General features: G+C 64.3%; 53 protein-coding genes and 1 tRNA gene (2 of these 54 cut by a window edge). 40 read left to right on the plus strand and 14 right to left on the minus strand.

From position 1 onward, the window contains the following. Together lysA and lptM are read right to left on the minus strand one after the other, a co-directional pair. Window positions 1-48 carry the 5' end (the start) of a diaminopimelate decarboxylase gene (gene lysA, locus CR105_RS15420; RefSeq protein ID WP_099789669.1) on the minus strand. It extends 1,230 nt beyond the left edge of the window, so 48 of the gene's 1,278 nt are visible here — the first part of the coding sequence; it begins with the start codon at window positions 46-48; its stop codon lies beyond the left edge, outside the window. A 3-nt stretch (window positions 49-51) separates the two neighbouring features. Beyond that, window positions 52-231: an LPS translocon maturation chaperone LptM gene (gene lptM / locus CR105_RS29490; RefSeq protein WP_218968706.1), complete on the minus strand. Its 180-nt coding sequence runs from the start codon at window positions 229-231 to the stop codon at window positions 52-54. 30 nt (window positions 232-261) lie between these two features. Between lptM and cyaY the strand changes: the two genes are divergently transcribed. The 3 genes from cyaY to CR105_RS29240 all read left to right on the plus strand — a co-directional run bounded on the left by cyaY (window position 262) and on the right by CR105_RS29240 (window position 1,318). Further along, entirely contained in the window at window positions 262-588 is a 327-nt protein-coding gene (gene cyaY, locus CR105_RS15430; RefSeq protein WP_099789922.1) for an iron donor protein CyaY, read from the plus strand. A gap of 31 nt (window positions 589-619) precedes the next feature. Further along, a complete protein-coding gene (locus CR105_RS15435; RefSeq protein ID WP_131021710.1) occupies window positions 620-982 on the plus strand; it encodes a hypothetical protein in 363 nt (120 codons plus the stop codon). Between the two features lie 201 nt (window positions 983-1,183). Next, entirely contained in the window at window positions 1,184-1,318 is a 135-nt protein-coding gene (locus tag CR105_RS29240) for a hypothetical protein (protein ID WP_267873897.1), read from the plus strand. Between the two features lie 101 nt (window positions 1,319-1,419). Here the strand turns inward: CR105_RS29240 and CR105_RS15440 are convergent, their stop codons facing one another. Then, window positions 1,420-3,774 carry a penicillin-binding protein 1A gene (locus tag CR105_RS15440; RefSeq protein ID WP_099789675.1) on the minus strand — a complete coding sequence of 785 codons (2,355 nt, stop codon included), beginning with the start codon at window positions 3,772-3,774 and terminating at the stop codon, window positions 1,420-1,422. Between the two features lie 410 nt (window positions 3,775-4,184). On the opposite strand from CR105_RS15440, the gene CR105_RS15445 reads away from it, so the two are divergent. From CR105_RS15445 to CR105_RS15480, 8 genes are read left to right on the plus strand one after another with little or no spacing between them, the layout of a single operon-like run. Continuing rightward, a complete protein-coding gene (locus CR105_RS15445; RefSeq protein WP_099789678.1) occupies window positions 4,185-5,258 on the plus strand; it encodes a pilus assembly protein PilM in 1,074 nt (357 codons plus the stop codon). Further along, entirely contained in the window at window positions 5,258-5,893 is a 636-nt protein-coding gene (locus CR105_RS15450) for a PilN domain-containing protein (RefSeq protein ID WP_099789680.1), read from the plus strand. The genes CR105_RS15445 and CR105_RS15450 overlap by 1 nt, the downstream gene beginning before the upstream one ends. Window positions 5,894-5,911: 18 nt before the next feature. Next, entirely contained in the window at window positions 5,912-6,583 is a 672-nt protein-coding gene (locus CR105_RS15455; RefSeq protein WP_099789683.1) for a type IV pilus inner membrane component PilO, read from the plus strand. After that, complete coding sequence (locus CR105_RS15460) at window positions 6,580-7,122, plus strand: pilus assembly protein PilP (RefSeq protein ID WP_229413955.1); 543 nt, start codon at window positions 6,580-6,582, stop codon at window positions 7,120-7,122. Before CR105_RS15455 ends, CR105_RS15460 begins: the two co-directional genes overlap by 4 nt. A 32-nt stretch (window positions 7,123-7,154) precedes the next feature. Then, a complete protein-coding gene (locus CR105_RS15465) occupies window positions 7,155-9,281 on the plus strand; it encodes a type IV pilus secretin PilQ (protein WP_370660687.1) in 2,127 nt (708 codons plus the stop codon). A 35-nt stretch (window positions 9,282-9,316) separates the two neighbouring features. Next, window positions 9,317-11,569: a beta strand repeat-containing protein gene (locus CR105_RS15470; RefSeq protein WP_099789689.1), complete on the plus strand. Its 2,253-nt coding sequence runs from the start codon at window positions 9,317-9,319 to the stop codon at window positions 11,567-11,569. A gap of 41 nt (window positions 11,570-11,610) precedes the next feature. Continuing rightward, a complete protein-coding gene (aroKB, locus tag CR105_RS15475; protein WP_099789926.1) occupies window positions 11,611-13,242 on the plus strand; it encodes a bifunctional shikimate kinase/3-dehydroquinate synthase AroKB in 1,632 nt (543 codons plus the stop codon). Next, entirely contained in the window at window positions 13,242-14,369 is a 1,128-nt protein-coding gene (locus tag CR105_RS15480) for a deoxyguanosinetriphosphate triphosphohydrolase (RefSeq protein ID WP_099789692.1), read from the plus strand. The genes aroKB and CR105_RS15480 overlap by 1 nt, the downstream gene beginning before the upstream one ends. An 88-nt stretch (window positions 14,370-14,457) precedes the next feature. On the opposite strand, the gene mutY is transcribed toward CR105_RS15480, so the two are convergent. Genes mutY through mutM form a run of 3 tightly spaced genes read right to left on the minus strand, consistent with a single transcriptional unit; the run spans window position 14,458 to window position 18,355 of the window. Next, the gene (mutY, locus tag CR105_RS15485) at window positions 14,458-15,561 is read right to left on the minus strand and encodes an A/G-specific adenine glycosylase (RefSeq protein WP_099789695.1); all 1,104 of its coding nucleotides are present in this window, start codon (window positions 15,559-15,561) and stop codon (window positions 14,458-14,460) included. Next, window positions 15,558-17,486 carry a dynamin family protein gene (locus tag CR105_RS15490; RefSeq protein ID WP_099789698.1) on the minus strand — a complete coding sequence of 643 codons (1,929 nt, stop codon included), beginning with the start codon at window positions 17,484-17,486 and terminating at the stop codon, window positions 15,558-15,560. The genes mutY and CR105_RS15490 overlap by 4 nt, the downstream gene beginning before the upstream one ends. 35 nt (window positions 17,487-17,521) lie before the next feature. Continuing rightward, window positions 17,522-18,355 (minus strand): bifunctional DNA-formamidopyrimidine glycosylase/DNA-(apurinic or apyrimidinic site) lyase, encoded by an 834-nt coding sequence (mutM, locus tag CR105_RS15495; RefSeq protein ID WP_099789701.1) that lies wholly within the window; start codon window positions 18,353-18,355, stop codon window positions 17,522-17,524. A 100-nt stretch (window positions 18,356-18,455) separates the two neighbouring features. Between mutM and CR105_RS15500 the strand changes: the two genes are divergently transcribed. From CR105_RS15500 to CR105_RS15555, 12 genes are all read left to right on the plus strand, one after another. Further along, entirely contained in the window at window positions 18,456-20,183 is a 1,728-nt protein-coding gene (locus CR105_RS15500) for a tetratricopeptide repeat protein (RefSeq protein ID WP_099789704.1), read from the plus strand. A gap of 12 nt (window positions 20,184-20,195) precedes the next feature. Beyond that, window positions 20,196-20,801, plus strand: coding sequence for an outer membrane lipoprotein LolB (locus CR105_RS15505; protein ID WP_099789705.1), 606 nt, complete (start codon window positions 20,196-20,198; stop codon window positions 20,799-20,801). Between the two features lie 3 nt (window positions 20,802-20,804). Continuing rightward, window positions 20,805-21,710: a 4-(cytidine 5'-diphospho)-2-C-methyl-D-erythritol kinase gene (gene ispE / locus CR105_RS15510; RefSeq protein ID WP_099789707.1), complete on the plus strand. Its 906-nt coding sequence runs from the start codon at window positions 20,805-20,807 to the stop codon at window positions 21,708-21,710. Window positions 21,711-21,776: 66 nt separating this feature from the next. Further along, window positions 21,777-21,853 (plus strand) — tRNA-Gln (locus CR105_RS15515). A 138-nt stretch (window positions 21,854-21,991) separates the two neighbouring features. Beyond that, on the plus strand, window positions 21,992-22,942 hold the full coding sequence (locus CR105_RS15520) for a ribose-phosphate pyrophosphokinase (protein WP_099789710.1): 951 nt from the start codon (window positions 21,992-21,994) through the stop codon (window positions 22,940-22,942). Window positions 22,943-23,134: 192 nt separating this feature from the next. Next, entirely contained in the window at window positions 23,135-23,785 is a 651-nt protein-coding gene (locus CR105_RS15525) for a 50S ribosomal protein L25/general stress protein Ctc (RefSeq protein ID WP_099789713.1), read from the plus strand. Window positions 23,786-23,886: 101 nt separating this feature from the next. After that, window positions 23,887-24,471: an aminoacyl-tRNA hydrolase gene (pth, locus tag CR105_RS15530; RefSeq protein ID WP_099789716.1), complete on the plus strand. Its 585-nt coding sequence runs from the start codon at window positions 23,887-23,889 to the stop codon at window positions 24,469-24,471. Window positions 24,472-24,766: 295 nt separating this feature from the next. Continuing rightward, window positions 24,767-25,813 carry a patatin-like phospholipase family protein gene (locus CR105_RS15535; protein ID WP_229413956.1) on the plus strand — a complete coding sequence of 349 codons (1,047 nt, stop codon included), beginning with the start codon at window positions 24,767-24,769 and terminating at the stop codon, window positions 25,811-25,813. A gap of 127 nt (window positions 25,814-25,940) precedes the next feature. Beyond that, the gene (gene ychF / locus CR105_RS15540) at window positions 25,941-27,032 is read left to right on the plus strand and encodes a redox-regulated ATPase YchF (protein WP_099789722.1); all 1,092 of its coding nucleotides are present in this window, start codon (window positions 25,941-25,943) and stop codon (window positions 27,030-27,032) included. 90 nt (window positions 27,033-27,122) lie between these two features. After that, window positions 27,123-28,025, plus strand: a complete 903-nt coding sequence (bla, locus tag CR105_RS15545) for a subclass B3 metallo-beta-lactamase (protein ID WP_099789725.1) — start codon at window positions 27,123-27,125, stop codon at window positions 28,023-28,025. A gap of 18 nt (window positions 28,026-28,043) precedes the next feature. After that, window positions 28,044-28,889 (plus strand): MOSC domain-containing protein, encoded by an 846-nt coding sequence (locus CR105_RS15550; RefSeq protein WP_099789728.1) that lies wholly within the window; start codon window positions 28,044-28,046, stop codon window positions 28,887-28,889. 115 nt (window positions 28,890-29,004) lie between these two features. Further along, entirely contained in the window at window positions 29,005-30,138 is a 1,134-nt protein-coding gene (locus tag CR105_RS15555; protein WP_099789731.1) for a GGDEF domain-containing protein, read from the plus strand. Window positions 30,139-30,612: 474 nt separating this feature from the next. Here CR105_RS15555 and CR105_RS15560 read toward each other — a convergent pair whose 3' ends face one another. Beyond that, entirely contained in the window at window positions 30,613-32,598 is a 1,986-nt protein-coding gene (locus CR105_RS15560) for a monovalent cation:proton antiporter family protein (RefSeq protein ID WP_099789734.1), read from the minus strand. Between the two features lie 109 nt (window positions 32,599-32,707). On the opposite strand from CR105_RS15560, the gene CR105_RS15565 reads away from it, so the two are divergent. The 8 genes from CR105_RS15565 (at window position 32,708) to CR105_RS15600 (ending at window position 39,301) form a co-directional block, all read left to right on the plus strand. After that, a complete protein-coding gene (locus tag CR105_RS15565) occupies window positions 32,708-33,706 on the plus strand; it encodes a KpsF/GutQ family sugar-phosphate isomerase (protein ID WP_099789737.1) in 999 nt (332 codons plus the stop codon). Further along, window positions 33,706-34,251, plus strand: coding sequence for a KdsC family phosphatase (locus CR105_RS15570; RefSeq protein ID WP_099789740.1), 546 nt, complete (start codon window positions 33,706-33,708; stop codon window positions 34,249-34,251). The genes CR105_RS15565 and CR105_RS15570 overlap by 1 nt, the downstream gene beginning before the upstream one ends. 12 nt (window positions 34,252-34,263) lie before the next feature. Further along, window positions 34,264-34,854, plus strand: a complete 591-nt coding sequence (gene lptC, locus CR105_RS15575; RefSeq protein ID WP_099789928.1) for an LPS export ABC transporter periplasmic protein LptC — start codon at window positions 34,264-34,266, stop codon at window positions 34,852-34,854. Between the two features lie 34 nt (window positions 34,855-34,888). Further along, entirely contained in the window at window positions 34,889-35,452 is a 564-nt protein-coding gene (gene lptA, locus CR105_RS15580) for a lipopolysaccharide transport periplasmic protein LptA (RefSeq protein ID WP_099789743.1), read from the plus strand. Then, the gene (lptB, locus tag CR105_RS15585; protein WP_099789746.1) at window positions 35,452-36,204 is read left to right on the plus strand and encodes an LPS export ABC transporter ATP-binding protein; all 753 of its coding nucleotides are present in this window, start codon (window positions 35,452-35,454) and stop codon (window positions 36,202-36,204) included. The genes lptA and lptB overlap by 1 nt, the downstream gene beginning before the upstream one ends. 2 nt (window positions 36,205-36,206) lie before the next feature. Continuing rightward, the gene (locus tag CR105_RS15590; protein ID WP_099789748.1) at window positions 36,207-37,688 is read left to right on the plus strand and encodes an RNA polymerase factor sigma-54; all 1,482 of its coding nucleotides are present in this window, start codon (window positions 36,207-36,209) and stop codon (window positions 37,686-37,688) included. Window positions 37,689-37,755: 67 nt separating this feature from the next. Then, entirely contained in the window at window positions 37,756-38,109 is a 354-nt protein-coding gene (hpf, locus tag CR105_RS15595) for a ribosome hibernation-promoting factor, HPF/YfiA family (protein WP_099789751.1), read from the plus strand. A gap of 118 nt (window positions 38,110-38,227) precedes the next feature. Continuing rightward, window positions 38,228-39,301 carry an enoyl-CoA hydratase/isomerase family protein gene (locus tag CR105_RS15600; RefSeq protein ID WP_099789754.1) on the plus strand — a complete coding sequence of 358 codons (1,074 nt, stop codon included), beginning with the start codon at window positions 38,228-38,230 and terminating at the stop codon, window positions 39,299-39,301. Window position 39,302: 1 nt separating this feature from the next. Here the strand turns inward: CR105_RS15600 and CR105_RS15605 are convergent, their stop codons facing one another. From CR105_RS15605 to ilvA, 6 genes are all read right to left on the minus strand, one after another. Then, window positions 39,303-40,196 (minus strand): ankyrin repeat domain-containing protein, encoded by an 894-nt coding sequence (locus CR105_RS15605; RefSeq protein ID WP_131021708.1) that lies wholly within the window; start codon window positions 40,194-40,196, stop codon window positions 39,303-39,305. A gap of 38 nt (window positions 40,197-40,234) precedes the next feature. Then, a complete protein-coding gene (rapZ, locus tag CR105_RS15610) occupies window positions 40,235-41,098 on the minus strand; it encodes an RNase adapter RapZ (RefSeq protein ID WP_099789760.1) in 864 nt (287 codons plus the stop codon). A 178-nt stretch (window positions 41,099-41,276) separates the two neighbouring features. Next, window positions 41,277-42,212: an HPr(Ser) kinase/phosphatase gene (hprK, locus tag CR105_RS15615; protein ID WP_099789763.1), complete on the minus strand. Its 936-nt coding sequence runs from the start codon at window positions 42,210-42,212 to the stop codon at window positions 41,277-41,279. 51 nt (window positions 42,213-42,263) lie between these two features. Next, window positions 42,264-42,746, minus strand: coding sequence for a PTS sugar transporter subunit IIA (locus tag CR105_RS15620; protein WP_099789766.1), 483 nt, complete (start codon window positions 42,744-42,746; stop codon window positions 42,264-42,266). Between the two features lie 189 nt (window positions 42,747-42,935). After that, a complete protein-coding gene (gene queF / locus CR105_RS15625; protein ID WP_099789768.1) occupies window positions 42,936-43,766 on the minus strand; it encodes an NADPH-dependent 7-cyano-7-deazaguanine reductase QueF in 831 nt (276 codons plus the stop codon). 140 nt (window positions 43,767-43,906) lie between these two features. Further along, the gene (ilvA, locus tag CR105_RS15630; protein ID WP_099789771.1) at window positions 43,907-45,442 is read right to left on the minus strand and encodes a threonine ammonia-lyase, biosynthetic; all 1,536 of its coding nucleotides are present in this window, start codon (window positions 45,440-45,442) and stop codon (window positions 43,907-43,909) included. 192 nt (window positions 45,443-45,634) lie between these two features. Between ilvA and CR105_RS15635 the strand changes: the two genes are divergently transcribed. From CR105_RS15635 to CR105_RS15675, 9 genes are all read left to right on the plus strand, one after another. Then, window positions 45,635-46,126 carry a YqaA family protein gene (locus CR105_RS15635; RefSeq protein WP_099789773.1) on the plus strand — a complete coding sequence of 164 codons (492 nt, stop codon included), beginning with the start codon at window positions 45,635-45,637 and terminating at the stop codon, window positions 46,124-46,126. A 257-nt stretch (window positions 46,127-46,383) separates the two neighbouring features. Continuing rightward, window positions 46,384-50,406 carry a DUF3683 domain-containing protein gene (locus CR105_RS15640; RefSeq protein WP_099789776.1) on the plus strand — a complete coding sequence of 1,341 codons (4,023 nt, stop codon included), beginning with the start codon at window positions 46,384-46,386 and terminating at the stop codon, window positions 50,404-50,406. Continuing rightward, complete coding sequence (locus tag CR105_RS15645) at window positions 50,403-50,837, plus strand: HIT family protein (protein ID WP_099789779.1); 435 nt, start codon at window positions 50,403-50,405, stop codon at window positions 50,835-50,837. Before CR105_RS15640 ends, CR105_RS15645 begins: the two co-directional genes overlap by 4 nt. Beyond that, window positions 50,838-51,260 carry a gamma-butyrobetaine hydroxylase family protein gene (locus CR105_RS15650; RefSeq protein WP_099789782.1) on the plus strand — a complete coding sequence of 141 codons (423 nt, stop codon included), beginning with the start codon at window positions 50,838-50,840 and terminating at the stop codon, window positions 51,258-51,260. 132 nt (window positions 51,261-51,392) lie between these two features. Next, window positions 51,393-52,127, plus strand: a complete 735-nt coding sequence (gene ubiE, locus CR105_RS15655) for a bifunctional demethylmenaquinone methyltransferase/2-methoxy-6-polyprenyl-1,4-benzoquinol methylase UbiE (RefSeq protein ID WP_099789784.1) — start codon at window positions 51,393-51,395, stop codon at window positions 52,125-52,127. Between the two features lie 4 nt (window positions 52,128-52,131). After that, entirely contained in the window at window positions 52,132-53,040 is a 909-nt protein-coding gene (locus tag CR105_RS15660) for a Tim44 domain-containing protein (protein WP_099789930.1), read from the plus strand. Between the two features lie 106 nt (window positions 53,041-53,146). Next, a complete protein-coding gene (locus CR105_RS15665; protein ID WP_099789787.1) occupies window positions 53,147-53,818 on the plus strand; it encodes a ubiquinone biosynthesis accessory factor UbiJ in 672 nt (223 codons plus the stop codon). Then, window positions 53,818-55,383 (plus strand): ubiquinone biosynthesis regulatory protein kinase UbiB, encoded by a 1,566-nt coding sequence (ubiB, locus tag CR105_RS15670; RefSeq protein WP_099789790.1) that lies wholly within the window; start codon window positions 53,818-53,820, stop codon window positions 55,381-55,383. Before CR105_RS15665 ends, ubiB begins: the two co-directional genes overlap by 1 nt. A gap of 1 nt (window position 55,384) precedes the next feature. Next, window positions 55,385-55,981, plus strand: a complete 597-nt coding sequence (locus CR105_RS15675) for a methyltransferase domain-containing protein (protein WP_099789793.1) — start codon at window positions 55,385-55,387, stop codon at window positions 55,979-55,981. 34 nt (window positions 55,982-56,015) lie between these two features. Here the strand turns inward: CR105_RS15675 and CR105_RS15680 are convergent, their stop codons facing one another. Further along, window positions 56,016-56,673, minus strand: the 3' portion of a protein-coding gene (locus tag CR105_RS15680) for an alpha/beta fold hydrolase (RefSeq protein ID WP_099789796.1). Its footprint extends 389 nt past the window's final position; 658 of the gene's 1,047 nt are visible here — the last part of the coding sequence; the start codon falls outside the window, past its right edge; it ends in the stop codon at window positions 56,016-56,018.

A 56,673-nucleotide genomic window follows, 5' to 3' on the forward strand; every position in this document is an offset into this window, starting at 1 on the left:
CGTGCCTTCGGCGTGCATGACGCCGTCTTGATAGGGGAAATGCGACATGGTTTAGCGTTGCTCGGACGGTAGGGAAGAAGGTGGGCTCACGGGAATCGCAGGTGCAGCCACGGGTGCGGCCGGCTTGGCGGGCGGCGTCGGCATGTACAGCGGCCCGGTCTGGCCGCAGCCGGCCAGGAGGGCTGCAATGCCGATGATGAGCGCAAGAGATGACTTCACGATTAGAATCACGGTTGGATTAAGACATTGGAGTGTAGCATGATGAGCGAAACAGAATTTCTGGACCTGGCCGAAACCACCCTGACGACGATCGAGTCGGCGATGGACCGCCTCAACGACGAGGACGTCATCGACGTCGAATGCAAGCGCAGCGGCAACGTGCTCGAAATCGAATTCATCGACAACGGCAGCAAGATCATCGTCAACAGCCAGGCGCCGATGCAGGAGCTATGGGTGGCGGCCAAGTCGGGCGGCTTCCACTACAAGCGGGTCGGCGCCGACTGGATCAACACGCGCGACGGCTCCGAGCTGTTCGCCGCGCTGTCGCAGCTGGCCAGCGCCCAGGGCGGCGCCCAGATCACTTTATAGACTGCCGCTCGCACGAGCAGGCTGTCGCTGAATGGAAATGCGCAAGTCAGGAACACGGTTGTTGCATTTATTGGCGGCTGTCATGGTCGGCTACATGGCGTGTCTGCTGACAGGATGGTTCTCCCTGGCATGGATAGACGGGGGCGCGATCATGAAGCTCATCTTCCTGATGGTGGGGGGCTTCGTCATCGGCGCTATAGCTTGCCGCAATCCCCTGTTCGCCCGACGGCGTTACTTGCTGGCGACCTGCGCGTTCATGGCAGCGCTGACCTTGTGGATGCCGGTCATTTTTGTGACTTACGGATTTGCTTTGCTAGGTGTCCCGCTGCTCGGCTTGTACAGCCTGGCGGGATGGCGGGTCAGCGGGACGCTCAAAGTGAGCCCAGGTAAGTAATTACCCGCCGACGCTTTAGATGGCCGGCGACGTGCGCGTGTTCGTACTACACTTTTTTTGTTTGGCGCCAGCAGAAGGAGAATCGAATGAGCACGCTACCGAAGAGTAGGCTGCCCAGGGAATTCAAGGTAATCCGCCGCAAGCCCGTGAGACGGGAGGAGTCGTTACAGGTAGGGAAAACGGATGCAATTGGAGTGCCCGATGAAGAACCTATTCACAGCCACCAAGGTTTTCGTGGATGCGGTGCACACCGCGTTCGGCATGTGGAAGGACCGTGACGATATTCCAAGCGATGGTCTGGAGTACGAACGTCGGCTCCGTGGGAAATGCACATGATTCCCTACCAACTGAAGCGAAAAAAAAGGGGTCAGGTCTGACATTCGGACATTCGCGCGCGAATGTCCGAATGTCAGACCTGACCCCAGCGTTCCCGACAGTTAGAACAGCTCGTTCTTGACCGCGTCCTTCTGCTTTTCCTCGGCCGGCGTGCCGCGCGTGCCGACGTCCAGGCTCTGCACGCCGGTGCCGGGCGGATTCTCGGCGTAGTAGTACTCGTCGCCGACGTACACCAGCCCGGCCGGCACTTCGCGTTCTTCGACCGGAATATTTTTCAGCGCCTTTTGCATGTAGCCGATCCAGATCGGCAATGCCAGCCCGCCGCCGGTTTCTTTGTTGCCCAGGTTTTTCGGCTGGTCGTAGCCGATCCACGCGATCGCCACCAGCTTCGACTGGTAGCCGGCGAACCAGGCGTCGATCGAATCGTTGGTGGTGCCGGTCTTGCCGGAAATGTCGGAACGCTTCAGCGACAGCGCCTTGGTGGCAGTGCCGAAGCGCACCACGTCTTTCAGCATACTGTCGACCAGGAAGGCGTTGCGCGCGTCGATCACGCGGTTCGCCTCGACGCCGGCGCGGTCCGGCACCGCCTGCGACAGCACCTTGCCGTCGGCATCGGTGACCTTCGAGATCAGGTACGGACTGACGCGGTAGCCGCCGTTGGCGAACACCGCGTAGGCGCCGGCCATCTGCAGCGGCGTGGTGGCGCCGGCGCCAAGCGCCAGGGTCAGGTAGGGCGGGTTCTTGTCGGCGTCGAAGCCGAACCGGCTGGTGTATTCCTGGCCATACTTGGCGCCAATCTTGTGCAGGATGCGGATCGAGACCATGTTCTTCGACTTGGTCAGGCCGCGCCGCATGCTCATCGGTCCTTCGTACTTGTTGTCGTAGTTCTTCGGCTCCCACGCCTGGCCGCCGGTCTGGCCGGCGTCGAAACTGATCGGTGCGTCGTTGATGATCGTCGCCGGCGACAGACCGCGTTCGAGCGAGGCGGAATAGATGAACGGCTTGAACGACGAACCGGGCTGGCGCCACGCCTGCGTCACGTGGTTGAACTTGTTGCGGTTGTAGTCGAAGCCGCCAACGAGTGCGCGGATCGCGCCGTCGGTGGTGTCGGCGGCAACGAACGCCGATTCGATCACCGGCATCTGCGTCACGCTCCAGGTGGCGCCGCCTTCCTGCGTCACGCGGATCACCGCGCCGCGCCGCACGCGCCGGTTCGGCGCCGCTTTCTCGGACAGCCACGACTGCGCAAAGCCCAGCCCGGCGCCGCTGACCTTGATCTCTTCGCCGGACGCGGTGACGGCGGTAATGCCGGTCGGCGTGGCGCTGAGCACCATCGCGGCGATGATGTCGTCGCTGTCGGGATGCTCGGCCAGCTCGGTCTCGATGGCCTCGTCGGCGTCTTCCTTGCGCGACGGAATATCGATGTAGGCTTCCGGACCGCGGTACGGATGGCGCTTCTCGTAATCCATCACGCCGCGCCGCAGCGCCAGGTAGGCCGCATCCTGGTCGGCCTTGGTGACGGTGGTAAAGACGTTCAGGCCGCGTGTGTAGGTTTCTTCCTTGAATTGCTCGTACACCAGCTGGCGCGCCATCTCGGCGACGTACTCGGCGTGCACGCCGAACTCGGCGCTGTCGGTCTTGATGCGCAGCTGCTCGGCCTTGGCCACTTCGAACTGGGCCGGCGTGATGTAGCCGAGCATGTGCATGCGCTGCAGGATGTATTGCTGGCGCGTGCGGGCGCGCTTCGGGTTGACCACCGGGTTGTAGGCCGACGGCGCCTTCGGCAGGCCGGCCAGCATCGCCGCCTCGGCCACGGTGATGTCCTTGATGCTCTTGCCAAAATAAATCTGCGCGGCCGACGCGAAGCCGTAGGCGCGCTGGCCCAGGTAGATCTGGTTCATGTAGACCTCGAGGATCTGGTCCTTGCTGAGGTTCTTTTCGATCTTCCACGCCAGCAGCACTTCATACGCCTTGCGCTTGAAGGTCTGCTCGCTCGACAGGAAGAAATTGCGCGCCACCTGCTGGGTGATGGTGGAGGCGCCCTGGCGCGCGCCGCCGGTGGCGTTGTGCAGCGCCGCGCGCAGGATGCCGGTGTAGTCGACCCCGCTGTGCTGGTAGAAACGGTCGTCCTCGATTGCCAGCACGGCCTTTTTCATCACGTCGGGGATCTCGTTGATGCGCACCAGGTTGCGCCGCTCTTCGCCGAACTCGCCGATCAGCACGCCGTCGGCGGAAAAGATCCGCAGCGGCATCTTCGGCCGGTAGTCGGTCAGCGAGTCGAGCGCCGGCAGGTTCGGGTAGGCCATCGCCAGCGCGAACACGACCACCAGCACGCCGGCCAGCGCGGTGCCGGCCAGCACGCCCAGGGTGATCAGGGCAATCCGTTTTGGCGTGGCCTTGCGCGCGCCGCCGGCCGGGGAAGGGGACTTCTTGGAATCCTTAGGGGAGGAACTCATGCGGGTCAAATCTTTCGCTATATTGATGCGGCTCATTATAAGGCAGGCCCCATAGTACACGGTGCACCGCGACGTTTGCGCAAGTCGTTAAAGGCGGACTCGAGCAGGCCGACAATTTGCATGCGGCAACTTCAAACACGCCGTTTTGAGGCGGTGTGAGCGAGCCGACAACTAAGATGGCAAAGGGTTTACAGAGTGTCGTTTATCCGCCCAACTCAATAAAGTTGGTATGCAGAAATACCTTTACATGGGCTTAGCCTTGTTGCTACGATTTAATGTATTGCCTCATGTTACTGATCTAAATGGCGGTTTTATAACAAATTCCCTGTTAGTACGAGATTAAGTTTTCGTTCTTTTAGGAAACTTTCGCAGCGTTAGCAATGATGTCGTAGTTGAGGAGCACGCTCGGTATGGTCAATCTCGGTTCCTTGTTTGGACAGTCCAGTCCCCCTTTGCTGGGCCTGGACATCAGCACGTCCGGCGTTCGCCTGGTCGAGCTGGCAGACGCCGGCAAAGATGTGCTGCGGCTCGAGCGCTACGCCTCCGAAGCGCTGCCGCGCGGCGCCGTCGTCGACGGCAACATCGAAAACATGGAGCAGGTCGCCGAAGCGGTGCGCCGCGTGTGGAAAAAGAGCGGCACCCGCGTCAAGCTCGTCGCGCTGGGCATGCCGCCGGCGTCGGTAATCACCAAGAAGATCATCCTGCCGGCCGGCTTGTCGGAAGACCAGCTCGAAGTGCAGGTCGAATCCGAAGCGAGCCAGTACATCCCGTTCGCGCTCGACGAAGTCAGTCTCGATTTCGACGTGCTCGGCGTGGCCGCCAATTCGCCCGACGACATGGACGTCATGCTGGCGGCGGCGCGCAAGGAAAAAGTCGAGGACCGCGTGGCCATCGCCGAAGCGGCCGGCCTGACGGCGGTGGTGATGGACATCGAGTCGTACGCCGCGCGCGCCGCGCTGGAACGGGTGGCCGACCGGATTTCCGGCGCCCAGGACCAGATCGTCGCGCTGTTCCAGATCGGCGCCCAGGTCACCCACATTTCGGTGATGGAAGGCGGCAACACCATTTACGAACGCGAGCAGCCGTTCGGCGGCAACCAGCTGACGCAGGACATCGTGCGCGCCTACGGCCTGTCGTTCGAGGAAGCCGAGAACAAGAAGAAGGCCGGCGACCTGCCGGAAAATTACCAGGCTGACCTGCTCGGGCCGTTCCTCGAGAACGCCGCGCTGGAAGTGACGCGCGCCATCCAGTTTTTCTACACGTCGACCCCGTACACCCGCATCGACCAGCTGTACCTGGCCGGCGGCTGCGCGCTGATTCCCGGCCTGCTCGACATCGTTGCCAGCCGCACCAAGATTTCCAGCGCCGTCGTCTCGCCGTTCAAGGGCATGCAGCTCGCAGCGGGCGTGCGCGAGTTGCAGCTGCGCGCCGAAGCGCCGGCCTACCTGGTCGCCTGCGGCCTGGCGCTGAGGAGATTTGGCTGATGATCAGAATTAACCTTCTTCCGCACCGCGAAGAAAAACGCAAACAGAAAAAAACCGCGTTCGTCGCCCTGATGGCGCTTGGCGGCATCCTCGGCGTGGCCGTGGTGCTCGTCGTCGGCGGCTACAACGCCTCGCGCATCTCGATCCAGAACGAGCGCAACCTGGTGCTGAGCAATGCCAACGCCGAACTCGACAAGAAAATTGTCGCGATCGCCACCTTGAAGCAGGAAATCGAAGCGCTCAAGGCGCGCCAGCAGGCGGTCGAAGATTTGCAGGGCGACCGCAACCAGCCGGTCTACCTGCTCGACGAACTGGTCAAGCAGACGCCGACCGGGGTCTACCTGAAGTCGTTCAAGCAGGACGGCCAGCGCGTGTCGCTGACCGGCTACGCGCAGTCGCAGGAGCGGGTCGCCGAAATGCTGCGCAACCTGGCCGGCGCCTCGCCATGGCTGGAAAAGCCGGAACTGACCGAAGTGAAGGCGGTCGCGCTGACGCAAAGCAAGACCGGCAAGAAGGTCGTCGAATTTACCCTGGTGGTCGGCATCAAGCGCCCGCGCGACAAGGACGCCGTCAAGGGCGTGCCGAAGCCGGGCCAGCCGATTGTCACCGTGCTCGCCGCCGGCGTCACCCCTTAAGCGCCGATCGGATACTTCATGGACATTAATCTGAAAGAAATCGGCGCGCAGCTGTCGGCCCAGTTCCAGGGCCTGGCCGGCCGCCATCCGGGCCTGTGGCCGCTGGCGCCGCGGGTGCTGTGCGCCATCGGCGTGATGGCCGGCGTTGTCGCCCTCGGCTACTTCGGCTACTGGAGCACCCAGTTCGAAGACCAGGAGCGGCTGGCGCAGGATGAACTGCGCCTGCGCGAGGAATACAAGATCAAGATGGCGCAGGCGATCAATCTCGACGCGCTGCAAGTGCAGCGGGTGCAGGTCGACCAGTACGTCGAGCGGCTGCAAAAGCAGTTGCCGAGCAAGGCCGAGATGGCCGCGCTGCTGTCGGACATCAACCAGGCCGGCCTCGGCCGCGGCCTGCAGTTCGACCTGTTCCGCCCGGGCCAGGTCGTGGTGCGTGATTACTACGCCGAGCAGGCGATCGACATCCGCGTCAACGGCAGCTACCACGACATCGGCGCGTTCGCCGCCGACATGGCCAACCTGCAGCGTATCGTCACCCTCAACAACATGGCGCTGACGGCCGGCAAGGACGGCGTGCTCACGCTCGACGCCGTCGCCAAGACGTTCCGCTACCTCGATCCGGAAGAGGCCAGCGCCCAGCGCAAGGCGCGCGCCGACAAGGCCAAGCTGGCCAAGGGAGCCGCCAAATGAAGATGATCCGCACGGTTGCCCCTTTGATGGCGGCGTTGCTGCTGGCCGGTTGCAGCGACAGCGACGTCAAGGAAGTGCAGGACTGGATGGCGCAGGTCAAGAAGGACACCAGGGTGTCGGTGGTGCCGATCGCCGAGCCGAAAACGTTCATTCCGTTCGCCTACGCGGCGCAGGAAGCGGTCGACCCGTACAGCCCCGACAAGCTGCTGGCAGAACTGGCCCGCGCCGCCGAAAAGTCCGACGCCAGGTACAAGCCGGACATGGACCGCCGCAAGGAGCTGCTCGAGAGCTATCCGCTCGACACCTTCACCATGGTCGGCGTGATCCAGAAGGCCGGCACCACGTACGCGCTGCTGCAGATCGACCGCGCGGTGCACCAGGTCAAGCCCGGCCAGCGCATCGGCCAGAACTACGGGCTCGTCACCGGCGTGAGCGAAGGCGCAATCAATATCAAGGAAGTGGTTCAGGATGCCGGCGGCGAGTGGGTCGAGCGACTGTCGAAGCTGGAATTGCAAGAAAGCAAGGAGACCAAGAAATGATCGCATTCAAAATGAACGGCGCCGCCGGCCTGATGGGGCCGGTGGCACGCCTGGGCGCAATCGTCATGCTCGCCTTGATGAGCGGCGTGGCGATGGCCGAGGACAACGCGATCGAATCGATCACGGCCAACCAGCAAGGCTCGAACGTGGTGGTCAACATCGCCATGAAGCAGGTGCCGAGCAAGTTGCCGATCGGTTTTTCGATCACCAACCCGACCCGCATCGCGCTCGACTTCGGCGCCACCGTCAACGGCACGGGCAAAAATTCGCAGGACATCAACCTCGGCGACCTGCGCGCGATCAACGTGGTGCAGGCGGGCGAACGCACCCGCCTCGTGTTTAACCTCAAGCGCGCGCTGAACTACGCCGCCGCGATCGACGGCAAATCCGTCATCGTCACCATCGAAGGCTCCGGCGGCGTCGCGCAAGCGGTCAACCGCGCCGGCATCCCGGTGCAGGCCGCGGACACGCGCCCGGTCGGCCGCCAGACCTTGCGCGACCTCGATTTCCGCAAGGGCGCCAACGGCGAAGGGCGCATCGTCGTCGACCTGCCGAGCAGCCAGGTCGCGGTCGACGTGCGCCAGGTCGGCAACACCGTCGTGGTCGACTTCATGAAAACCGGTCTGCCGCCGAGCCTGCGCCGCCGGCTCGACGTGACCGACTTCGGCACCCCGGTCGCCTTGATCACCACCGTGCCGCAAGGCGAGAACGCGCGCATGACGATCGAGGCGCGCGGCCTGTGGGAACAGACCGTCTACCAGAGCGACACCCAGCTGGTGATCGACGTCAAGCCGATCAAGGAAGACCCGAACCGCCTGACCCAGGGCACCCAGGGCTACCGCGGCGAGAAGCTGTCGTTCAACTTCCAGAACGTCGAAGTGCGCGCCGCGCTGCAGGCGATCGCCGACATCTCCGGCCTGAACATCATCACCAGCGATTCGGTGACCGGCAATTTGACGTTGCGCCTGAAAGAAGTGCCGTGGGACCAGGCGCTCGACGTGGTGCTGCAGGCCAAGGGCCTCGACATGCGCAAGAACGGCACCGTGCTGTGGATCGCGCCGAAGGAAGAACTGCTGACCAAGGAAAAGCTTGAACTCGAGCAGCGCGCGCAGATCGCCGACCTCGAGCCGCTGCGCTCGGAAATATTCCAGCTCAACTATCAGAAGGCGGAGGCGTTTCGCACCGTGTTCGGCCTCGACAGCGGCGCCGACAGCCGCAACCGCGTGCTGTCCAAGCGCGGCAGCGCCATCATCGATGCGCGCACCAACCAGCTGTTCGTCACCGACCTGGCGTCGAAGATCGAAGACATCCGCCGCCTGATCCAGAAGACCGACGTCGCCTCCAAGCAGGTGCTGATCGAGGCCCGCCTGGTCGAGGCCAGCGACAGCTTCAGCCGCAACCTCGGCGCCAAGCTGGGCTTTTCCGACATGCGCACCTTGCGCGGCGGCGATTCCGGCTACCAGGTCAACGGCAACAACCGCCTGGCGCTGACCGGCAACATGAACGGCGTCGGCCAGACCACCGGCCAGATCCCGGCCGGCAGCGATTCGTTCAACAACACCCAGTTCCTCAACCTGCCGGCCGCCGCGATCGGCACCATTCCGCCGGCGACGATTGCCTTCAGCCTGTTTTCGGCAGCGGCGAACCGCTTCCTGAACCTGGAACTGTCGGCGCTGGAAGCGGACGGCAAGGGCAAGATCATCTCCAGCCCGCGCATCCTGACCGAAGACAAGATGGTCGCCGTCATCGAGCAGGGTATCGAGCTGCCATACCAGGTCGCCACCAGCAGCGGCGCGACGTCGATCACGTTCAAGAAGGCCAACTTGCGGATGGAAGTGACGCCGCAGATCACGCCGGACGGCAACGTCGTGCTGGAAGTGGAAGTGAACAAGGATTCGAAAGGCGACATCACGCCGGCCGGTTTTGCCATCAACAACCAGCACGTCAAGACCAAGGTGCGGGTCGAAAACGGCGGCACCGTCGTGCTGGGCGGTATTTACCAGCAGCAGGAACGCACCACCGACACCAAGGTGCCGCTGCTGGGCGACCTGCCGATACTGGGCCACCTGTTCAAGACGACCGGCCGTGAAACATCGAAGACCGAACTGCTGGTGTTCCTGACGCCGAAGATCGTCGCCGACAGCGTCCCGACCCAATAAATCCGCGATTCTTAAAATTAATAACTGGAGCACCCATGCTGCCGATTCTCAATGTCTTTTCCTGGCGTAAGTTCAGCCAATTCGCCACGGCAGGCCTCGTCGCCGCGGCCCTCAGCGCCTGCGGCGGCGGCGGCGGCAGTGCCGGCGCCGTGCCGGGCGCCCCTGGCACCACGCCGGGCACTGCGGTTGCGGCCAGCGTCACCCTGGTCACCAGCGCCTCGACCATCGCCGCATCCGGCGCCGACGGCACCGAAGTGATCCTGACGGCGATCGTCAAGGATGCCAACAACAATGCCATTCCCGGCGCCATCGTCAGTTTCAAGGCCAGCTCGGGCAACATCTCCAATACCAACCGCGAAGCCGACGCCACCGGCACCGTCACCGAAAAACTCAACGTCAAAGGCGACGCCTCCGCGCGTGACATTACGATCACCGCGTCGTCCGGCTCAGCCACCTCGGCGCCGAAGATCGTCACCGTCGCCACGTCGGCGTCGACCACGCCGAAGCTGCTGCTGACGTCGAGCAGCGGCACGCTGTCGTCGTCCGGCGCCACCGGCACCGCGGTGCAGATCAAGGCGCTGGTGCTCGATTCGAACAACGTCGTCATGCCGAATACCAGGGTCACGTTCGCCACCGACTCCGGCGCGCTGAGCGCCTCGCAGGTCAACACCGACGCCAATGGCGTGGCCAGCGTCAACCTGGCCACCGGCACCGATCCGACCACCCGCATCATCACGGTGTCGGGCAACGTCGCCGGCGCTCCTGCCGCGATCGTCAAGGTCAACGTCGCCGGCACCCGCATCACCGTCAACGCCAGCAGCACTGTCAACCTTGGCGCCACCAGCGATGTCGCGGTGGCCCTGTTCGATTCGGCCGACGCGCCGCTGGCCAACACGCCCGTCACCTTCAGCGCCGCGATCAATCCGCTGGTAACCAAGAACGGCGGCGCCAGCACCGGCATGACCGACGCGGCCGGCAAGCTGGTACTGAGCTATACCGCCACCCGCACCGGCAACGATGTCGTCACCGTCCGCGCACTGGGCGAAACGGCCAGCGCGGCGATCGCCATCAGCACCGCCAACTTCTCGATCAAGGCAGTCGACCTGGTCGGCGCGACGATCACCTCCGGCGACACCAACGTCTGCTACCCGGTGTTGGTGAGCAACTTCGTCGGCGGCGTGGCGCAGGGCGGCACGGTCAGCATCAGCACCTCGCGCGGCACCGTGTATTCCGATTCGCTCTGCAGCACGGCACTGACCGGCGCCACCGGGTTGACATCGGGCGCCGCGCGCGTCTACGTCGCCGCGACCGGCCCTGGCATCGCCACCCTGTCGGCCAGCTCGACGGCCACCAATTCGGTTGTGCAAAGCACGCTCGAATTCGTCTCGCCGCTGACCTCCACCGCCGTCATCAGCTTGCAAGGCACGCCGGCTGTGGTCGGCGCCAACCTGCCGGGCAGCACCACCGAACAGGTCACCCTGCGCGCCGTGGTGATGGACAAGAGCAGCCAGGGCAACCCGGTCAAGAATGCCCGCGTGTCGTTCTCCATCCTCAGCGACGCCAGCGGCGGTTCGCTGTCGCAGCCATCGACCCTGCTGACCGGCAGCGACGGCTCGGCCACGATCAGCTACATCGCCGGCACCACCACGACGGCGGTCGACGGCGTGGTCATCCAGGCTGTCGTGCAAAGTCCCGTGTCGGCCGCATCGGCGCAGGCAAAACTGACAGTGGGCAAGAAGTCGCTGTTCATCAGCGCCGGTACCGGCAATCTGGTACTGACGCCGAGCTCGGCGACCTACCAGGTTGACTACGCGGTGTTCGTCACCGATGCTGCCGGTAACGCCGTGCGCGACGTCGCCATCACCGGCGCGGTGATCCCGACGCACTACAAGAAGGGCGAGTATGTCCCTCAATTGAACGCGCCATGGCTGGCGCAAATGTCGGTCCGCTGCGAGAACGAGGACCGCAACAAGGATGGCGTGCTGGGCCCGTTTGAAGATCAGAACGGCAATGGCCGCCTCGATCCGGTCATTCCGATGAACATCACTTCGTCCGGCAAGACCGACGCCAGCGGCACGGCGACCATTTCGATGGTCTACCCGCGCGACCGCGCCTACTGGATCGATGTCGAGTTCACGATTCGCGGTGCGGTGTCGGGCTCGGAGGCGGCGTACGTGGGGTATACTACGTTGCCAGCGCTGAGCGCCGACTATGCCAATTCAGGCATCACGCCACCTGGCCAAACCAGCCCGTACGGATTGTCGACGTCCTGCGGAGACACCAAATAACCTGACAGGGGCCGATGCAGAACGTTTTTTTGGTAGGACTGATGGGGGCCGGCAAGACAACAATCGGCCGCATCCTCGCCAGGAAACTGGGCAAACGCTTCATCGACTCCGACCACGAGATCGAGGCCCGCACCGGCGCCTCGATTCCGTGGATCTTCGAAATCGAGGGCGAAGAGAGCTTTCGCCGGCGTGAAGCGGAAGTCATCCGCGACCTGTGCAATGAAGACGGCATCGTCCTCGCCACCGGCGGCGGCGCCGTCCTCGACGCCGGCACCCGGCAGATCCTGCAGTCGCGCGGCACCGTCATCTACCTGCGCGCCAACGTCAACAGCATCATGGTGCGCGTCTCGCACGACAAGAATCGTCCCCTGCTGCAAACGGCCGACCCGCGCCGCCGCATCGAGGAATTGATGGCGCAGCGCGAGCCGCTGTACCGCGAGGTTGCCGCGCTGGTCGTCGACACCGGGCGTCCTAACGTACAATCGATGGTTCAGACAATTCTGGAGCAGTTGGACGCGCTCGAGGCCACGCGCCGCCAGCACGCTCCCGCCTCCGCGCCATCGATGACCAATCCGCAGTCCTCCCCGCAGACTTCTCTTACCCTGACCGTCGACCTCGGCGAGCGCAGTTATCCGATCGTGATCGGCGCCGACCTGCTGTCGGACCCGGCGCTGCTGGCGCGCCATATCCAGGGCCGCCAGGTCGCCATCGTCACCAACACCACCGTCGCCCCGCTGTACCTGGCGCGCGTGGCCGCGCCGCTGCGCGCGGCCGGCCGCGAAGTCATCGAGATCATCCTGCCCGACGGCGAGCAGTACAAGACTCAGGCCTCGCTGATGCAGGTGTTCGACACGCTGCTGGCCAACAAGTGCGACCGCAAGACGACGCTGGTGGCGCTTGGCGGCGGCGTGATCGGCGACCTGACCGGCTACGCCGCCGCCAGCTACATGCGCGGCGTGCCGTTCGTGCAGCTGCCGACCACCTTGCTCGCACAGGTCGACTCCTCGGTCGGCGGCAAGACCGGCATCAACCACCCGCTCGGCAAGAACATGATCGGCGCCTTCTACCAGCCGCGCGCGGTGCTGGCCGATACCGCCACGCTGGCCACGCTGCCGGCGCGCGAACTGTCGGCCGGTCTTGCCGAAGTGATCAAGCACGGCGCCATCATTGACGTCGCCTTCTTCGACTGGATCGAACAGAACATCGGCCTGCTGATGGCGCGCGACCAGGCCTGCCTGGCGCATGCGATCGCGCGCTCGTGCGAGATCAAGTCCGACGTGGTGCGCCAGGACGAGCGCGAAGGCGGCCTGCGCGCCATCCTCAATTTCGGCCACACCTTCGGCCATGCGATCGAAGCGGGCCTCGGCTACGGCAGCTGGCTGCACGGCGAAGCGGTCGGCTGCGGCATGGTGATGGCGGCCGACCTGTCGTGCCGGCTCGGCATGGTCGACCAGGCCACGGTGGCGCGCATGCGCGCGCTGGTGGCCGCCGCCGGCCTGCCGACGGTGGCGCCGGACCTCGGCGCCGAACGCTGGCTCGAGCTGATGGAAGTGGACAAGAAAAACGAGGGCGGCGCCATCAAGTTCATCCTGATGAAGCCGCTGGGCAGCCCGAGCATCGGCGGCGCCCCGCGCGAGCAGCTGCTCGCCACCATCGCCGCCTGCACCGCCTGATGGACTTCGACGACCGGCTCGCCGCATACGCCGCCCATTCCGCGCTCGGCCGCGGGCGCGTCCATGCCGAAGCGCCGGCCGGCTCGCGCAGCGAATTCCAGCGCGACCGCGACCGCGTCATCCACTCGACCGCGTTTCGCCGGCTCGAATACAAGACGCAGGTCTTCCTCAACCACGAAGGCGACCTGTTTCGCACGCGCCTGACGCACTCGATCGAGGTGGCGCAGATCGGCCGCACGCTGGCGCGCAGCCTGCGCCTGAACGAAGACCTGGTCGAAGCGATCTCGCTGGCGCACGACCTCGGCCACACGCCGTTCGGCCATGTCGGCCAGGACGTGCTCAACGACTGCATGCGCGAGCATGGCGGCTTCGAGCACAACCTGCAAAGCCTGCGCGTGGTCGATTCGCTCGAAGAGCACTACGGCGCCTTCGATGGCCTCAATCTGATGTTCGAAACGCGCGAGGGCATCCTCAAGCACTGCTCGGCGGCCAATGCGCGCCAGCTCGGTGACCTGGGCAAGCGCTTCATCGATCGCACCCAGCCAAGCCTGGAAGCGCAGTTGACCAACCTGGCCGACGAAATCGCCTACAACAACCACGACATCGACGACGGCCTGCGTTCGGGCCTGATCACGATGGCGCAGATGGAGCAGGTCGACCTGTTCGCCCGCCACCGCCACGCCGTCGAAGCCGAGTACCCTGGCCTGGCCGGACGGCGCGCGCTGTACGAGACGTCGCGTCGCATGATCACCGTGATGACGGCCGACGTGGTGGCCACGTCGGCCGCGCTGATCGCCGACGCGGCGCCGGCCAGCGTCGACGACGTGCGCGCCAATGCGCCGCTGATCCGCTTTTCCGACAAGATGAAGGCCGACACCACCGAGCTCAAGCGCTTCCTGCACGCCAACCTGTACCGCCATTACCAGGTCAACCGCATGCGCGTGAAGGCCAGCCGCATCGTCAACGATTTGTTCGACGCGTTCATGAAGGATCCGGTGCTGCTGCCGCCGGACTACCAGGTCGATGCCGACAGGCAGGCGCGCAAGATCGCCGACTACATCGCCGGCATGACGGACCGCTACGCGATCCGCGAGCACCGCCGCATCTTCTCGATCGACGAGTTGTGACCGCAGGGGTCTGACCCGTTTCTTATTTTAGGGTCAGACCCCGAAGTCGTTGGCGTCCGCAAATCCGGGGTCCGTCCCAGAAACCGGGTCAGCCCCCTGCTGTGAACAGCGACGGCGCCGCCAGCTGCAGCAGCAGCTTTTTCACCGGCGCCGGTAACGGCGCATTGCCGATATCGTTCAAATCCCACCACACGTAGCCGGCTTCCGCCTCGCCGCGCTGTTCCAGCACGATCCGATGCGGATGAATATGCAGCTTGTAGTGCGTGAACACGTGCACCAGCGGCAGCAGCGCCTGCACTTCCTCGACGACGCCGAAGCGGCCGGCGGCGCCAAGCGCATCGGGCATGGCGTCGTCGAAGGCGCCATGCCCATCGACCTCCGGCAGCGACAGCAGCCCGCCCCAGATGCCGCTGTCGGCGCGCTGCTCGAGCAGCACCTGGCCGCAATCGATCACCACCAGCATCGCCGCGCGCTTCTCCGGATTGGTCTTCTTCGGTTTGCGCACCGGCAGTTCGGCGGTGCGGCCGGTGGCAAACGCCACGCAGCGCTGCTGCAGCGGGCAGCGCGGGCAATCGGGACTGGAGCGTGTGCACAGGGTCGCGCCCAGGTCCATCAGCCCTTGCGTGTAGCGCTCGATGCCGGTGTGCGGCAGCAGCGCATCGGCGCGCCGCCACAGCGCGTCTTCCACCGGCTTGATGCCGGGGTACTGGTCGACGCCGAACACGCGCGCGAACACGCGCTTGACGTTGCCGTCGAGGATGGCGGCGCGCGTGCCGCTGGAGAACGCCGAAATGGCCGCCGCGGTCGAGCGGCCGATGCCCGGCAAATCGGCCAGCAGCGCCGGCTCGCTCGGGAACGCGCCGCCGTATTCGGCCACCACGCGCCTGGCGCACGCATGCAGGTTGCGCGCGCGGGTGTAGTAACCGAGGCCGCTCCACAGCGCCATGACGTCTTCCGATGGCGCCGCCGCCAGCGATTCAAGGGTAGGGAAGCGCTCGAGAAAGCGCGCGTAATAGGTCAGCACCGCGGCCACCTGCGTTTGCTGCAGCATGATCTCGGACAGCCAGATGCGGTAAGCGTCGGTGGTGTTCTGCCACGGCAGCGCATGGCGGCCGTGCTGCTGCTGCCACTCGATGACGGCGGCCGAAAACGTCGGATCGGCCAGCTCGTCGAATTCGGTCAGTCGCCTCACGCCGCCGCGTCCAGTGCCGCCCGTTCCGATTTCAGCGCCACCGACACGCCGCTGGCCAACTGGTTCAGCTGCGCCTTGACCCGTTCCAGGTCGCCCTGGGTGGCGGCGACCGCGTCGATCTTCTGTTCCAGGCTGTCGGTCGCTTCGTGGATGCGCTGGGTCGACACCAGCCGGTGCTTGAGCTGTTCCTTGTGCTTGCGGATCTCCGCTTCGAGCGGCGCCATGATCACCTTCAGCCATGCTTCGACATCGGCGTTGGCCGCCTTGAAATTGCGCCGGATGCGCGAGGCGATCGAGTCGAAGAAGCGGTCCATCAGCGCGCCGCGGCTGCTCAACAGTAAAGTGGTGGCGCCGAACTGCTTCTGGAAGATCGACTCGATGGCGTCGATCTCCATGCGGTATTTTTCGAGCGAGAACAGCATCGGCAGCGACAGCGACAGGCCGTGCTCGGTGGAGAACTTGCGGTACATCGTCTCCATCATTTCGCCGATCTCGGTGATCTTGACGTCCGACTCGGCCAGGTGGCCGCGGATCTGGTCGAAGAACACCTTCACCGGGCCGCGCATGCGGGTGGTGAAGCGGCTCGCCTGCATGGCCTCGCGCACGCTGTCGATTTCGCCTTGCACCGTCTCCATGCCGAGCGACGAATACAGGCCGGTCGACAGGCGCGCGAACACCGAGCGGGTGCCGGCCAGCGCCATCAGGCTGGCGTCGAACTCTTTTTTCTCGATGTCGATGCGGCGCATCATGTGCGCCACCACGCTCTGGTTTTTGCCGCGCAGGCTTTTCAGTTCCTGCAGCTGCTCGACGATGTCGCGGATGCGCGCGTTGAGCATCGCGTGCTGCGCGCCCACCAGCTGCGCCATGTCGTCCGACAGCTGCTTGCGGATGATGTCCTGCTTGGCCGGAATGAGCTCGTTGAACAGGGCCGCTTCGAGCTGGCCGAGGCGGCTCTTTTCCAGCAGCGCCATGTCGCCGTTGATTTTGCCCACCAGCGCCTTTTGCGCCGACACCGGATAGACCTGGCGCGGCTCGAGCGCGAGCAGCTGCGCCACGCTGGCCTGCTGGCGGTCGATCTCGGCGTCGTTCTCGCCCTCGGTCTTGAGCTCGTCCCACATCGCGTCGATCTTGTTGAGCACCACGATGCGGCCCGTGCCGGCGCCGATGTGGGTGCGCCACACTTCGATGTCGCTCTTGGTCACGCCCGTTTCGGCGGCCAGGATGAACAGCACCGCGTGCGCGTTCGGGATCAGATTGAGGGTCAGTTCCGGCTCGGTGCCGATGGCGTTCAGGCCAGGCGTGTCGAGGATCACCAGGCCTTGTTTCAGCAGCGGGTGAGGGAAGTTGATGATGGCGTGGCGCCACAGCGAAATTTCGACGTTGCCGTCGGCGTCGACGGTGCTGGCCTCATCCGGATCGGTGTCGTCGTACAGGCCGTAGCTGGCAGCTTCCGCCACCGGCACGCGCTTGGTCATGCTGACCTGCTTGAACGTCTCGTGCATGCTGTCGCCGGCGTCGAGCGAGAGCGGCAGCACGGTCCAGGCGGCGGCGTCGTCGCGGTAGTCGCTGGTCGACAGCTGGCCGGCGCGCGTTTCGATCGGCAGCAGGCGCAGCGACGCCGGCCAGGCCGGGTCGTACATCAGTTCGGTCGGGCACATGGTGGTGCGCCCGGCCGCCGACGGCAGGATGCGCTGGCCGTAATCGGCGAAGAAGATCGCGTTGATCAGCTCGGACTTGCCGCGCGAGAACTCAGCGACGAAGGCAATCGACAGCTTGTCGTCGGCCAGACGGGCCAGCGCGCGCGCGATGCGCTGCTCGGTGGCGGCATCGGTCAATTCGGCCGCGTTGACCCACATCTGGTAGCTCGCCAGGGCGCCGACCACGCCTTCGCGCCATGCGCCGTAATGTTGAAATTCGTGCACCATCTTGTTCCCTGCGGGTTGTGTTGTTTTTTGAGCGCCTATTTCTGGCAATTGACGCAATAAAACGTCGAGCGCTGCCCCTGGACGATGCGGCGGACCGGGGCGCCACAGTTGCGGCACGGCACTCCTTCACGATCATAGACGAAATACGTCTGTTGGAAATAGCCGGATCGACCATTGACCGCAATAAAATCGCGCAAGGTGCTGCCGCCCTGGACGATCGCTTCGGCGAGGATTTCGCGGATGGCGACGGCCAGCTTGTCATAGCGGCCACGCGAGATGCGCCCGGCCGCCGTTTTCGGATTGATGCCGGCCCTGAACAGGCTTTCGCAGGCGTAGATATTGCCAACTCCAACCACCACGTCGCCGGCCAGCAGGAACTGCTTGACCGGCGCGCTGCGCTTGCGGCTGGCGCGAAACAGCAGTCCGCCCGAAAAGCCGTCTTCCAGCGGCTCGACGCCGAGGCCGCGCAGCAGCAGGTGCGAGTCGAGTTCGCCGTCGTCGTTCGGATGCCACAGCACCGCCCCGAAGCGGCGCGGATCGTGCAGGCGCAGCACCTGCTGGCCGGCGCCGCTGCCGACCACCAGGTCGAAATGGTCGTGCTTTTTCAGCTCGGTGCCCGGCGGCAGCACGCGCAGGTGGCCCGACATGCCGAGGTGGATGATCAGGGTGCCGTGGGCGAAATGGATCAGCAGGTACTTGCCGCGCCGGCCCACCGACAGGATGCGCTGGCCGGCCAGCAGTGTCGGCAAGGCCGGCGGGAACGGCCAGCGCAGGCCGTCGCGGCGCAGCAGCACGCTGTCGACCAGCCGGCCTTCGAGATGGGGGGCGACGCCGAGGCGCGTGACTTCGACTTCGGGCAGTTCGGGCATATCAGTTTCGCAATTTTCTGGACATTACGAACGCCGGCACGCACGCGGCGCAAGGGTTGGGCGTAGAATCTGAAATCATTCGTGTCATCCTGGAATTGCCTTGAAAAACGCTTTCGCCATTGTAACCTTCGCCGGCTTGTTGGCCGCGTGCGCGCCGCCGGCGCTGGCCCAGGCGCCGCTCGACGCCCCGGCCGCCGGCGACAAGCTGCCCAACGTCGCCCTGACCAAAGAGCTGCTGTACGTGCTGATGAGGTCGGAGATCGAATTTCGGGCAGGCAACTGGCAAGCGCCTTACATGACCTTGATGGCGGCGGCGCAGCAAACGCGCGATCCGCGCCTGGCCCAGCGCGCCGGCGAAATGGCGCAGGCGGCGCGCCAGCCTGAGCAGGCGCTGGCGGCAATTCGCCTGTGGCGTGAACTGGCGCCCGATTCCGAACCGGCGGCCCAGTACCACCTCGCCTTCATGATCCTGTCGGGCGACCTGGCCGAAGCCGAGCCGATCCTGCGCAAGCGGCTGGCCGACGCGGCGCCGGCCGAGCGCGGCGTGGCGCTGTTCCAGGCGCAGCAGTTGCTGGTGCGCGCCACCGACAAGGCCGCCGGCGTGGCGATGCTCGAACGGCTGGCCGCGCCCTACGCCGGCACGCTCGAAGCGCACGTGGTGCTGGCGCAGTCGGCGCAGGCGCGCGGCGCCACCGAACTGGCACTCAAGGAAGCGCGCGCGGCGCTGGCGCTCAAGCCCGATTCCGAACTGGCCGTGCTCACGCTCGCCCAGGTCACCGAGAACGATGCGGCAATGGCCGCACTGCTGGCGCAGTTCCTCGCCGCCAACCCGAAGGCGAGCGAAGTGCGCGCCGCTCACGCCCGCCTGCTGATCAACCGCAAGCAGTTCGACCTGGCGCGCAAGGAATTCCAGTTGCTGCTGAAAGACCAGCCGGACGACCTGAACACGCTGTACGCGCTCGGCATCCTGTCGCTGCAGCTGAACGACCAGGCCGGCGGCGAAAAATATTTCCTCCGCTTCGCAGATTTGCTGGCCGCCAGCCCCGACAACGAGCGCGACGGCTCGAAAGTGTATGTGCTGCTGTCGCAGCTGGCCGAAGAACGCGGCGACCTGAAGGGCGCGATGCGCTGGCTGGAAAAGGTCGGCGACGGCGAGCGCGGGGCCTGGTTCAACGCCCAGCTCAAGCGCGCCCAGCTGATCGGCAAGCAAGGCGACACCGCCGGCGCGCGCCAGCTGCTGGCCGGCGTCGACGCGGCGCAGCCGTCCGAGCAGGCGCAGCTGGTGCTGGCCGAAGGGCAGATACTGCGCGACGCCGGCCAGCAGGAACAGGCCTACGCGCTGATGCAGGAGGGCGTCGCCAGGTTCCCCGCCAATCCCGACCTGCTGTACGATTTTGCCTTGCTGGCCGAGAAAACCGGCCGCGTCGACGTGATGGAAAAGACCTTGCGCGAAGTGATGGTGCAGGCGCCCGACAACCACCATGCCTACAACGCGCTGGGCTACTCGCTGGCCGAGCGCAACATCCGCCTGCCCGAAGCGCTGGCGCTGATCGACAAGGCGCTGAAGATGGCGCCGGGCGACCCGTTCATCATGGACAGCATGGGCTGGGTGCACTACCGCCTCGGCAATCTCGACGAGGCCGAAAAGCTGCTGCGCGCCGCCTACGCCTTGCGCAGCGACCCCGAGATCGCCGTGCACCTGGGTGAAGTGCTGTGGCACAAGGGCAAAAAGCCCGATGCACTGAAACTGTGGCGCGAAGCGCGCGCCAAGGATCCGAAGAACGACACCCTCAAGAACACGCTGGCGCGCCTGCAGCAGCGCCTGTAAAAAAGAGACGACATGCCTTCAATAAAACTGTTTGCCGCGGCCCTGTCCGCCGCACTGCTGGCCGCTTGCGCCAGCGTCCCCACCGCCACCCGCACGACGCCGGCCCAGCAGCAGGGCAGCGCCTACCGCGACGCCTTTGACGCCGCCGGCAAGCTGTCGGTCAAGTACCGCAAGGACGGCAATCCGGAGTCGCTCACCGGCAGCTTCAACTGGTCGCAAAAGCCTGGCCGCATCGACGTCACCTTGTCCTCGCCGATGGCCACCATCGCCACCATCAGCATCACGCCGCAGTCGGCCACCCTGGTGCAGTCCGACAAGGTGCCGCGCGTGGCCAAGGACATCGACACGCTGACGGCGCAAACGCTCGGCTGGTCGCTGCCGGTATCGGGCCTGCGCGACTGGCTGCAGGGCTACGCCACCGGCGCCGACGGCAAGCGCTTCGTCGCCACGCCGGCCAACAACACCGTCACCACCAACGACGGCTGGCGCCTGCGCTTCGTGTCGTGGCAGGACGACAAGGCGGCGCGCCCGCAGCCCAAGCGCATCGACGCCGAACGCATCGCCGCCGCCAGCGCCGACGAACTGGCGATCCGCATCTTCATCGATCCGCAAGGCTAAGCGGTGCCGCCCCGTTCGCTACACGATTGCCCGGCGCCGGCCAAGCTCAATCTGTTCTTGCACGTCAACGGCCGCCGTGACGACGGCTACCACCTGCTGCAGACGGTGTTCCAGCTGGTCGACCATGGCGACACGCTGCACTTCGATGTGCGCGACGACGGCCAGGTGCGCCGCACCACCGACCTGCCCGGCGTGCCGGCCGAACACGACCTGGTGGTGCGCGCGCTGCGCCTGCTGCAGGCAGAGTTCGCGCGCCGCCACGGCCGGCCGGCGCCTGGCCTCGACGTCGCCATCGACAAGCGCTTGCCGATGGGCGGCGGCCTGGGCGGCGGCTCGTCCGACGCGGCCACCGCCTTGATGGCCGCCAACCACCTGTGGCAGGCCGGTTTGAACCGCGACGAGCTGATGGCGCTGGGCCTGCCGCTGGGCGCCGACATCCCGTTTTTCATCTTCGGCCAGAACGCCTTTGCCGAGGGCGTCGGCGAGCGCCTGCAGCCGGTCGACACGGCCGATTGCTGGTACGTGGTGATCGAGCCGGGTGTCGCGGTGCCGACCGCGGCGATTTTTTGCGCCAGGGATTTGACACGCGACACGAAACCCGTCAGAATAGCGGACTTTTCCAGGCACCTGATGAGTCAGCAAGATCAATTGGGGTTTGGCAAAAACGACTTGCAGGCAGTAGCGACGCAGTTGTTCCCGCCGGTAGCAGAAGCGGTTGAATGGCTCGGCAGTTACGGCCACGCCAGGATGACCGGCTCGGGATCGTGCGTGTTTAGCGCCTTTGCCGATGAAGCCGGTGCTACAGCGGTGCTTGCCGTGGTGCCCGGCAAATGGGTGGCGTGGAAGGCGAAATCGCTGGTGCGCCATCCGATGCACGGGCGGTTGCAAGTTGATGGAGTTATAGAATAGAATTTGGCTTGGCGTTAAGTTTGACTGTAAAATACGTTAAATGTAACGGCAAGTAGTCAGTTGCGTAGGGGAATCGCCAAGCTGGTTAAGGCACTGGATTTTGATTCCAGCATACCAAGGTTCGAATCCTTGTTCCCCTGCCATTCGTTTTACTGCCTGTCGATGCGATTTTCAGCGTCCAGCCGGTGAACTCGATGGACTCGCTCTCGCGGGTCATCTTTAGCATAGCGTCAGTTACGACTGGCGTCTTTCAAGAATCAACGCTTCTCTTTGGGACTCCCATGGCTTACGAAAACCTGATGGTTTTTACCGGCAACGCTAACCCGGCGCTGGCAGAAGGAGTCGCAAAAAATCTCGGCATCCCGCTTGGCAAGGCAAACGTTTCGAAGTTTTCGGACGGCGAAGTGATGGTCGAAATTAACGAAAACGTCCGCGGTAAAGACGTCTTCGTGCTGCAGTCGACCTGCAACCCGACCAATGACAACCTGATGGAACTGATCCTGATGGTCGACGCCCTGAAACGCGCTTCGGCCGGCCGCATCACCGCCGCCATCCCGTATTTCGGTTATGCCCGCCAGGACCGCCGTCCGCGTTCGGCGCGCGTGGCCATCTCGGCCAAGGTCGTCGCCAACATGCTCGAAGAAGCCGGCGTCGAGCGCGTCCTGATCATGGACCTGCACGCCGACCAGATCCAGGGCTTCTTCGATATCCCGGTCGACAATATTTACGCGTCGCCGATCCTGCTGGGCGACCTGCAGAAAAAGAATTACGACGACCTGCTGGTGGTCTCGCCCGACGTCGGCGGCGTGGTGCGCGCCCGCGCGCTGGCCAAGCGCCTCGGTTGCGACCTGGCCATCATCGACAAGCGCCGCCCGAAGGCGAACGTGTCGGAAGTGATGAACATCATCGGTGAAGTCGAAGGCCGCAACTGCGTCATCATGGACGACATGGTCGACACCGCCGGCACCCTGACCAAGGCGGCCGAAGTGTTGAAAGAGCGCGGCGCCAAGAAAGTTGTCGCGTACTGTACCCACCCGGTGCTGTCGGGCCCGGCGATCGAGCGCATTGCCGCCTCGCCGCTTGACGAGCTGGTCGTTACCGACACCATTCCACTGTCGGCCGCGGCCCTCAGCTGCAGCAAGATTCGCCAACTGACGTGCGCGCCGCTGCTGGCCGAGACGTTCAAGCGCATCAGCAAGGGCGACTCGGTGATGTCGCTGTTTATCGATTAAATAGCAGCGCGCTGTTTCACGCTGCGTCCCGCGGCGCACTGGCAAACCAGCCGGTGCGCCGTTGGCGTTTTCAGAATTTGCAGTTTTAACCTTTTTCTCGGGTGCGTTTGTTGCACCCGATTCGGAAGACCCCTGGTCGCGGGGGCCTTCACACCGCGGGGCAATCAAGCCTCGCACTTTTTGGAGCAACACATGAAAGTTATCGCATTCAATCGCACTTTGCAGGGGTCCGGAGCGAGCCGCCGCCTGCGCACTTCCGGCCAGACGCCTGGCATCATCTACGGTGGCACCGAAGCCCCGGTCATGATCTCGCTGGACGGCAACGCGCTGTACCACGCGCTGAAAAAAGAAGCGTTCCACGGTTCGGTCCTCGACCTCGAAATCGACGGTGCCACCCAGGCTGTCATGCTGCGCGACTTCCAGATGCACGCGTACAAGCAGCTGGTCATGCACGCTGACTTCCAGCGCGTCGATGCCAAGAGCAAAGTCCACACCAAGGTCACGCTGCACTTCGTCAACGCCGACGTCTCGCCAGCTGTCAAGCTGCACGGCGCCATCGTTTCGCACGTGCTGGCCGAGCTGGAAATCACCTGCCTGCCAGGCGACCTGCCTGAGTTCATCGAAGTCGACTTGGCCAACATCGACGTCGGCCATTCGATCCACGTTGCTGACCTGACCATGCCTAAGGGCGTGACCGCGATCACCCACGGTTCGAACCTGACCGTCGCTACCGCTGCCGTGCCGGCTGGCCACGTTGCCGCCGACGCGCTCGAGAGCGCTGCTGCTGCAGCTGCTTCGGAAGCCGACGCAGCCGCCAAGGGCGCTGCCAAGCCAAAGAAGTAATTCTTTAGCTTACGCTGCAAAAAAACCCGCCGGCTCGCGCCTGGCGGGTTTTTTTCTGTCCAATTTCCCGGATAATCACGTTTTCCTTCGGCTCGCTCATTATGTCCATACGCCTCATCGTCGGCCTCGGCAATCCCGGCCCCGAATACGAACAGACCCGCCACAACGCCGGCTTCTGGCTGGTCGACAACCTTGCCAACAGCCTGCCTGGCTGCCGCCTGCAGCGCGAAGCGCGCTTCAACGGCATGGTCGCCAAGACCATGGTCGGCGGCAACGAGCTATGGCTGCTCGAGCCGCTGACGTTCATGAACCGCTCCGGCCTGTCGGTTGGCCAGCTGGCGCGTTTTTACAAGATCGAGCCAAGTGAAGTGCTGGTCGTCCACGACGAGCTGGACCTGGCGCCCGGCATCGTCAAGATGAAGAAGGGTGGCGGCGCGGGCGGCCACAACGGCATCAAGGACATCACTGCCGCGCTCGGCACGCAGGATTACTGGCGGCTGCGGCTCGGCATTGGCCATCCGCGCAGCCTCAACTCCCAGCAGCAGGTGGCCGACTACGTGCTGCACCGGCCGCGCAAGGAAGAGCAGGTCTTGATTGAGGAATCGATCGAAAAGAGCCTGCGCGTGCTGCCGCTGCTATTTGAGGGGAAGTTCGACACGGCGACAATGCAGCTGCACACCGCCTGAAACACCCCTTCTTCCACCGAGGTCTCCACCGGGGTCAGTGCCGGCAATCGTACACGAGCTCAGGGTCTCCACCGGGGTCAGTGCCGGCAATCGTCCACGAGCTCAGCACTTCCACCGGGGTCAGTGCCGGCAATCGTACACGAGCTCAGCACTAGTGGATCAATTGCGGCCGAGGCCGTGTTCCATTGCCGGCACTGACCCCGCGGTGGAGGTAGGGCAATGGCTGACATATGCGCAGCCTTCCTGCGATAATTCGGCGATGAGTTCTCTTAGTTACCACGCTGGGCCGATTGCCATGGAGCGATTGCGCTCGCACGGCTTGCGCGCGGCCGACATTGGCGTCATCCCAGCCGCCGCCGGCGGACCGAAAGGCTTGATCTTCCAGGCGCTTGACCAATACCTGTTCGGCGACTGGCTCGCCGCCGCGCCGCGCCAGCGCACGCTGATTGGATCGTCGATCGGCGCGTGGCGCATGGCCGCCGCCTGCCAGGCTGATCCGGTTGAAGCGTTCGCCCGGCTAGGCAAGCTCTATTGTGCCCAGCGTTACACTGCCAAGCCGTCACAGCAAGAAATCGACGGCGTCTGCCGGCAATTGCTGAGCGACTTCGTCATCGGCCACGAAAACGACATACTGAATCATCCTCACCATCGCCTGAATCTGCTGGCGGTGCGCGGCCTCGGCACACTCGCCGCGCCGCAAGGCCGCGGCGCCGAGATGCGCGGTTTTGCCGCCGCCGCGCTGCGCAACCTGGCGTCGCGCGAACGGCTCGCCGGCATGATGGAACGGGTCGTCGTCGGCGACGAGCGCGACAACTCGGCCTGGCTGCGCGAACGCTTCGACGGCTTTACGACCCACTTCGCGCCGCTGTCAACAGGCAACCTGGCCAGCGCCTTGCTGGCGTCGGGCAGCTTGCCGTTGGTGATGCAGCCGGTGCGCTCCCTGGCCGGCGCCCCGCCGGGTCACTACTGGGACGGCGGCATCATCGACTACCACCTGGCGCTGCCGTACTCGCGCAAGGAAGGCCAGCTGGTGCTCTATCCGCATTTCAGCGAGCATGTCGTGCCCGGCTGGCTCGACAAGGCGATGCCATGGCGGCGCGCCGCCCGCGGGCCCCACCGCAGCTGGCTCGACAACGTCATCATTGTCGCGCCCACCAAGCAGTTCCTGCGCAGCCTGCCGCGCGGCAAGCTGCCTGACCGCAAGGATTTCACGTACTACGGCCTCGACCATGACGAGCGCATCCGCAACTGGCGCCAGGCAATCGGCGAAGGGCAGCGCCTGCGCGACGAATTCGCCGAGTTCGCCGAGCGGCCGGACCTGACGCAAATCCAGCCGATCTGACCCGCCTGCAGGGCGGGGCCACTGTGGTCATTTTTGCGGCAGATAGCGCCATCCAAGGGTACAATGATGGGTTTTGGGGAATGCCGCGCCTGCGCGCCCCTCGTCCACCGAATTAGAAAGTTTTCCCATGAGTCTCCAATGCGGCATCGTCGGCCTGCCTAACGTCGGCAAGTCCACCCTTTTCAATGCGCTGACCAAGGCCGGCATCCCGGCCGAGAACTATCCGTTTTGCACCATCGAGCCGAACGTCGGCGTCGTCGAAGTGCCGGATCCGCGCATGGACGCGCTGGCCGCAATCGTCAAGCCTGAGCGCATGGTCAATGCCATCGTCGAGTTTGTCGACATCGCCGGCCTGGTGGCGGGCGCCTCGAAGGGCGAGGGCCTGGGCAACCAGTTCCTGTCGCATATCCGCGAGACCGACGCCATCGTCAACGTGGTGCGCTGCTTCGAAGACGACAACGTGATCCACGTCGCCGGCAAGATCAGCCCGCTCGACGACATCGAAGTGATCCAGACCGAGCTGGCGCTGGCCGATATGGCCGCCGTCGAAAAGGCGATCCACCGCGAGAACAAGAAAGCGCGCTCCGGCGACAAGGATGCCGCCAAGCTGGTCGCGCTGTGCGAACGCCTGATGCCGCACCTGGACCAGGGTAAACCGGTACGCACGATGGGCCTCGACGCCGACGACATGGCGCTGATCAAGACGCTGTGCCTGATCACCGCCAAGCCGGCGATGTTCGTCGCCAACGTCTCCGACACGGGCTTTACCAACAACCCGCTGCTCGACCAGCTGACCGCGTATGCCAAGGCGCAGAACGCGCCGATCGTTGCCATCTGCGCCTCGATCGAGTCCGAAATCGCCGACCTCGACGACGAAGACAAGGGCGCCTTCCTGAGCGACATGGGCATGCAGGAGCCGGGCCTCGACCGCCTGATCCGCGCCGCCTACGAGCTGCTCGGCCTGCAGACCTACTTCACCGCCGGCGTGAAGGAAGTGCGCGCCTGGACCATCCACGTCGGCGACACCGCCCCGCAGGCGGCCGGCGTCATCCACACCGACTTCGAACGCGGCTTCATCCGTGCGCAGACCATCGCCTACGACGACTTCATCGCCTACAAGGGCGAAGCCGGCGCCAAGGAAGCGGGCAAGATGCGCGCCGAGGGCAAGGAATACGTCGTCAAGGACGGCGACGTGCTCAACTTCCTGTTCAACGTCTAACTGCTGAACCGGCTTACCGCGCATTAAGGCGGGCAACAAGAACCCCATGCATCTTCGTGATGATGGGGTTTTTTTAAAAGAAAAAGATCCATGACGATATCGACGAAGCTCGTGCTGGCATTGCTGATTGCAACGGCCGGCGCCGCCCAGGCCAAGGACGGCGCCATCAACTGCGACAACTGCGCGGCCTGGAACAAACCGGTCAAGCCGTTCAACGTAGTTGCCAACACCTGGTATGTCGGCGTCGACGGCCTGTCCGTGGTGCTGATCACCGGTCCCGAGGGGCATATCCTGGTCGACGGCGCGCTGCCGCAGTCGGCCAAGATGATCGAGGCCAGCATCAAGGAGCTGGGCTTTTCGATCAAGGACGTCAAGCTGATCGTCAACTCGCACGCGCACTGGGACCATGCCGGCGCCATCGCCGCACTGCAGCGTGCCAGCGGCGCCGTCGTTGCGGCCAGCGCATCGAGTGCGCTGGGGCTGCAAAGCGGCGCCAACGTCGTCGACGATCCGCAGTACCAACGCGCGTCGACGACCCGTGCGCCCAAGGTACGCAAGGTGCGGGTGGTGGGCGGCGGCGAAGTGCTCAAGGTCGGCCCGCTGGCCATCACGGCGCACCTGACACCGGGCCACACGCCGGGCGCCACCAGCTGGTCCTGGAACTCGTGCGACGCTCAGCGCTGCGTCGACGTGGTGTATGCCGACAGCCTGAACCCGGTGTCGAGCGATGATTTCTACTTCATCGGCAAGGGTGGCAAGACGCCCGATATTTCCGCCTCTTTCGCTGGCAGCATCGCCAAGGTGGCCGCGCTCAAGTGCGACGTCGTGCTGAGCGCGCCCCCGAGCTTTTCCGACACCTTCGCCAAGGCCGCCGGCCGTACGGCCGAGCGCAATCCCTTCGTCGCGCCAGGCGGCTGCAAGGCTTATGCGGCCGACGCCGCCAAGCGACTCGACGAGCGGCTCAAGCGCGAACGCAGCGCCGCCGGCGTGTAGCATCGACTCCGAGACCGCATGGCTACCCTGACCGACATCATCTTTTACCCCGTCAAATCCTGCGCCGGCATCGCCGTCGTGCAAGCGCTGCTGACGGAGGCCGGCCTCGAAGTCGACGGCATCGCCGACCGCGAATGGATGCTGGTGACAAGCGACGGCCAGTTCCTCACGCAGCGCGAACATCCGCGCATGGCGCTGGTGACGCCGCGCGTGCAAGGCAGCGTGCTGCAACTGAGCGCGCCAGGGCAGGCGCCGTTCTGCATCGACATCGACCAGGCCCGCAGCGGCGTGGGCATGGCCGTGCGCATCTGGGACGACCATGTGCTGGCCGACGATTGCGGCGACCTTGCCGCCGCCTGGTTCGCCCAGGCGATCGGCGCGCCGTGCCGGCTGGTACGCTTTCCCGCCGGCGCGCGGCGCCTGACCAGCACGCGCTGGACCGGCGGCGTCGCCGCGCCGACCCGCTTTGCCGACGGCTATCCGGTGCTGGTGATCGGCGCCGCCTCGCTGGCCGACCTCAACGAGAAGCTGGTCGCCGCCGGCCGCGCGGCGCTGCCGATGGACCGCTTCCGTCCGAACCTGGTCATTGACGGGCTTGACCCGTTCGAGGAAGACTACGTCGACACTTTCGGGCTCGGCGCCGTGCGCCTGAAGGCGGTCAAACCGTGCCCGCGCTGCCCGATCCCGTCGGTCGACCAAGCCACCGGCGTGCCGGGCGCCGATCCGCTCGACATCCTGCAGGCCTACCGGCGCAAGCCCCAGCTCGACGGCGCAGTCTGCTTCGGCATGAACTGCATCGTTATCGCCGGCGCCGGCCAGCGCCTGTATGTCGGGCAGCAGGTTGACGCCGAGCTGGCATTTTGACAAGATAGCGGGGGAAAGCCCGCATCCTTTTCGTTTTCAAGTTTGGTAAGATGGCGTAAGGTGCAGGTTGCCGCAGGAAAACCTGCCATGAAACTGACGGAGTCAGGAAAATTCTATGTACGAGCAGGGCGCCTCGCCGCGCGAATTGCAATCCGATAACGACGCCCTCCGCGCGCGCATGGCATACCTGATGGAGCAGGCCGAGCGCAACCACACTATCATGTGCCGGCACCAGGCGTTCGACCTCGAGATTGTCGGCGCCGGCAGCTTTCCCGAGCTGATCGGCACGATCTTCCGCTCGCTGCCGGTCATTTCCGACCTCGACATCGTCACCCTGTGCCTGGTCGATCCCGAGCAGGACATCCACACCGTGATGGACAAGCTTGGCGTCGACTTCAGCGCCTTCCCGCAGCTGGTGTTCGTCGGCCACGACAGCGTGCTCGGCTTTGTGCCGTCGCGCAGTTTGCTGCTGACGGCGCCGTCCAAGCCGCTGCTGGGGCCGTACGTGCCGACGGTGCACCAGGCCATGTTCCCGCAGCCGCCGGCCGGCCTGCAAAGCGTCGCGCTGGTGCCGCTGATCCGCAACAAGCGCATCATCGGCAGCCTCAACCTTGGCAGCCTCGACCCGACCCGCTTCACGCCCGCGCTGGGCACCGATTTCATCGAGCACATGGCGTCGATCATTGCGATCTGCCTGGAAAACGTCATCAGCAACGAGATGCTCAAGTACATCGGCTTGACCGATTCGTTGACCGGCGTCTACAACCGCCGCTACATCGACCGTCGCCTGCTGGAAGAAATCGGCCGCGCGCGGCGCCAGGCCTACCGCATTTCCTGCCTGTACATCGACCTCGACCACTTCAAGGCCGTCAACGACACCTTCGGGCATCCCGGCGGCGACGAAGTGCTGCGCGAAGTGGCGGCGCGCATCAAGGCCGAGTTGCGCCTGTCGGACGCGCTGGGCCGCTTTGGCGGCGAAGAATTCGTCGTGCTGCTGATCGACGCCGACCTCGAAAGCGCCACGATCGTTGCGCAGCGCATCCGCGCCAGCATTGCCGACGCGCCATTCCATTTATCGACTGGCGACCAGTTGCCGATCTCCGTATCGATCGGCGTTGCCACGCTCGACGATTTCGAGCGCGACCACGCGATCGAAGGCGTGGCGCAGCAGCTGGTGGCCAAGGCCGACAGCGCGCTCTACCAGGCCAAGGAAAACGGCCGCAACCAGGTCGTGACCTCCTCCGACTGACCTTCCAAAACCGGGATCAGACCCGTTTTTTTCGCATCTTGCAGTGTGCGTTTCGCTGTGCGAAAAATTGGGGTCAGACCCGTTTTTTAGATGGCCGGACTGCACTTTCATGTTCCAATAACACTGAAAGTGCAGGTGGCGCCCTTTTAACCCATGGTCAAAAGCGCCTTTTTCCGTGAAAAATCGGGGTCTGACCCCAATTTTTTTCAGCAACCAGGCCGTCACCTCCGACTAGTCTCCCGAAAAGGGCCGGACCCCAATTTTTCGCATCTTGCAGCGCGTGTTTCGCGATGCAGAAAATCGGGGTCAGACCCGTTTTTTAGACGGCCTAAGTCACTTTTACATCGTGACAATACTGGAAGAGCTGGTTGGCGCGCCTTTATTCCACGGTCGGAGGCGCCTTTTGGCGTGAAAAATCGGGGTCTGACCCCATTTTTTTCAACTTTTTTGAGTGGTGCCTCCCCGGCGTTGGAATTATTGCAGCAGGCGGCCTTCGGCGCGCGTGACGGCGTCGCCGGAGCCGCGCAGCACCACCACGTCGCCCGCGGCCAGCACCGTGTGCGGCGTTACTTCGAGGCGCTCCTTGCCGCGCCGGATCATCGTCACTTCGGCGCCTACCTCGTCGAGCTCGAGCTGCTCGACGCGCCGGCCGACCGAGCCGGCGTCGTCGCGCAGGATCACCGAATGGAGCCGCACGTACAGGTGCTCGGGATCGTCGGCCGCGTCGCTGGCGCCATGGAAGTAGCCGCGCAGCGATGCATAGCGCTCGTCGCGCGCGCTCTGCACGCGGTGCACCACGCGCCGCAGCGGCACCCCCACCATCACCAGCGCGTGCGAAGCGAGCATCAGGCTGCCCTCGAGCGCTTCGGGCACCACCTCGGCCGCGCCAGCCTTTTTCAGCAGATCGAGGTCGGTGTCGTCATGGCTGCGCACGATCACCGGCAACGTCGGCGCCATCTCGTGCACCAGCATTAGCACCTTCAGCGCCGACTGTGTGTCGGCATACGTGATCACCATCGCGCTGGCGCGGTAGATGCCGGCGGCGACCAGGCTCTCGCGCCGCGCCGCGTCGCCGTACGCGACGTTCGCGCCGGCCGCCTGCGCCTCGTGCACGCGCTCCGGATCGAGGTCGAGCGCCTGGTAGGCAATCTTCTCTTCACTGAGCAGCGTCGCCAGGCTTTGCCCGCTGCGCCCGAATCCAGCCACGATCACGTGTTTTTGCATCGCCATCGTGCGGCTGGCGATCTGCGTCAGCTGCAGCGACTGCATCATCCATTCGTTGGTGGCGATCTTCATCACGATCTGGTCCGACTTGGCGATGATGAACGGCGCCACCAGCATCGACAGCACCATCGACGCGAGCACCAGCTGGATGATGAACGGGTCCATCAGCTGGGCGCCGGCGGTCAGGTTCAGCAGCACGAAGCCGAATTCGCCCGCCTGCGCCAGCGCCAGGCCGGTGCGCATGGCGACGCCGTCGGAGGCGCCGAACAGCTTGGCCAGCAGCGCGATCAGCGCGAACTTGAGCAGCACGGGACCTGCCAGCAGAATCAGCACGATCCACCAGTTGTCCATCACCAGCCGAATATTGAGCAGCATGCCGACGGTGATGAAGAAGAGCCCTAGCAGCACGTCGCGAAACGGCTTGATGTCCTCTTCCACCTGGTGCTTGTACTGGGTCTCGGAAATGAGCATGCCGGCGACGAACGCGCCCAGCGCCATCGACAGCCCGGCCTTTTCAGTGATCCACGCCGCGCCCAGCGTGATCAGCAGCAGGTTGAGCATGAACAGCTCCTGCGAGCGGCGCTTGACGACCAGGGTGAACCACTTGCGCATCAGCTTCTGGCCGAGGAACAGCAGCAGCACCAGCACGATCACCGCCTTCACCGCGGCCCAGCCCAGCGTGACGGCCAGCTCCTCGGGATTTTTGCCGAGCGCGGGGATGAGGATCAGCAGCGGCACCACCGCCAGATCCTGGAACAGCAAGATGCCGATGATCTTGCGCCCGTGCGGACTTTCCAGTTCGAGCCGCTCGGTCAGCATCTTCGACACGATCGCCGTCGACGACATCGCCAGCGCGCCGCCCAGCGCGAACGCGGCCTGCCAACTGATTTGCACCGACGGCGGCAGCACGTAGCGGATCGCCCAGCCGAACGCCATCGTGGCGACGATGGTCAGCACCACCTGCGCCATCCCGAGCCCGAACACGATGCGCCGCATCGCCATCAGATGCGACAGCGAAAACTCCAGGCCGATCGAAAACATCAGGAACACGACGCCGAATTCGGCCAGCGCATGGGTGGTGGCGTCGTTCTCGGCCATCCCCATCGCGTGCGGCCCGATCAGGATGCCGACGGCCAGGTAGCCCAGCATCGGCGGCAGGTGCAGCATGCGGAAGGCCACTACGCCGAGCACGGCGCAGCCCAGCAACAGCAATGTGAGCTCTAGTCCTGAAACCATGCGCCGTCGCCTGCGATGGTAGGGAAAATGTGTTTAACTGTGTCTGGCAAGTTTTTTGCTTTCCCAATTCGTTTATACTTCCGATACGAGTGTAACCCATGAAAAAACAATGCTGAAAGCTTTTGACGAAAACCTGATCCGGCGCTCCATGCTGCTCGCCCGCGAGACGCTCGAAATCGAAGCCGATGCGATCCGCGCTGTCCACCAGCGCCTGGCCACCGACGACAGCGTCGGCCACGCCGTCGCGCTGCTGCTCGCATGCAGCGGCCGCGTGGTGGTGTCGGGCATCGGCAAGTCGGGCCACATCGCGCGCAAGATCGCCGCCACGCTGGCCTCGACCGGCACGCCGGCCATGTTCGTCCACCCGGCCGAAGCGGCCCACGGCGACCTTGGCATGGTCACCCCGCAAGACGCCTTCATCGCCATCTCTAACTCTGGCGAGACGGCCGAACTGATGTCGATCCTGCCGATCGTCAAGCGCATGGGCGCGCCGCTGATCGCCATGACGGGCAAACCGGGATCGAGCCTGGCGCTGCTGGCCGACGTCCACCTCGACGTCTCGGTTGCCAAGGAAGCCTGTCCAATGAACCTGGCGCCGACCGCCAGCACCACCGTCACGCTGGCGCTGGGCGACGCGCTGGCCGTCGCGCTGCTCGACGCGCGCGGCTTCAAGGAAGAAGACTTCGCCCGCTCGCATCCGGGCGGCGCGCTTGGCCGCCGCCTGCTGACCCACGTGTACGACGTCATGCGCAGCGGCGACGCCGTGCCGGCGGTGGGCGCCGACGCCACCTTGCCGGCGGCACTGCTCGAGATCACCCAGAAGGGCATGGGCATGACCGCCATCGTCGACGCCGAAGGACGCCCGGTCGGCGTGTTCACCGACGGCGATTTGCGCCGCATGATCGAGCGCGTCCAGGATTTCACCAAGGTCGTCATCCGCGACGTCATGCATGCCAACCCGCGCCGCATCCACCCGGAGCAGTTGGCGGTCGACGCGGTCGCCATCATGGAAGAATTTCGCATCAACCAGATGCTGGTGGTCGACGCCGACGACAAGCTGGTCGGCGCGCTGCACATCCACGACCTGACGCGCGCGAAGGTGATCTGATGGACACCGCACTGAACCCGCAACCGGACCACCTGCGCCGCGCCGCCGCCATCAGGATCCTGATCCTCGACGTCGACGGCGTGCTCACCGACGGCAGCCTGACCTACGGCGCCGACGGCGAAGTGACCAAGACCTTCAATGTGCTCGACGGCCTGGGCATCGAGCTGCTGCAGAAAACCGGCGTGGCCGTGGCCATCATCAGCGCGCGCAAGTCGCCCGTGGTGGTGCGCCGCGCGGCCGACCTGAAGATCATGCACGTCTACCAGGGCACGCACGACAAGCGCATCGCGTTCGCCGCGCTGCTCGAATCTACCGGCGCCAGCGCCGAACAGTGCGGCTACATCGGCGACGACGTCATCGACCTGCCGCTGCTGCGCCAGGTCGGCTTCGCCGTGACGGTGCCGACCGGGCACCCGGAAGTGCAGCACCGCGCCCATTACGTCACCCGCGCCGGCGGCGGGCGCGGCGCCGTGCGCGAAGTGTGCGACATGGTGATGCGCGCGCAGGGCAACTACGATATGGCGCTGGCGCCGTATTTCGCCTGATCGATGAGCAGCATGCACAAGCGCACCGCACACCGCTGGCGACTGAGCTCCCTGCTGATCGGCGGCGTGGTGCTGGCGCTGGGCTCCTTCTGGCTGGTGCAGGTAATCACCCGCAACGAGCTGGTGACGCCGGGCGAGGGCCTCAAGACCGAGCCTGACTACATCGTCGACAAGTTCAGTTTCGTGCGCATGACGCCGGGCGGCAAGCCGGCCTACATCATCGCCGGCGAAAAGCTGACCCACCGCCCGAGCGACGATTCGCTGCATGTGGATATGCCGGTGGTGCGCAACATGGGCTCGAAGCAGCCGCCGATGACGATGACGGCGAAAGAGGCGCACATCGACCAGACCAACAACATAGTCGACCTGGTCGGCGACGTCGATATCCGGCGCCCGCCGCAAGGCGCCTCGCAGGCACTGCACCTGCAAACGTCCGCGCTGACCGTGTTCCCCGATGAAGAGCGGATGCAGACGAAGCAGCCGTTTCAGATGGTAGTGGGCGCCAGCACGGTGTCGGGCGTCGGCATGAAGGCCAATAACGCCACCGGCCAGGTCGATGTGCAGAGCCAGTCGCAAATGATTGTTCAGCCGCGCGCACGTTGAGCGCGGCCGATTCGGAAGATAAATTGGAGCAAAGATGAAAATAATAATGGTGGGTGTTGCTTGCTTGCTGGCGTGTGGAGCTAGCCTGGCCGAACGTGCCGATTCGCTCAAGCCGATCAAGATCAACGCCGAGTCGAGTGTGGTGAACACCGTGACCCAGGGCGGCACCGCTGAGGGCAATGTGGTGCTGACGCGCGGCACCTTGATCATGAAAGCGGAAAAGCTGACCGCGATTGTGGACCCGCAGGGATATCAGTTCGTGACGCTGCTGGCCGCGCCCGGCGGCCTTGCCACTTTTCGCCAGAAGAAGGACGGCGGCCCTGACTTGTGGATCGAAGGCGAAGCCGAGCGCATCGAATACGACGACAAGACCGACGTGGTCAAGCTGAAGGGCCGTGCCAAGGTGCGCAACCTTGAAGGCACGCGCGTGACCGGCGGCGCCGAAGGCGCGTTCCTGTCGTACGACAGCCGCAAGGAAGTGGTCACCGCCACCAATACCGCCACCGGCGAGAGCAAGACCGGTGGCGGCCGCGTCGAGTGGATCATCGACTCCCGCAGGTCGCCCGCACCGGCGGCTCCGGCCGCGGGAAAGCAATAATGGAGACCAGCTGCGGCAGTACCCTGATCGTACGCGGCCTGCAAAAGAGCTACGGCAAGCGCCTGGTGGTGCGCGACGTCTCGCTGCAGGTCGAGTGCGGCGAAGTGGTCGGACTGCTCGGGCCCAACGGCGCCGGCAAGACGACGTCGTTCTACATGATCGTCGGCCTGGTGCCGTCGGACGCCGGCTCGATCGACATCAGCGGCGTCGACATCTCGAGCATGCCGATTCACCGCCGCGCGTCGCTCGGCCTGTCGTACCTGCCGCAGGAAGCGTCGGTGTTTCGCAAGCTGACGGTGGAAGACAATATCCGCGCCGTGCTCGAACTGCAGAAGGTCGACGGCAAGGCGCTGACCAAGGCCCAGATCAACGAGCGCCTCGACACCTTGCTGGCTGACCTGCAGATCGAGAAGCTGCGCGAGAATCAGGCGCTGTCGCTGTCGGGCGGCGAGCGGCGCCGCGTCGAGATCGCGCGCGCACTGGCGACCAATCCACGCTTCGTGCTGCTCGACGAGCCGTTCGCCGGCGTCGACCCGATCGCGGTGATCGAGATCCAGCGCATCGTGCGCTTCCTGAAGGAGCGCGGCATCGGCGTGCTGATCACCGACCACAACGTACGCGAGACGCTCGGCATCTGCGACCGCGCCTACATCATCAACCAGGGCGCGGTGCTTGCGTCCGGCCGCCCCGACGACATCATCGCAGACGAATCGGTTCGGCGCGTCTACCTCGGTGAACACTTCCGGATGTAGCCATGAAACAGTCACTCCAGCTACGGACCTCGCAACACCTGGCGCTCACGCCGCAGCTGCAGCAGTCGATACGTCTGCTGCAGCTGTCCACGCTTGAACTGCACCAGGAACTCGAGCATCTGCTGTCGGACAATCCGCTGCTCGAGCGGCTCGACGACCCGCTGGATAACTCGGTGCGGCTGCTGGCCGACGGCGCCATCGGCTCGAGCGCCGCGCCAGGCGAAGCGGCGCCCGAGCCAGGCGCGCAGGATGCGCCGCCGGCCGATGCGCCGTCCGCCGAAACCGAAAGCGGCGACGGCGACAGCGCGCCGGCCGAAAGCGGCGCCGACAGCGACGACTGGGGCGAGGCGGCGCGCAACAAGGCGCCCGACGACGAGGACTCGCGTCCGCAGCTCGAAGCGTCAGCGGTGACCCTGCGCGAGCACCTGATGGAGCAGATGCGCCTGGCGGTGCTGGGAGTGCGCGACCGCGCGCTGGTCGAACTGATGGTCGACGCGCTCGACGACAACGGCTACCTGACCGAGTCGCTCGAAGAAATCTTCGAGCGCATGCCGCCCGAACTCGAACTCGATCTCGACGAACTGAAGACGGCGCTGTCGCTGCTGCAAAGTTTTGATCCGGTCGGCGTCGGCGCGCGCAACGCGTCGGAATGCCTGGCGCTGCAGATCCGCCGCATGCCGGGCGTGCCGATGGTCACGCGGCGCATGGCGCTGAAGATCGTCACGGACCACCTGACGTGGTTCGCCCAGCGCGAATTCAACAAGCTGAAAAAATCGCTCGACTGCGACGACGAAGACCTGCGCGAGGCGCAGTGCGTGATTCGCCAGTGCAATCCTCACCCGGGCGCCGCGTTCGGTTCAGGTGCGTCAGACTACGTGGTGCCTGACGTCATCGTGCGCAAATCCAAGAACGGCTGGACGGTAACGCTGAACAACGAAGTGATGCCGCGGCTGCGCGTCAACAGCATGTACGCCAACTTGCTCAAGCAGGGCAAGGGCGAAGGGCAGATGGGCGCGCAGTTGCAGGAAGCCAAGTGGTTGATCAAGAATATGCGTCAGCGCTTCGATACGATCCTGCGCGTCGCGCAAGCTATTGTTGAGCGCCAGCGCAATTTCTTTTCCCACGGCGCAGTTGCGATGCGACCCCTTGTGCTGCGTGAAATTGCTGATACACTGGGTTTACACGAGAGTACTATTTCTCGGGTCACAACTCAGAAATACATGCTGACACCGCATGGAATGTTTGAGTTGAAATATTTTTTTGGTAGCCACGTCGCCACTGAAGCAGGAGGGGAAGCATCCTCGACGGCGATACGGGCACTCATCGTGCAACTGACAGGAGCAGAAGACCCTAAAAACCCACTATCAGACAGTAAGATTGCAGACATGCTGGGGGAACAGGGGATGGTCATTGCGCGGCGCACCGTCGCCAAGTACCGCGAAGCGCTGAAGATCCCGCCTGTGACTCTCCGGAAATGTCTGTAAAGTTTTTACGATGTTCCTCTGCGCTTATGACGCATGAACAGGAAGCGACATCATCAAAGGAGTGTGTATGAATCTCACAATCAGTGGACATCATCTTGAAGTGACACCAGCCATCCGCGATTACGTACAAGCCAAACTGGAGCGAGTGAAGCGACATTTCGATCAAGTCATCGACATTGCCGTGATCCTCACAGTGGACAATCTTACTGAAAAAGAAAAGCGGCAAAAAGCCGAAGTCAATCTGCGGTTACCGGGCAAGACTGTCAATGTCGCCAGCATGTCGCACGACCTGTATGCGGCGATCGATACACTGATCGACAAGCTGGATCGGCAGGTCATGAAGTACAAATCCCAGCTGCAGGAACATGGCCACAAGGCGATCAAGCACCTGCCTGAGGAACAGATCATCGCCGCTGCGTAAGCCGGCCGATCTTGCAAGCGAGGGCGCCGTCATGGCGCCCTTTTCAATTGTGGGGCGGGGCAGGGGTCTGACCCCTGCGCTACGATAGAATGCAGCTTTCTACATCGACAAGCACACCATGACCGACTTCGTCAAAACCCATGTTGCCAACGGCACCGGCGTCATCACGCTCGACCGTCCGCGTTCGCTCAATTCGCTGTCGCTCGACATGGTGCGCGCGCTGACCGACGCCCTGCTGGCCTGGCGCGACGATCCCCGGGTCGACGCTGTCGTGCTGCGCAGCAGCTCCGAAAAAGCCCTGTGCGCCGGCGGCGACATCCGTTTTTTCTACGACGTCGGCACCGCGCCGACCACCGGCGGCAGCGCCTCGCTGGAAGACTTTTTCACCGAGGAATACCGCCTCAACCATTTGATCTATCACTACCCGAAACCGTACGTCGCGTTGATGGACGGCGTCGTCATGGGCGGCGGCCTCGGCATTGCTGAAGCGGGCCCGAGCGGCCTGCGCGTCGTTACCGACGGCACCAAGATGGCGATGCCCGAAGTAAACATCGGCCTGTTCCCCGATGTCGGCGGCAGCTATTTCCTGTCGCGCGCGCCAGGCAAGCTGGGCTACTACTTGGGCCTGACCGGGCTCACCGTACGCGCCGCCGACGCGCTGTACGCCGGCCTGGCCGACACCTTCGTACCGCAGGCGCAGATGCCGGGGCTGGCGCAGTTGATCGAAGCGACGCCTGGCGCGCAGTTGCGCGACAAACTGATCGCCTTTGCCGCGCCGTTCGCCGCCGGCGCCGCCATGCTCGAAACCGAGCGCGCCACCATCGACCGTCACTTCGGTGCGTCAGGCGTGCAGGCGATCATGGATTCGCTGGCGTCCGACCAGGGCGAGTTCGCGCAGAAGGCGCTGGCGGCGATGGGCAAGCGCTCGCCGCTGCTGATGCGCGTCACGTTCGAGCTGCTGCAGCGCGGCGCGACGATGGACCTGGCCGGCTGCCTGCGCCTCGAGCGCGTGCTGGTGCGGCGTAATTTCGAGCACGGCGAAGTGCTCGAGGGCATACGCGCGCTGGTGATCGACAAGGACAATGCGCCGAAGTGGAATCCGCCGACGCTAGGTGAAGTGACGGACGAGATGGTGGCGAAGTTTTTCGCGTCGCCCTGGCCCGATCGCGCGCACCCGCTGCGCGAGCTGTAAGCTACTTTTTGGATTGCGACAGAGCCCGCAATATTTCAGGATCGCCTAAAACGCGGGCGCGATCGATAGCACTGCCGCCGTCGGTTCCATCGGTGAGATTGGGATCGGCGCCATAGCGCAACAAGACGTCGACCATTCGCCGGCGCTGGTTCGTCAACGGTGGTCCCGGCTGCCAGTTCTTGAGCAGCACACTTGTCAGCGGACGAAAGCGGTCATGCAGCAGATTCGGGTCTGCTCCGCGCGCGAGAAAATATTCCAACTTCTCGGCGCCGTAATTATCGACGGCGCAAAACAGGGTAGTGGGCGGTGCTGGCGCGTGCTTTTCAAGCAGCGCCATCATCGAGAAAAATTTTTTGAGATCCAGACGGCCTGCAACGCAATAGGCGATTGCCGGATCGCCCCGGTGTTCGAGCATCATGCGAACGATTTCTTCATTGCCCGCCTGGGTAGCCGCCGAGAGAATTAAATTGGCATCCGCACCCGGAATCTTGTTCGGCGATCGGCCCAGCAGCAAGCGTACCGCTTCGGTGCCTCTGTGTTCGCCGATGCCGTCGCTCATGTAATACCAGACGGAGAACTGTGCGCTGTCCTTCGCATCGATGGCGGCGCCGGCATCGAGTAACGCCCGTAGCACTTCGGCCTCACCCGACTTGGCGCCAAATAGCAACGCAGTTTCGCCGTGCTGGGGGTTATCGCCATGGATAGGCGCACCGCGCACCATATGCACGCCACGCTTCTTGTTGACGTCGGCGCCCGCCGCTATCATGGCCCTGACCTGCACGGCATCCCCACGATATGCAGCCTCCATGAGTGGAGTGCGAAGATCGGCCTCCCGGTGCTGGCAGGCGGCGAGTGCGAGTGCGCCGAATATCAACACCAGTTGTTTCAGTGTCACTGCTCGCATCGCAGGCAAGGGGAACGAACGCGCTTGAATCAGGACTGTTCGCGATGGCGCAGCACGACCCTTTCGGTCGGGCTGAAGTACGCCGCCAGCCGTTCGGCCATGTACACCGAGCGGTGCTGGCCGCCGGTGCAGCCGAGGGCCACCGTGAGGTAGCTGCGGTTATCGGTCTTGAACGAGGGTAGCCATTTTGCAATGAACGCCCGGATGTCTTCCAGCAGTTCGGTCGCGCTTGACTGCGCGTCGAGGAAGGCGATCACCGGCGCGTCCATGCCGGTGAGCGGGCGCAAGGTCAGGTCGTAATACGGGTTGGGCAGCGCGCGCACGTCGAACACGAAGTCGGCGTCGAGCGGCACGCCGAGCTTGAAGGCGAACGACTCGAAGAACAGCGTCAGTGGCGCGCGTTCGACCGCCACCAGTTCCTTGATCCACGCGCGCAGCTTGTTGGCCGACAGGTCGGACGTGTCGATCACGTGTCCGAGCTGCTCGATCGCCGACAGCCGTTCGCGCTCTTCGAGGATGCATTCGATCAGCGTGCGGCGCGACGCCGGATTTTCGTCGGGACGCAGCTGGTGCGACAGCGGGTGGCTGCGGCGCGTCTCGGAAAACCGCGCCACCAGTGAGTGGGTATTCGACGTCAGGAACATCACCTTGACATCGTGGCCGGCCTTTTTCAGGTCGTTGATGTTGGCCGGCAGGTCGACCAGCGACGCCGAACTGCGCGCGTCCACCGCGACGGCCAGGCTTTCGGTGCCTTCGTCGCCGATGGTGCGGACCAGATCTGGCAGCAGGGCGGGCGGCAGGTTGTCGACGCAATAGTAGCCGCCGTCTTCGAGGACGTTGAGGGCGACGGATTTACCCGAGCCGGAAATACCAGTGATGATTACGATGCGCATGGTATTGATGATACCGCAACGGGCGCGTGTTGTGGCGGGAGGGCCAGCTCAGCATGGGTTCCCGCCGGGAACGACGATTTTACGTGTGTTGGCTTTGAAACCGTCGTGCTCGCCATTGGTAAACCCGACTTCCCGCGCAGGCGGGAACCCCTACCATTCATGAGTAAGCGATGACGTTTTAGTCGCCGCTCATTGCCTGCCGTTGCCGCTCCATAAACTCCTGCAGCGTATCGATCCCGCGCAGCTGAAGAATCGTATTGCGCACCGCAGCCTCCAGCAGCACCGCGATGTTGCGACCAGCCGCCACAGGAATGACAACCTTGCGCACCGGCAGCCCCAGCACATCCTCGGTCGGAAACAGGAACGGTAGCCGCTCGACTTCTTCCTCGAGCGCACTGCGCCGCACCAGGTGCACGATCAGCTTGAGCCGCATCTTGCGGCGCACCGCGGTCTCGCCGAAGATCGCCTTGATGTCGAGCAGCCCCAGGCCGCGCACCTCGAGCAGGTTCTGCAGCAGCGCCGGGCAGCGTCCCTCGATCATGTTCGGCGCGATGCGCGAGAACTCGACCGCATCGTCGGCCACCAGGCCGTGGCTGCGCGAAATCAGCTCCAGGCCCAGCTCGCTCTTGCCAAGCCCGGAGTCGCCGGTAATCAGTACGCCAACGCCCAGCACGTCCATGAACACGCCATGCATGATGATGCGTTGCGCCAGTTTTTTCGACAGGTAGACGCGCAGGTAGTCGATCACCTGGGCGGCCGGCAGCGGCGTCGAAAACAGCGGGATGTTCTGCTCGTCGCAGATGGCGAGGATGTCGGGCGGCGTGTCGAGGCCCTGGGCGATGACCAGCGCCGGCGGCCCGCCGGCGATCAGCTCGCCGATGACGTGGGTGCGCGAACTCGATTTGAGGCGGTGGTAATAGTTGATTTCCTGGTGGCCAAACACCTGGATGCGGCCGGGGTGGATCAGGTTCAGGTGGCCGACCTGGTCGGCGGCGGAAGCCACGTCGCCGGAAATGAGCCGTTCGCCGCCGGGGAAACCGGCGAACCAGCCAAGCTGCAGGCTTTCGCGATTGTCGTCGTACAGCCGTTGAATCGTCAGCGGTGTTTGCAGCATGAACGGGTCTTCTGAAAAGTGGAGGGCGGCCAGCGCCCGGCACCGGGAAGTTTAACCCAACGCTTGCAGGCTAGGTTGCCAATTGATGATGCGCGCGTGCACCGACTTCGGGTCCGGATCGGTCGTCAGCGCGGTGCGGAACGCGTCGTCGGAGAACATTTCGGCGATCTCGGACAGGATCTCGAGGTGCTGCTGCGTGACGTGGTCGGGAATGAGCAAGAAAAACAGCAGGTTGACCGGCTGTCCGTCGGGCGACTCGAACGGGATCGGTTCGGCCAGGCGCACGAAAGCGGCCAGCGGCGCCTTCAGGCTCTTGCTGCCCTTGATACGGCCATGCGGCACGGCAACGCCATGGCCCAGTCCGGTCGAGCCGAGTCGTTCGCGCGCAAACAGATTGTCCGAGACCGTCGAGCGGGCGATGCCGCAGTTGTTCTCGAAAATCAGGCCGGCCTGTTCGAATGCGCGCTTTTTGCTGGAAACTTCCAGATCCAGCAGCACGTTCTCAAGTGATAATATTTTGCTGAGGTTAGTCATAACAGAATCAATGGTGCAGTGCACAAAGGTGCTTGCGAGCCAGAATTATAGGCCTGTTTTTGCGCTGTGTAATTCGAATTCTTTACCCGGTACGGTTCAACGATGCGACATCGATGCAGGATTCACGCTATTCGTGCGTGGTAATACCGTCAATAGTGGTCCTTGATCTCGTTGAGTTTAATCAAACGCTTATTGACGCGCGTTACGCAAGTTAGGTGGACGGCCACTGGTAAAGTTGGTGCGCCACGGGTTGATGTCGAGCCCGCCGCGACGGGTATACCGGGCGTAGACGGCCAGTTTTTGCGGCCGGCATTCGCGCATGATGTCGACAAAGATGCGCTCGACACACTGCTCGTGGAACTCGTTGTGCTCGCGAAAGCCGATCAAGTAGCGCAGCAGGCCCTCCTGCTCGATCTGCGGGCCGACGTAATGGATCTGCACGCTGGCCCAGTCCGGCTGCCCGGTGACCAGGCAGTTCGACTTGAGCAGGTGCGACACCAGCTTCTCCTCGACCGGCGCCTCGTGGTGATTGGCCGACAGCAGCGCTGGCGCCGGCGAATACTGGTCCACCTCGAGGTCGAGCCGGTCCAGCAGTACGCCGTCGAGTTCGCCCATCTTCAAGGTCGGGAAGTTCTCCGGCAACGTCAGCGCCACCTGCACCGGCGCGCCGAAGCCGGTGGCCAGGTCCTCGCGCAGCAGCGCCAGCAGCGCTTCCTCGTTGGCCAGGCGGGTCTGGTTAAACGAATTGAGGTACAGCTTGAATGACTTCGACTCGACGATGTTGGGCGAATCGGCCGGCGCCGTGATGGTGGCGATCGCCACCTGCGGCTTGCCGCGCATGTTCAGCCACGACACCTCGTAGGCGTTCCAGATATCGACGCCGAAAAAGGGCAAGGTGCCGGTCAGCTGCAGCTCGTCGCGCTTGCCCTGGCGCGGAATCGGGAACAACAGGTCCGGCGCATAGTGCGTCTGGTAAGCGGAAGTTTTGCCCAGCGGCGATTGGTCAGCAGTAGTAGTCATATGTTTTCTAAAAGGAGGGGCCACCGCAGGGGTCTGACGGGGACGCCGAGTTCCGGTTCTTGGGTCAGACCCCGGAGTTGCTGGCGCCAACACAACCGGGGTCAGACCCTAAAAGAAAAATCGGGTCAGACCCCTAGCGTTCATCCCAGGAACAGCTTGTAGACCGGATTCGAGCTCTCGTCCCAGTGGCGGTAACCGAGCGTGGTGAGGAACTCGCGGAAGCTCCCCATTTCCTCGGCCGGCACCTGCAGCCCGACGAGGATGCGGCCAACGTCGCCGCCCTGGTTACGGTAGTGGAACAGCGAAATATTCCAGTTCGGCGCCATGCTGTCGAGGAAGCGCATCAGCGCGCCTGGCCGTTCCGGAAACTCGAAACGATACAGCAGCTCGTCGTGCGCGAGCGCACTCTTGCCGCCGACCAAATGGCGGATGTGCAGCTTGGCCAGCTCGTCGTGCGTCAGGTCGAGGGTGCGGAAGTCGTGCTCCTCGAACGAGCGCGCCAGCACGCCGGACTCGCCGCGGCTGGCAATCTGGATGCCGACAAACACGTGTGCCTCGCGCTCGTCGCTGACGCGGTAGTTAAATTCGGTCACGTTGCGCGGACCCACCAGCTGGCAGAAGCGCTTGAAGCTGCCGCGCTGCTCGGGAATCGTCACCGCGAACACCGCCTCGCGCGATTCGCCCAGCTCGGCGCGCTCGGCAACAAAGCGCAGTCGGTCGAAATTCATGTTGGCGCCGCAGGCGATCGCCACCAGGCTTTCGTTGCGCACGGGATTGCGCGACAGCGCGGCGCGCTCCACATACGCCTTGGCGCCGGCCACCGCCAACGCGCCGGCCGGCTCGAGAATGCTGCGTGTATCCTGGAACACGTCCTTGATGGCCGCGCAGATGGCGTCGGTGTCGACGATGATGATCTCGTCGACCACCTCCTTGGCCATGCGGAAAGTTTCTTCACCGACCAGGCGCACCGCTGTGCCGTCCGAGAACAGGCCGACGTCCGGCAAGGTGACGCGCACGCCGGCTTTCAGGCTGCGCGCCATCGCGTCCGAATCGTTGGTCTGCACGCCGATGATCTTGATGTCGGGCCGGATCGCCTTGACGTAGGCGCCGATGCCGGCGATCAGCCCGCCGCCGCCGATGGCGACGAAAATGGCGTGGATCGGGCGCGAATGCTGGCGCAGGATTTCCATGCCGATGGTGCCCTGGCCGGCAATCACGTCCGGATCGTCGAACGGGTGCACGAAGGTCAGCTTCTGCTCCTTTTCCAGCGTCAGCGCGTGGTCGTAGGCGTCGGTGTAGGACTCGCCGTGCAGGACCACCTCGACGCTGGCGCCGCCGCGCTCGCGCACCGCGTCGATCTTCAGCTGCGGCGTGGTGGTCGGCATCACCACCAGCGCGCGGCAGCCGAGCTTGGCCGCCGACAGCGCCACACCCTGCGCGTGGTTGCCGGCCGAGGCGCAGATCACGCCGCGCTTGCGTTGGCCGTCGGACAGGTTCGCCATCTTGTTGTAGGCGCCGCGCAGCTTGAAGCTGAACACGCTTTGCATGTCTTCGCGCTTGAAGTAAATGCGGTTGTCGAAGCGCTGCGACAGCAGGGGCGCCAGTTCAAGCGGCGTTTCGCTGGCAACGTCATACACGCGCGAGGTCAGGATTTTTTTGAGATAGTCGATAGTCATGGTCTGCGGACAAGTAGGTTCTGGGCCGAAATTCGGAATGTGCGGGACGATGCGGCGGACTGTTCTCGTCGGCGGATGACCGAGGCGGGCAGTACGATGGCGGCGCGCGGGTGGCGGGCTCGGCGTATCGTGACGGGGCAAGAAGTTTTCGTCATTATAATAGACCTCTACCTCAGCCCTCAAAGTGCCTCGATGATCGAATCCGTAGTTATCTGGCTGCTCAAGACTCTTGCCGCCCCGGCAGTCGGACTGACTTCTGTATTCATCATCAGCTTCGTTTCCGCCACCCTGGTCCCGCTCGGCTCCGAGCCGGCCGTGTTCGCCGTGGTCAAGGCCAACGAAGCGATGTTCTGGCCGGCCATCCTGGTCGCCACCGTCGGCAACACGCTCGGCGGCGCATTCGACTATTTCCTCGGCTACCGCGCCAAGGTCGCTTTCGCCAAGGAACGCGAGACCCGCTGGTTCGCCTGGCTGGCCCGTTACGGCCCCAAGACCATGCTGCTGTCCTGGGTGCCGGGCATCGGCGACCCGCTGTGCACGATGGCCGGCTGGCTGCACATGCCGTTCTGGTCCAGCGTCGGCTACATGATGATCGGCAAGTTCGCCCGCTATGTGACGATGACCGCGCTGCTGATGTACGTCCCGGACGGCTTCTGGAAGCAGTTGGCGCACCTGGTCGGCTAACCAGCCTGCATGTACTAACGCTGCCTGCACGAAAGGCCGCGGGCCGGCGACGCCGGGGTAAAGCAACATTGCCGAACATTCAATCACAAAAGCGCTGGTGATCCTGCAAGTATTCGCTCAGGGGGAAAGTTTCTGAATTTTAAACGGTCTCGGCCGTTTCCGATGCCCTTCGGATTGCCGGGGCCTCTCCAGCGTTGTGCAGCGCAATACGCTAGAATGGACTTTCTCAGGGTCCAGCCAGAATAGTCCAAGTACACATGAACGCCCCCGCACATCTCCAGGCATTGCTGTCCGAAACGCCGAACGGTCCCGCCGCTACGCGTCTGCGTGAAATTCCTTACAACTATACGTCGTTTTCGGACCGCGAGATCGTCATTCGACTGCTCGGCGAATCGTCGTGGCAGCTGCTCGACAGCCTGCGCGGTTCACGCCAGACCGGCCGCTCGGCGCGCATGCTGTACGAAGTGCTGGGCGACATCTGGGTGGTGCGGCGCAATCCCTACCTGCAAGACGACATGCTCGACAACCCGAAGCGGCGCCAGGAACTGATCGATGCGCTGCATCATCGGCTCGCCGAAGTCGACAAGCGCCGCCTGGCCATCGAAGGCGCCGACGATACCGATCCGGTCGTCGCGCGCACCCGCAGCGACAACGTCGAACTGCTGCTGGCAGCGGCCCGCAAGGCGGTCGACGATTTCGGCCTGGAATTCCGCGATACCTACGACCTGCGCAAGCGCACTTACAAGGTGCTCGGCCGTTACACCGACAAGCAAAACATCCGCTTCGACGGCATCAAGCGCGTCTCGCACGTGACCGACGCCACCGACTGGCGCGTCGAATACCCGTTCGTCGTGCTCACGCCCGACACCGAAGACGAAATGGCCGGCCTGGTCAAGGGCTGCATCGAGCTCGGCCTGACCATCATCCCGCGCGGCGGCGGCACCGGCTACACCGGCGGCGCCATTCCGCTCACGCCGATGTCGGCCGTCATCAACACCGAAAAACTGATCGACCTCGGCCAGGTCGAGATGACCATGCTGCCTGGCGTCGACCGCGAATACGCCACCATCTATTCGGGCGCCGGCGTGGTCACCAAACGCGTCTCGGACGCTGCCGACAAGGCCGGCTTCGTGTTCGCCGTCGATCCGACCTCGGCCGAAGCGTCCTGTATCGGCGGCAACATCGCGATGAACGCCGGCGGCAAGAAGGCCGTGCTGTGGGGCACCGCGCTCGACAACCTGGCGTCGTGGAAGATGGTCGACCCGAACGGCGACTGGCTCGAAGTGACGCGGGTGGACCACAACCTGTCGAAGATTCACGACGCGCCGGTGGCCACCTTCAAGCTCGAGTGGACGCACCCGAACGTGCGCGGCGAATCGAAGGACGCGCCGTTCAAGACCGAAATGCTGACCATCGAAGGGCGCAAGTTCCGCAAGGAAGGCCTCGGCAAGGACGTCACCGACAAGTTCCTGTCCGGCCTGCCCGGCATCCAGAAGGAAGGCTGCGACGGCCTCATCACGTCGGCGCGCTGGATCCTGCACAAGATGCCGAAGTTTGCCCGTACCGTCTGCCTCGAATTTTTCGGCCAGGCGCGCGACGCCATTCCATCCATCGTCGAAATCAAGGATTACCTCGACGGCCTGCCGGCCAAGGGCGGCGCCCAGTTCGCCACCGTGCGCCTGGCCGGTCTCGAGCACCTCGATGAGCGCTACCTGCGCGCGGTTGGCTACGCCACCAAGTCCAAGCGCGCCGTGCTGCCGAAAATGGCGCTGTTCGGCGACATCGTCGGCGACGACGAAAACGCGGTGGCGCAAGCTGCCTCCGAAGTGGTGCGCATCGCCAACACGCGCGTCGGCGAAGGCTTCGTTGCCGTCAGTGCCGAAGCGCGCAAGAAGTTCTGGCTCGACCGCGCCCGCACCGCCGCCATCGCCAAGCACACCAACGCCTTCAAGATCAACGAAGACGTCGTCATTCCGCTCAACCGCATGGGCGAATACACCGACGGCATCGAGCGCATCAACATCGAGCTGTCGATCAAGAACAAGTTGCAGCTGGTTGAACAGCTGCGCGGCTTTTTTGCTGCCGGCAATCTGCCGGTCGGCAAAAGCGACGACGCCAGCGGCGAGTCGATCGGCGCCGCCGAAATGCTGGGCGACCGCGTGCCGCAGGCCGACGCCGTGCTGGCCGAATCGGAAGCGCGCTGGCGCTGGATCCTGGCCAGCCTCGACCTGCCGCTGGCCGCTTCCACCGACAAGCTCTACAAGCTCGGCCTGCAGCATCTCGACACCGCCTTCGAGGCGCGCCTGGCCGAGCAGCCCGACGCCACCGTCTTCGACGTGGTGCAGGACCGCACCGTGCGCATCTCGTGGAAGCAGGAAATCCGCGCGCAGATGCGGCAGATCTTCAACGGCGCCGCCTTCAAGCTGATCCTTGACGAGCTGACGGCGATCCACGCCAAGGTGCTGCGCTCGCGCGTGTTCGTCGCGCTGCACATGCACGCCGGCGACGGCAACGTCCACACCAACCTGCCGGTCAATTCGGACGACTACGCCATGCTGCAGGACGCCCACCAGGCGGTCGGCCGCATCATGAAGCTGGCGCGCTCGCTCGACGGCGTCATTTCCGGCGAACACGGCATCGGCATCACCAAGCTCGAGTTCCTGACCGAAGACGAAATCAGCGAATTCCGTGACTACAAGTTGCGCATTGACCCGGAAGGGCGCTTCAACAAGGGCAAGCTGCTCAACCTGGAAGGCTTCGGCGCCGACTTGCGCAACGCCTACACGCCGTCGTTCGGCCTGATGGGCCACGAATCGCTGATCATGCAGCAAAGCGATATCGGCGAGATCGCCAACAGCATCAAGGATTGCCTGCGCTGCGGCAAATGCAAGCCGGTGTGCACCACCCACGTGCCGCGCGCCAACTTGCTGTACTCGCCGCGCGACAAGATTCTCGCCACCTCGGCGCTGATCGAAGCCTTCTTGTACGAAGAGCAGACCCGCCGCGGCGTGTCGATCAAGCACTGGGAAGAGTTCGAGGACGTCGCCGACCATTGCACCGTGTGCCACAAGTGCGTCACGCCGTGCCCGGTCAATATCGACTTCGGCGACGTCTCGATGAACATGCGCAACCTGCTGCGCAAGATGGACAAGAAGAGCTTCAAGCCGGCCAACGCGGCGGCGATGTTCTTTCTCAACGCCACCGACCCGACGACCATCAACGCCACCCGCGCGGCGATGGTCGGGGTCGGCTTCAAGGCGCAACGGCTGGGCAACACCTTGCTGAAGAAGTTTGCTAAAAAGCAGAGCAAGGCGCCGCCGCCGACCACCGGCAAGCCGCCGGTGCGCGAGCAGGTGATCCACTTCATCAACAAGAAGATGCCGGGCAACCTGCCGAAGAAGACAGCGCGCGCGCTGCTCGACATCGAGGACGACAAGGTCATTCCGATCATCCGCAATCCAAAGCTGACCAACGCCGATACCGAGGCGGTGTTCTACTTCCCTGGCTGCGGCTCGGAGCGCCTGTTCTCGCAGGTTGGCCTGGCGACCCAGGCGATGCTGTGGGAAGTCGGCGTGCAGACCGTGTTGCCGCCCGGCTACCTGTGCTGCGGCTATCCGCAGCGCGGCGCCGGCCAGTACGACAAGGCCGACAAGATGATGACGGACAACCGCGTGCTGTTCCACCGCATGGCCAACACGCTCAACTATCTCGACATCAAGACGGTGCTGGTGTCGTGCGGCACCTGCTACGACCAGCTCGCCACCTACGAATTCGACAAGATTTTCCCTGGCTGCCGCATCATGGACATCCACGAGTACCTGCTGGAGAAGGGCGTCAAGCTCGAGGGCGTCAACGGCACCCGCTACATGTACCACGAGCCGTGCCACAACCCGATGAAGCTGCAGGATTCGGGCAAGACCATCAATGCGCTGGTCTCGACGGTCGACAACGTCAAGATCGAAAAGAACGACCGCTGCTGCGGCGAGTCCGGCACCTTCGGCATTTCGCGGCCCGACATCGCCACGCAAGTGCGCTTCCGCAAGGAAGAAGAAATGGTCAAGGGCGCCGACAAGCTGCGCGCCGACGGCTTCACCGGCGAGGTCAAGATCCTCACCAGCTGCCCGTCGTGCCTGCAGGGGCTGAAACGCTACGACGACGACTCCGGCACCACCGCCGACTACATCGTCATCGAGATCGCCAGGCACTTGCTGGGCGAGAACTGGCTGCCGGAATACGTGGCGCGCGCCAACAACGGCGGCATTGAAAGGGTACTGGTGTGAGTGATGCGGCACACCGATGCGAACTGTGCGACCTGAAAGTTCAGCCCGTCTTCCGCAACGACCAGCTGGCGGTGATCCAGGTCGACGATGCGGCCTATCCCGGTTTCTGCCGGGTGGTGTGGAACGACCACGTCAAGGAAATGAGCGACCTGGCGCCGGATGACCGGACGGCCCTGATGGACGCCGTCTGGAACGTCGAGCAGGCCATGCGCAGCGTGATGGCGCCCGACAAGATCAACCTGGCCAGCCTGGGCAACATGACGCCGCATTTGCACTGGCACGTCATTCCCCGCTACGCCGGCGACGCGCATTTCCCCAATCCCGTGTGGAGCGAGGTGGTGCTGCGCACGACCGACGAGCCCGTGCTGGCCGCGCGCCGCGCGCTGCTACCCCAACTAAATGCGGAGATCGTCCGCCGGATGAGTGAATAAATGACCAAGATCCCGACCGAACTGGCGGTGCGCCAGAAGTCCCGCGTGCTCGACATGACGTTCGACGACGGCGTGTCGTTCTCGCTGCCGTTCGAATATCTGCGCGTGTATTCGCCATCGGCCGAGGTGCGCGGGCATGGTGCCGGCCAGGAAGTTCTGCAGCTCGGCAAGCGCGACGTCAACATTACCGCGCTCGAGCCGGTCGGCAACTACGCCGTCAAGCCAACGTTTTCCGATGGACACGACACCGGCCTGTACACTTTCGACTACCTGTACAAGCTCGGCAGCGAGCAGGCTGCGCTGTGGCAGGACTACCTGCAGCGCCTGGCCGACGCCGGCCTGGCCGGAGACAGCGGCCGCGCGCCCGGCGCCGCCATCGCCGGCGCGCCCACCAAAGCCCCCAGCTGCGGACACAGCCACTAACTTTGGTTCGACCACGACACTAAGCATCGTCGTGCTCGCCGTTGGCGAGCACGACGATGTTCGTGGTTTCTTCCACGCGCCGACGCTCTGTTGGCGCTTGTATAATGCAACGAACTCAACGGCGCATCTACCATGACCAATACCACCCATTTCGGCTACAAGACCGTTTCCGAGGACGACAAAGTCCACGAAGTCGCCAAGGTTTTCCACTCGGTGGCGTCGAAGTACGACGTGATGAACGACCTCATGTCGGGCGGCCTGCATCGCATCTGGAAAACCTTCACCATCGCCAAGGCAGGCGTGCGCCCCGGCTTCAAGGTGCTCGACATCGCTGGGGGCACCGGCGACCTGTCCAAGGCATTCGCCAAACAGGCCGGCCCCAGCGGCGAAGTTTGGCTCACCGACATCAACGAGTCGATGCTGCGCGTCGGCCGCGACCGTCTATTGAATAACGGTCTTGTCACCCCAACATTGCTGTGTGATGCGGAAAAATTGCCGTTTCCCGACAATTACTTCGATCGCGTCAGCGTCGCCTTCGGCCTGCGCAACATGACCCACAAGGACCAGGCGCTGGCCGAAATGCGCCGCGTACTGAAGCCGGGCGGCAAGTTGCTGGTGCTGGAGTTCTCCAAAGTGGCAACCGCGCTGCAAAAGCCGTACGATGTGTATTCGTTCTCGGTGCTGCCGTGGCTGGGCCAGAAGATTGCCGGCGATGCCGACAGCTACCGTTACCTGGCCGAATCGATCCGCATGCACCCGGACCAGGAAACGCTGAAGACGATGATGCAAGACGCAGGACTGGAACGGGTCGACTATTACAACCTCACGGCAGGCGTGGCCGCTCTCCACACCGGCATTAAATTTTAGGATGATGACCATGAAAAAATTCTTAGCCAGCATGATGATCGCCGTGACCGCCATGGCGATGGTTGCCGAAGTGACTGCCAAGCCGCTCGGCGGCGGCCGCTCGATCGGGCGCCAGTCGCCGAACGTGACGCGCCAGCAAGCCGCTCCTGCGCCGGCGCAGGCCCAGCGCCAGGCGCCGGCTCCGGCCGCCGCAGGCGCACCGGCCGCCGCGCCGAAGCCGGCCATGCCATGGAAAGGCATCCTCGGCGGCGCCTTGCTCGGCCTTGGCCTGGGCGCACTGTTATCGAACATGGGCATCGGCGCGGGACTGGCCAGCGCCATCAGCTCGATCCTGATGATCGCGCTGCTGGCCGGCGCGGTGTATTTCATCTACCGCATGTTCCGCCGCAAGACGGCAGCGCCGGCGCGTTCCGGCTTCCAGCCTTCCACGGCCGGCAACACGCCGGAAATCGGTTCCGGCCTGCTGCAGAAGGCGCCTTACCAGCCGGCCCAGCAGCCAGCATCGGGCGGCTACGGCCAGCCGGCGGTGCAGTGGGGCGTGCCGTCCGACTTCGACGCCGACGCCTTCCTGCGCCACGCCAAGCTGTCGTTCATCCGCATGCAGGCGGCCTGGGACAAGGCCGACGTCAACGACCTGCGCGAGTTCACCACGCCGGAAGTGTTTGCCGAACTGAAGATGCAGATCCAGGAACGCGGCGCCAGCGCCGACTTCACCGACGTCGTCAAGATCGACGCCGAACTGCTCGGCATCGAGACGATCAGCGACGAATACGTTGCCAGCGTCAAGTTCACCGGCCAGATCAAGTCGGCGCCGGACGCCCAGCCGGAGCCGCTGGCCGAGGTATGGAACATGTCGAAGCCGGTCAATGGCAGCGCCGGCTGGGTGCTGGCAGGGATCCAGCAGCTGGCGTAATTTTTTCGGCAAAGTTTCTAAGGTGCCGGGATTCCCGCCGGCAAACTGGTAAGATCAAGACCGCCCGCCTTATCCCGGGCGGTTTTCTTTTGTAAAGCGGTCATCCATGTCACCTGCGCGTCCATCGATATTTCCCGGCAGCCTAGCTGCGCCCGCCGTTGCGGCGATCAACCATCTGCTGGCGCAGGAAGCCTGGGCCAGGGATGCGCTCGCCCTGCACGCCGGCAAGGTGGCGCTGATCGACGCCGGCAGCCTGGCCGTGCGCATGCTCGTCACGCGCGACGGCATGCTGGCCGCGGCCGGCGCCGACCAGGCGCCCAACGTGACGATCCGCATGAAGCTGGCCGACCTGCCGCTGATCGCCCAGAACCGCGACCGCGCTTTTTCCTACGTCAAGATCGAAGGCGATGCCGAGTTTGCCAACAGCATCTCGCAGCTGAGCAAGGGTTTGCGCTGGGAAGCCGAGCACGACCTGGAGCGCTTCGCCGGGCCGATCGCCGCCACCCGCATCGTCGGCGGCGCCCGCGGGCTGTTCGCCGCCGCGCTGTCGACCCACCGCAAGCTGACTGAAAACCTGGCCGAATACTTCGTCGAGGAGCAGCCGGTGCTGGTGCGCCCGGCAATGCTGGAAGAGCACGCCGCCGGCATCACGCGCCTGCGCGACGACGTCGAGCGCGCCGCCAAGCGGCTGGCCAAACTGGAACAGAAGCTGGCGCCGGGCAGCGCCATCGACACAACGACGACCCGCGGCAGCGGGCAACAAACTCTGGATATTTAATGATATTGAAATTCCTGCGCCTGCTGAAGATCCTCCGGGTCGCCACCAAGTACGGCCTCGACGAAATTGCCATCTCCGGCCTCAAAGTGCCGCGTACCGCCAAGCTGATCGACACCGTCATTTTCTGGCGCGACATTTCCGCCCCGCGCGGCGTGCGCCTGCGCCTGGCGCTGGAAGAACTCGGCCCGATCTTCGTCAAGTTCGGCCAGGTGCTGTCGACCCGGCGCGACCTGATGCCGCCCGACATGGCCGACGACCTCGCCATGCTGCAGGACCGCGTGCCGCCGTTCGATTCCGACCTGGCCATCGCGCAGATCACCCGCTCGCTCGGCGCCCACCCCAACCAGCTGTTCGCCAGCTTCGAGCGCGATCCGGTGGCGTCCGCCTCTATCGCCCAGGTCCACTTCGCGGTGCTGAAAAACGGCAAGGAAGTTGCCGTCAAGGTGCTGCGTCCCGGCATGAAGAAGTCGATCGACGAAGACGTCGCCCTGATGCACATCGCCGCCGGCTGGATCGAGCGCCTGTGGGCCGAAGGCAAGCGCCTCAAGCCGCGTGAAGTGGTCGGCGAATTCGACAAGTACCTGCATGACGAGCTCGACCTGATGCGCGAGGCGGCCAACGCCAGCCAGCTGCGCCGCAATTTCGCCAACTCGACCTTGCTGATGGTGCCGGAAATGTACTGGGACTACTGCTCCAGCAGCGTCATCGTGATGGAGCGCATGCACGGCATTCCGGTCTCGCAGATCGAGCGCCTGGCCGCCGAAGGCGTCGACCTCAAAAAACTCTCGAGCGACGGCGTCGAAATCTTCTTCACCCAGGTGTTTCGCGACGGCTTCTTCCACGCCGACATGCATCCCGGCAACATCCTCGTGTCGGTCGCGCCGGCCACGTTCGGCCGCTACATCGCGCTCGACTTCGGCATCGTCGGCACGCTCAATGATTTCGACAAGGATTACCTGTCGCAAAACTTCCTCGCCTTCTTCCGCCGCGACTACAAGCGCGTGGCCGAAGCGCACATCGAATCGGGCTGGGCCCCGGCCGACACCCGCGTCGACGAACTCGAGTCGGCCGTGCGCGCCTGCTGCGAGCCGATCTTCGACCGGCCGCTGAAGGACATCTCGTTCGGCCAGATCCTGCTGCGCCTGTTCCAGACCTCGCGCCGCTTCAACGTCGAAGTGCAGCCGCAACTGGTGCTGCTGCAAAAGACGCTGCTCAACATCGAGGGCCTCGGGCGCCAGCTCGACCCGAACCTCGACTTGTGGAAGACTGCCAAGCCGTACCTTGAGCGCTGGATGGGCGACCAGGTCGGCGTGCGCGGCATGTGGGACCGCATGAAGGACGAGGCGCCGCGCTACGCCCACATCCTCCCGCAGCTGCCGCGCCTGGTGCACCGCGCGCTGGAAAACTCGCAGTCCAACCGCGGCGACACCGAGCTGCTCCGGCTGCTGGTACTCGAGCAGCGCCGCACCAACCGCATGCTCGGCTTCGTCGTCTATTTCGCGGCCGCGCTCGGCATCGGCCTGGCGGCCATCCAGCTGTACCTGCACTTCCAGTCGGCGGTCTAGCATGGCCGACTTCGCCAGCCGCGATCCGAACAGCCCAGCCTTCTGGGACGAGCGCTTCGAGCGCGGCTTCACGCCGTGGGACCGCGGCGGCGTGCCGCAGGCGCTGCAAGCGTTTGTTGCCCGCGAGGGCAGGGCGCTGACCACCCTGATTCCTGGCTGCGGCGCCGCCTACGAGCTGGCCTACCTGGCCGGGCAAGGCTGGGACGCGACGGCCATCGACTTCTCGCCGGCGGCGGTGGCAACGGCGCAAGCCGGGCTGGGCCAGTGGGCCGACCGTGTGGTGGAGGCCGATTTCTTCACCTACGCGCCTGCCGCGCCGCTCGGGCTCATCTACGAGCGCGCCTTCCTGTGTGCCTTGCCGCGCGCCATGTGGCCGCGGGTAGCGGCGCGCTGGGCCGAGCTGCTGGCGCCGGGCACGCGCCTGGCCGGCTTCTTCTTTTTCGACGACGCGCCGAAAGGCCCGCCGTTCGGCATTGAACGCGCCGGCCTCGACGCGCTGCTGACGCCCCATTTCGACTGCATCGAAGACGCCGAAGTGAGCGACTCGATCGCCGTCTTCGCCGGCAAGGAACGCTGGATGATCTGGCAGCGCCGTTAAACGCTGGTGTCAGGTCTGACACCAGCTTTTTCGCTTATCGCGTCAGCGGCAGAATGCGCTCTTTCAGGATCTTGTACTGCGCATCCATCATGTCCTGATTCGGGTCGTGCCCGACGCGCTCGAGCAGCACCAGGCCCTTCTGCGGCGCCCTGATGCTCTCGTAATAGCGTTGCGCCAGCTCGGGCGGCGCGACCAGGTCGTGCGCGCCCTCGACAAAAAACATCGGTATCGCAAAATCGGTCCCCAGCTTCGGCAAGTCCAGCTGCGACAGCATGCCGTCACCCTTCATGCCGACGAAACTGATGAACGAATAATCCTCGCCGGCCTCGTAGTCGGCCTGCGCTTTCGGCGTGGTGTATTCGGCCGCCATCTTCCACCAGGCCGCCGGCGCCGGCGTCGACACCTTCGCCTCGTACTTGCGGCTGACCCGGCGTACTTTGCCGAAAGAGCGCGGGTCGGTCCACGGCGGCGCGCCAACGCCTTCGAGCACCGCCAGCGACGCCTTGTCGTCCGCCGCGCGCGCCAGCCCCATCAGTTTGGCGTAGCTGGCCGCGCCGTTCTCCCGCTCGTTCACCAGTTGCGCCGTGCCCAGGTAGGCATGAAACAGTTCCGGATGCGCCTTGGCCATGTGCACCCCCAGGATCGAGCCCCACGAGCTGCCCCACAGGATCACTTTCTGCTTGCCGAAGCGC

This window comes from Massilia eurypsychrophila (assembly GCF_002760655.1).
In the GTDB taxonomy this organism is placed as follows: domain Bacteria; phylum Pseudomonadota; class Gammaproteobacteria; order Burkholderiales; family Burkholderiaceae_D; genus JAFCUW01.

What these genes read in the sequence shown, in the direction of transcription:
- hprK (WP_099789763.1), bottom strand. Translation starts at nt 42,212, where the DNA reads ATGCTGCAAACACCGCTGACGATTCAACGGCTGTACGACGACAATCGC.
- CR105_RS15435 (WP_131021710.1), top strand. Translation starts at nt 620, where the DNA reads ATGGAAATGCGCAAGTCAGGAACACGGTTGTTGCATTTATTGGCGGCT.
- CR105_RS15465 (WP_370660687.1), top strand. Translation starts at nt 7,155, where the DNA reads ATGGGGCCGGTGGCACGCCTGGGCGCAATCGTCATGCTCGCCTTGATG.
- CR105_RS29240 (WP_267873897.1), top strand. Translation starts at nt 1,184, where the DNA reads ATGAAGAACCTATTCACAGCCACCAAGGTTTTCGTGGATGCGGTGCAC.
- ubiE (WP_099789784.1), top strand. Translation starts at nt 51,393, where the DNA reads ATGACCAATACCACCCATTTCGGCTACAAGACCGTTTCCGAGGACGAC.
- rapZ (WP_099789760.1), bottom strand. Translation starts at nt 41,098, where the DNA reads ATGCGCATCGTAATCATCACTGGTATTTCCGGCTCGGGTAAATCCGTC.
- CR105_RS15520 (WP_099789710.1), top strand. Translation starts at nt 21,992, where the DNA reads ATGGCTTACGAAAACCTGATGGTTTTTACCGGCAACGCTAACCCGGCG.
- CR105_RS15565 (WP_099789737.1), top strand. Translation starts at nt 32,708, where the DNA reads ATGCTGAAAGCTTTTGACGAAAACCTGATCCGGCGCTCCATGCTGCTC.
- CR105_RS15550 (WP_099789728.1), top strand. Translation starts at nt 28,044, where the DNA reads ATGGCTACCCTGACCGACATCATCTTTTACCCCGTCAAATCCTGCGCC.
- pth (WP_099789716.1), top strand. Translation starts at nt 23,887, where the DNA reads ATGTCCATACGCCTCATCGTCGGCCTCGGCAATCCCGGCCCCGAATAC.
- mutM (WP_099789701.1), bottom strand. Translation starts at nt 18,355, where the DNA reads ATGCCCGAACTGCCCGAAGTCGAAGTCACGCGCCTCGGCGTCGCCCCC.
- hpf (WP_099789751.1), top strand. Translation starts at nt 37,756, where the DNA reads ATGAATCTCACAATCAGTGGACATCATCTTGAAGTGACACCAGCCATC.
- CR105_RS15660 (WP_099789930.1), top strand. Translation starts at nt 52,132, where the DNA reads ATGACCATGAAAAAATTCTTAGCCAGCATGATGATCGCCGTGACCGCC.
- CR105_RS15535 (WP_229413956.1), top strand. Translation starts at nt 24,767, where the DNA reads ATGGAGCGATTGCGCTCGCACGGCTTGCGCGCGGCCGACATTGGCGTC.
- CR105_RS15450 (WP_099789680.1), top strand. Translation starts at nt 5,258, where the DNA reads ATGATCAGAATTAACCTTCTTCCGCACCGCGAAGAAAAACGCAAACAG.
- ubiB (WP_099789790.1), top strand. Translation starts at nt 53,818, where the DNA reads ATGATATTGAAATTCCTGCGCCTGCTGAAGATCCTCCGGGTCGCCACC.
- CR105_RS15555 (WP_099789731.1), top strand. Translation starts at nt 29,005, where the DNA reads ATGTACGAGCAGGGCGCCTCGCCGCGCGAATTGCAATCCGATAACGAC.
- CR105_RS15460 (WP_229413955.1), top strand. Translation starts at nt 6,580, where the DNA reads ATGAAGATGATCCGCACGGTTGCCCCTTTGATGGCGGCGTTGCTGCTG.
- cyaY (WP_099789922.1), top strand. Translation starts at nt 262, where the DNA reads ATGAGCGAAACAGAATTTCTGGACCTGGCCGAAACCACCCTGACGACG.
- CR105_RS15470 (WP_099789689.1), top strand. Translation starts at nt 9,317, where the DNA reads ATGCTGCCGATTCTCAATGTCTTTTCCTGGCGTAAGTTCAGCCAATTC.
- bla (WP_099789725.1), top strand. Translation starts at nt 27,123, where the DNA reads ATGACGATATCGACGAAGCTCGTGCTGGCATTGCTGATTGCAACGGCC.
- CR105_RS15640 (WP_099789776.1), top strand. Translation starts at nt 46,384, where the DNA reads ATGAACGCCCCCGCACATCTCCAGGCATTGCTGTCCGAAACGCCGAAC.
- CR105_RS15455 (WP_099789683.1), top strand. Translation starts at nt 5,912, where the DNA reads ATGGACATTAATCTGAAAGAAATCGGCGCGCAGCTGTCGGCCCAGTTC.
- lptB (WP_099789746.1), top strand. Translation starts at nt 35,452, where the DNA reads ATGGAGACCAGCTGCGGCAGTACCCTGATCGTACGCGGCCTGCAAAAG.
- CR105_RS15490 (WP_099789698.1), bottom strand. Translation starts at nt 17,486, where the DNA reads ATGGTGCACGAATTTCAACATTACGGCGCATGGCGCGAAGGCGTGGTC.
- CR105_RS15505 (WP_099789705.1), top strand. Translation starts at nt 20,196, where the DNA reads ATGCCTTCAATAAAACTGTTTGCCGCGGCCCTGTCCGCCGCACTGCTG.
- CR105_RS15675 (WP_099789793.1), top strand. Translation starts at nt 55,385, where the DNA reads ATGGCCGACTTCGCCAGCCGCGATCCGAACAGCCCAGCCTTCTGGGAC.
- CR105_RS15445 (WP_099789678.1), top strand. Translation starts at nt 4,185, where the DNA reads ATGGTCAATCTCGGTTCCTTGTTTGGACAGTCCAGTCCCCCTTTGCTG.
- CR105_RS15620 (WP_099789766.1), bottom strand. Translation starts at nt 42,746, where the DNA reads ATGACTAACCTCAGCAAAATATTATCACTTGAGAACGTGCTGCTGGAT.
- queF (WP_099789768.1), bottom strand. Translation starts at nt 43,766, where the DNA reads ATGACTACTACTGCTGACCAATCGCCGCTGGGCAAAACTTCCGCTTAC.
- aroKB (WP_099789926.1), top strand. Translation starts at nt 11,611, where the DNA reads ATGGGGGCCGGCAAGACAACAATCGGCCGCATCCTCGCCAGGAAACTG.
- CR105_RS15600 (WP_099789754.1), top strand. Translation starts at nt 38,228, where the DNA reads ATGACCGACTTCGTCAAAACCCATGTTGCCAACGGCACCGGCGTCATC.
- CR105_RS15635 (WP_099789773.1), top strand. Translation starts at nt 45,635, where the DNA reads ATGATCGAATCCGTAGTTATCTGGCTGCTCAAGACTCTTGCCGCCCCG.
- CR105_RS15590 (WP_099789748.1), top strand. Translation starts at nt 36,207, where the DNA reads ATGAAACAGTCACTCCAGCTACGGACCTCGCAACACCTGGCGCTCACG.
- lptA (WP_099789743.1), top strand. Translation starts at nt 34,889, where the DNA reads ATGAAAATAATAATGGTGGGTGTTGCTTGCTTGCTGGCGTGTGGAGCT.
- ychF (WP_099789722.1), top strand. Translation starts at nt 25,941, where the DNA reads ATGAGTCTCCAATGCGGCATCGTCGGCCTGCCTAACGTCGGCAAGTCC.
- CR105_RS15560 (WP_099789734.1), bottom strand. Translation starts at nt 32,598, where the DNA reads ATGGTTTCAGGACTAGAGCTCACATTGCTGTTGCTGGGCTGCGCCGTG.
- CR105_RS15665 (WP_099789787.1), top strand. Translation starts at nt 53,147, where the DNA reads ATGTCACCTGCGCGTCCATCGATATTTCCCGGCAGCCTAGCTGCGCCC.
- lptC (WP_099789928.1), top strand. Translation starts at nt 34,264, where the DNA reads ATGCACAAGCGCACCGCACACCGCTGGCGACTGAGCTCCCTGCTGATC.
- CR105_RS15650 (WP_099789782.1), top strand. Translation starts at nt 50,838, where the DNA reads ATGACCAAGATCCCGACCGAACTGGCGGTGCGCCAGAAGTCCCGCGTG.
- ilvA (WP_099789771.1), bottom strand. Translation starts at nt 45,442, where the DNA reads ATGACTATCGACTATCTCAAAAAAATCCTGACCTCGCGCGTGTATGAC.
- CR105_RS15480 (WP_099789692.1), top strand. Translation starts at nt 13,242, where the DNA reads ATGGACTTCGACGACCGGCTCGCCGCATACGCCGCCCATTCCGCGCTC.
- CR105_RS15525 (WP_099789713.1), top strand. Translation starts at nt 23,135, where the DNA reads ATGAAAGTTATCGCATTCAATCGCACTTTGCAGGGGTCCGGAGCGAGC.
- CR105_RS15440 (WP_099789675.1), bottom strand. Translation starts at nt 3,774, where the DNA reads ATGAGTTCCTCCCCTAAGGATTCCAAGAAGTCCCCTTCCCCGGCCGGC.
- CR105_RS15570 (WP_099789740.1), top strand. Translation starts at nt 33,706, where the DNA reads ATGGACACCGCACTGAACCCGCAACCGGACCACCTGCGCCGCGCCGCC.